The 57,106-nt window shown below is 62.4% G+C and carries 51 protein-coding genes and 4 tRNA genes (1 of these 55 running past the window's edge); 33 read left to right on the top strand and 22 right to left on the bottom strand.

What is annotated here, in order from left to right; genetic code table 11:
• From C8J36_RS06045 to gatA, 3 genes are all read left to right on the top strand, one after another.
• Positions 1-689 carry the 3' portion of a metal-dependent hydrolase gene (locus C8J36_RS06045; protein ID WP_132533409.1) on the top strand. Its footprint begins 16 nt before the window's first position, so only the last 689 of its 705 coding nucleotides appear in the window; its start codon lies beyond the left edge, outside the window; its stop codon occupies positions 687-689.
• 99 nt (positions 690-788) lie between these two features.
• Positions 789-1,076 carry an Asp-tRNA(Asn)/Glu-tRNA(Gln) amidotransferase subunit GatC gene (gene gatC / locus C8J36_RS06040; protein ID WP_062468338.1) on the top strand — a complete coding sequence of 96 codons (288 nt, stop codon included), beginning with the start codon at positions 789-791 and terminating at the stop codon, positions 1,074-1,076.
• A 69-nt stretch (positions 1,077-1,145) separates the two neighbouring features.
• Positions 1,146-2,627 carry an Asp-tRNA(Asn)/Glu-tRNA(Gln) amidotransferase subunit GatA gene (gatA, locus tag C8J36_RS06035; protein ID WP_132533407.1) on the top strand — a complete coding sequence of 494 codons (1,482 nt, stop codon included), beginning with the start codon at positions 1,146-1,148 and terminating at the stop codon, positions 2,625-2,627.
• 19 nt (positions 2,628-2,646) lie between these two features.
• Here the strand turns inward: gatA and C8J36_RS06030 are convergent, their stop codons facing one another.
• The 3 genes from C8J36_RS06030 to C8J36_RS06020 are packed head-to-tail and all read right to left on the bottom strand — an operon-like array spanning position 2,647 to position 5,232.
• Complete coding sequence (locus tag C8J36_RS06030; RefSeq protein ID WP_132533405.1) at positions 2,647-4,134, bottom strand: glycosyltransferase family 39 protein; 1,488 nt, start codon at positions 4,132-4,134, stop codon at positions 2,647-2,649.
• Positions 4,135-4,147: 13 nt separating this feature from the next.
• A complete protein-coding gene (locus C8J36_RS06025; protein WP_062596609.1) occupies positions 4,148-4,477 on the bottom strand; it encodes a lipid-A-disaccharide synthase N-terminal domain-containing protein in 330 nt (109 codons plus the stop codon).
• Entirely contained in the window at positions 4,420-5,232 is an 813-nt protein-coding gene (locus tag C8J36_RS06020) for a glycosyltransferase (protein ID WP_132533929.1), read from the bottom strand. The genes C8J36_RS06025 and C8J36_RS06020 overlap by 58 nt, the downstream gene beginning before the upstream one ends.
• 188 nt (positions 5,233-5,420) lie before the next feature.
• Between C8J36_RS06020 and C8J36_RS06015 the strand changes: the two genes are divergently transcribed.
• The 5 genes from C8J36_RS06015 (at position 5,421) to C8J36_RS05995 (ending at position 9,264) form a co-directional block, all read left to right on the top strand.
• The gene (locus tag C8J36_RS06015) at positions 5,421-5,960 is read left to right on the top strand and encodes a GNAT family N-acetyltransferase (RefSeq protein WP_132533403.1); all 540 of its coding nucleotides are present in this window, start codon (positions 5,421-5,423) and stop codon (positions 5,958-5,960) included.
• A 112-nt stretch (positions 5,961-6,072) separates the two neighbouring features.
• Positions 6,073-7,575 carry an Asp-tRNA(Asn)/Glu-tRNA(Gln) amidotransferase subunit GatB gene (gene gatB / locus C8J36_RS06010; RefSeq protein WP_132533401.1) on the top strand — a complete coding sequence of 501 codons (1,503 nt, stop codon included), beginning with the start codon at positions 6,073-6,075 and terminating at the stop codon, positions 7,573-7,575.
• Between the two features lie 2 nt (positions 7,576-7,577).
• A complete protein-coding gene (locus C8J36_RS06005) occupies positions 7,578-8,072 on the top strand; it encodes a GNAT family N-acetyltransferase (protein WP_132533399.1) in 495 nt (164 codons plus the stop codon).
• Between the two features lie 123 nt (positions 8,073-8,195).
• Positions 8,196-8,591 carry an NADH:ubiquinone oxidoreductase subunit NDUFA12 gene (locus tag C8J36_RS06000; protein ID WP_132533397.1) on the top strand — a complete coding sequence of 132 codons (396 nt, stop codon included), beginning with the start codon at positions 8,196-8,198 and terminating at the stop codon, positions 8,589-8,591.
• 220 nt (positions 8,592-8,811) lie between these two features.
• The gene (locus tag C8J36_RS05995) at positions 8,812-9,264 is read left to right on the top strand and encodes a DUF2155 domain-containing protein (protein WP_132533927.1); all 453 of its coding nucleotides are present in this window, start codon (positions 8,812-8,814) and stop codon (positions 9,262-9,264) included.
• Between the two features lie 65 nt (positions 9,265-9,329).
• Here the strand turns inward: C8J36_RS05995 and aat are convergent, their stop codons facing one another.
• The 5 genes from aat to C8J36_RS05970 all read right to left on the bottom strand — a co-directional run bounded on the left by aat (position 9,330) and on the right by C8J36_RS05970 (position 13,237).
• Positions 9,330-9,944: a leucyl/phenylalanyl-tRNA--protein transferase gene (gene aat, locus C8J36_RS05990; RefSeq protein ID WP_062596604.1), complete on the bottom strand. Its 615-nt coding sequence runs from the start codon at positions 9,942-9,944 to the stop codon at positions 9,330-9,332.
• Positions 9,945-10,070: 126 nt separating this feature from the next.
• Positions 10,071-11,420 (bottom strand): acetyl-CoA carboxylase biotin carboxylase subunit, encoded by a 1,350-nt coding sequence (gene accC / locus C8J36_RS05985; protein WP_062596603.1) that lies wholly within the window; start codon positions 11,418-11,420, stop codon positions 10,071-10,073.
• A gap of 4 nt (positions 11,421-11,424) precedes the next feature.
• A complete protein-coding gene (gene accB, locus C8J36_RS05980; protein ID WP_062596602.1) occupies positions 11,425-11,880 on the bottom strand; it encodes an acetyl-CoA carboxylase biotin carboxyl carrier protein in 456 nt (151 codons plus the stop codon).
• Between the two features lie 18 nt (positions 11,881-11,898).
• Entirely contained in the window at positions 11,899-12,342 is a 444-nt protein-coding gene (aroQ, locus tag C8J36_RS05975) for a type II 3-dehydroquinate dehydratase (protein ID WP_062596601.1), read from the bottom strand.
• Positions 12,343-12,469: 127 nt separating this feature from the next.
• Positions 12,470-13,237, bottom strand: coding sequence for a DsbA family protein (locus tag C8J36_RS05970; RefSeq protein ID WP_062596600.1), 768 nt, complete (start codon positions 13,235-13,237; stop codon positions 12,470-12,472).
• A 296-nt stretch (positions 13,238-13,533) separates the two neighbouring features.
• On the opposite strand from C8J36_RS05970, the gene C8J36_RS05965 reads away from it, so the two are divergent.
• Positions 13,534-14,694 carry an aminotransferase class I/II-fold pyridoxal phosphate-dependent enzyme gene (locus C8J36_RS05965; protein WP_132533395.1) on the top strand — a complete coding sequence of 387 codons (1,161 nt, stop codon included), beginning with the start codon at positions 13,534-13,536 and terminating at the stop codon, positions 14,692-14,694.
• 173 nt (positions 14,695-14,867) lie between these two features.
• Here the strand turns inward: C8J36_RS05965 and C8J36_RS05960 are convergent, their stop codons facing one another.
• Complete coding sequence (locus tag C8J36_RS05960; RefSeq protein WP_165914967.1) at positions 14,868-18,005, bottom strand: ribonuclease E/G; 3,138 nt, start codon at positions 18,003-18,005, stop codon at positions 14,868-14,870.
• An 832-nt stretch (positions 18,006-18,837) separates the two neighbouring features.
• On the opposite strand from C8J36_RS05960, the gene C8J36_RS05955 reads away from it, so the two are divergent.
• The 3 genes from C8J36_RS05955 to prfB all read left to right on the top strand — a co-directional run bounded on the left by C8J36_RS05955 (position 18,838) and on the right by prfB (position 24,218).
• Positions 18,838-20,070, top strand: a complete 1,233-nt coding sequence (locus tag C8J36_RS05955; RefSeq protein ID WP_132533923.1) for an N-acetylmuramoyl-L-alanine amidase — start codon at positions 18,838-18,840, stop codon at positions 20,068-20,070.
• A 453-nt stretch (positions 20,071-20,523) separates the two neighbouring features.
• Complete coding sequence (locus C8J36_RS05950; RefSeq protein ID WP_062596598.1) at positions 20,524-22,977, top strand: penicillin-binding protein 1A; 2,454 nt, start codon at positions 20,524-20,526, stop codon at positions 22,975-22,977.
• A gap of 109 nt (positions 22,978-23,086) precedes the next feature.
• Positions 23,087-24,218 (top strand): peptide chain release factor 2 gene (gene prfB / locus C8J36_RS05945; RefSeq protein ID WP_132533393.1). Its coding sequence is split into 2 segments (ribosomal slippage): positions 23,087-23,155 and positions 23,157-24,218, totalling 1,131 coding nucleotides; the frame shifts between segments, so codons are not numbered across the junction.
• Positions 24,219-24,277: 59 nt separating this feature from the next.
• Here prfB and C8J36_RS05940 read toward each other — a convergent pair.
• From C8J36_RS05940 to C8J36_RS05905, 8 genes are all read right to left on the bottom strand, one after another.
• Positions 24,278-24,778 carry a hypothetical protein gene (locus C8J36_RS05940; protein ID WP_132533391.1) on the bottom strand — a complete coding sequence of 167 codons (501 nt, stop codon included), beginning with the start codon at positions 24,776-24,778 and terminating at the stop codon, positions 24,278-24,280.
• Positions 24,779-24,867: 89 nt separating this feature from the next.
• Entirely contained in the window at positions 24,868-25,641 is a 774-nt protein-coding gene (locus C8J36_RS05935; RefSeq protein WP_062596595.1) for an NAD kinase, read from the bottom strand.
• 268 nt (positions 25,642-25,909) lie between these two features.
• Positions 25,910-26,773, bottom strand: a complete 864-nt coding sequence (locus C8J36_RS05930) for an SDR family oxidoreductase (protein WP_165914966.1) — start codon at positions 26,771-26,773, stop codon at positions 25,910-25,912.
• Between the two features lie 204 nt (positions 26,774-26,977).
• Positions 26,978-27,427, bottom strand: a complete 450-nt coding sequence (locus C8J36_RS05925) for a hypothetical protein (RefSeq protein WP_132533389.1) — start codon at positions 27,425-27,427, stop codon at positions 26,978-26,980.
• A 107-nt stretch (positions 27,428-27,534) separates the two neighbouring features.
• Complete coding sequence (locus C8J36_RS05920) at positions 27,535-27,756, bottom strand: hypothetical protein (RefSeq protein WP_062596593.1); 222 nt, start codon at positions 27,754-27,756, stop codon at positions 27,535-27,537.
• Between the two features lie 75 nt (positions 27,757-27,831).
• Positions 27,832-28,632, bottom strand: coding sequence for an ABC transporter ATP-binding protein (locus tag C8J36_RS05915; RefSeq protein WP_132533387.1), 801 nt, complete (start codon positions 28,630-28,632; stop codon positions 27,832-27,834).
• Positions 28,629-29,711 (bottom strand): iron ABC transporter permease, encoded by a 1,083-nt coding sequence (locus C8J36_RS05910; RefSeq protein ID WP_207897454.1) that lies wholly within the window; start codon positions 29,709-29,711, stop codon positions 28,629-28,631. The genes C8J36_RS05915 and C8J36_RS05910 overlap by 4 nt, the downstream gene beginning before the upstream one ends.
• Before the next feature lie 115 nt (positions 29,712-29,826).
• On the bottom strand, positions 29,827-30,981 hold the full coding sequence (locus tag C8J36_RS05905) for an ABC transporter substrate-binding protein (RefSeq protein WP_132533383.1): 1,155 nt from the start codon (positions 30,979-30,981) through the stop codon (positions 29,827-29,829).
• A 285-nt stretch (positions 30,982-31,266) separates the two neighbouring features.
• Between C8J36_RS05905 and C8J36_RS05900 the strand changes: the two genes are divergently transcribed.
• Both C8J36_RS05900 and C8J36_RS05895 read left to right on the top strand, forming a co-directional pair.
• Entirely contained in the window at positions 31,267-31,671 is a 405-nt protein-coding gene (locus tag C8J36_RS05900; protein WP_062596589.1) for a host attachment protein, read from the top strand.
• 268 nt (positions 31,672-31,939) lie between these two features.
• Complete coding sequence (locus C8J36_RS05895) at positions 31,940-32,143, top strand: DUF4287 domain-containing protein (RefSeq protein WP_132533381.1); 204 nt, start codon at positions 31,940-31,942, stop codon at positions 32,141-32,143.
• 88 nt (positions 32,144-32,231) lie between these two features.
• Here C8J36_RS05895 and C8J36_RS05890 read toward each other — a convergent pair whose 3' ends face one another.
• Positions 32,232-32,522, bottom strand: a complete 291-nt coding sequence (locus tag C8J36_RS05890) for a hypothetical protein (protein ID WP_132533379.1) — start codon at positions 32,520-32,522, stop codon at positions 32,232-32,234.
• Between the two features lie 562 nt (positions 32,523-33,084).
• On the opposite strand from C8J36_RS05890, the gene C8J36_RS05885 reads away from it, so the two are divergent.
• Positions 33,085-33,552: a hypothetical protein gene (locus C8J36_RS05885; protein WP_132533377.1), complete on the top strand. Its 468-nt coding sequence runs from the start codon at positions 33,085-33,087 to the stop codon at positions 33,550-33,552.
• Between the two features lie 117 nt (positions 33,553-33,669).
• On the opposite strand, the gene C8J36_RS05880 is transcribed toward C8J36_RS05885, so the two are convergent.
• The 3 genes from C8J36_RS05880 to C8J36_RS05870 all read right to left on the bottom strand — a co-directional run bounded on the left by C8J36_RS05880 (position 33,670) and on the right by C8J36_RS05870 (position 35,310).
• Positions 33,670-33,900 (bottom strand): hypothetical protein, encoded by a 231-nt coding sequence (locus tag C8J36_RS05880; protein WP_132533375.1) that lies wholly within the window; start codon positions 33,898-33,900, stop codon positions 33,670-33,672.
• Between the two features lie 375 nt (positions 33,901-34,275).
• Positions 34,276-34,351, bottom strand: a tRNA-Thr gene (locus C8J36_RS05875).
• Between the two features lie 65 nt (positions 34,352-34,416).
• Positions 34,417-35,310, bottom strand: a complete 894-nt coding sequence (locus C8J36_RS05870; RefSeq protein ID WP_132533373.1) for an RNA methyltransferase — start codon at positions 35,308-35,310, stop codon at positions 34,417-34,419.
• Between the two features lie 234 nt (positions 35,311-35,544).
• Here C8J36_RS05870 and C8J36_RS05865 point away from each other — a divergent pair.
• The 14 genes from C8J36_RS05865 (at position 35,545) to rpoC (ending at position 51,980) form a co-directional block, all read left to right on the top strand.
• Positions 35,545-35,629 (top strand) — tRNA-Tyr (locus C8J36_RS05865).
• A gap of 25 nt (positions 35,630-35,654) precedes the next feature.
• A tRNA-Gly gene (locus C8J36_RS05860) sits at positions 35,655-35,728 on the top strand.
• A gap of 339 nt (positions 35,729-36,067) precedes the next feature.
• A complete protein-coding gene (gene tuf / locus C8J36_RS05855; RefSeq protein ID WP_092933380.1) occupies positions 36,068-37,243 on the top strand; it encodes an elongation factor Tu in 1,176 nt (391 codons plus the stop codon).
• Positions 37,244-37,448: 205 nt separating this feature from the next.
• Entirely contained in the window at positions 37,449-38,363 is a 915-nt protein-coding gene (locus tag C8J36_RS05850; protein WP_132533371.1) for an NAD(P)-dependent oxidoreductase, read from the top strand.
• A gap of 274 nt (positions 38,364-38,637) precedes the next feature.
• On the top strand, positions 38,638-39,297 hold the full coding sequence (locus C8J36_RS05845) for a hypothetical protein (protein WP_132533369.1): 660 nt from the start codon (positions 38,638-38,640) through the stop codon (positions 39,295-39,297).
• A gap of 162 nt (positions 39,298-39,459) precedes the next feature.
• Positions 39,460-39,535, top strand: a tRNA-Trp gene (locus C8J36_RS05840).
• 238 nt (positions 39,536-39,773) lie between these two features.
• A complete protein-coding gene (gene secE / locus C8J36_RS05835; protein WP_062594489.1) occupies positions 39,774-39,974 on the top strand; it encodes a preprotein translocase subunit SecE in 201 nt (66 codons plus the stop codon).
• Between the two features lie 16 nt (positions 39,975-39,990).
• A complete protein-coding gene (gene nusG, locus C8J36_RS05830; RefSeq protein ID WP_062594498.1) occupies positions 39,991-40,521 on the top strand; it encodes a transcription termination/antitermination protein NusG in 531 nt (176 codons plus the stop codon).
• Positions 40,522-40,751: 230 nt separating this feature from the next.
• The gene (gene rplK, locus C8J36_RS05825; RefSeq protein ID WP_132533367.1) at positions 40,752-41,183 is read left to right on the top strand and encodes a 50S ribosomal protein L11; all 432 of its coding nucleotides are present in this window, start codon (positions 40,752-40,754) and stop codon (positions 41,181-41,183) included.
• 1 nt (position 41,184) lies between these two features.
• The gene (gene rplA / locus C8J36_RS05820; protein WP_062594491.1) at positions 41,185-41,883 is read left to right on the top strand and encodes a 50S ribosomal protein L1; all 699 of its coding nucleotides are present in this window, start codon (positions 41,185-41,187) and stop codon (positions 41,881-41,883) included.
• Positions 41,884-42,214: 331 nt separating this feature from the next.
• Positions 42,215-42,736 carry a 50S ribosomal protein L10 gene (gene rplJ, locus C8J36_RS05815; protein WP_062594492.1) on the top strand — a complete coding sequence of 174 codons (522 nt, stop codon included), beginning with the start codon at positions 42,215-42,217 and terminating at the stop codon, positions 42,734-42,736.
• 59 nt (positions 42,737-42,795) lie between these two features.
• Positions 42,796-43,173 carry a 50S ribosomal protein L7/L12 gene (gene rplL / locus C8J36_RS05810; RefSeq protein WP_062472481.1) on the top strand — a complete coding sequence of 126 codons (378 nt, stop codon included), beginning with the start codon at positions 42,796-42,798 and terminating at the stop codon, positions 43,171-43,173.
• Positions 43,174-43,439: 266 nt separating this feature from the next.
• The gene (rpoB, locus tag C8J36_RS05805; protein ID WP_132533365.1) at positions 43,440-47,579 is read left to right on the top strand and encodes a DNA-directed RNA polymerase subunit beta; all 4,140 of its coding nucleotides are present in this window, start codon (positions 43,440-43,442) and stop codon (positions 47,577-47,579) included.
• Positions 47,580-47,774: 195 nt separating this feature from the next.
• Positions 47,775-51,980: a DNA-directed RNA polymerase subunit beta' gene (rpoC, locus tag C8J36_RS05800; protein WP_062594494.1), complete on the top strand. Its 4,206-nt coding sequence runs from the start codon at positions 47,775-47,777 to the stop codon at positions 51,978-51,980.
• Between the two features lie 99 nt (positions 51,981-52,079).
• Here the strand turns inward: rpoC and C8J36_RS05795 are convergent, their stop codons facing one another.
• Entirely contained in the window at positions 52,080-52,376 is a 297-nt protein-coding gene (locus C8J36_RS05795) for a hypothetical protein (RefSeq protein ID WP_062594495.1), read from the bottom strand.
• A gap of 547 nt (positions 52,377-52,923) precedes the next feature.
• Between C8J36_RS05795 and rpsL the strand changes: the two genes are divergently transcribed.
• The 4 genes from rpsL to tuf (C8J36_RS05775) form a co-directional block, all read left to right on the top strand.
• On the top strand, positions 52,924-53,295 hold the full coding sequence (rpsL, locus tag C8J36_RS05790; protein ID WP_003507760.1) for a 30S ribosomal protein S12: 372 nt from the start codon (positions 52,924-52,926) through the stop codon (positions 53,293-53,295).
• Positions 53,296-53,352: 57 nt separating this feature from the next.
• Complete coding sequence (gene rpsG / locus C8J36_RS05785; protein ID WP_018325882.1) at positions 53,353-53,823, top strand: 30S ribosomal protein S7; 471 nt, start codon at positions 53,353-53,355, stop codon at positions 53,821-53,823.
• A gap of 30 nt (positions 53,824-53,853) precedes the next feature.
• Complete coding sequence (gene fusA / locus C8J36_RS05780; protein WP_132533363.1) at positions 53,854-55,953, top strand: elongation factor G; 2,100 nt, start codon at positions 53,854-53,856, stop codon at positions 55,951-55,953.
• 68 nt (positions 55,954-56,021) lie between these two features.
• Positions 56,022-57,106, top strand: a 1,085-nt coding sequence (gene tuf / locus C8J36_RS05775) for an elongation factor Tu (protein WP_132533919.1), incomplete at its 3' end; no start/stop codon positions are given.

The following is a 57,106-nucleotide window of genomic DNA, read 5'->3' as shown; positions in this document are numbered from 1 at the left end:
TCGGCCATTCCGCTTTCCACATCGAAACCACAAAGGCCAAGATCCTGATCGACCCGTTCTTCACGGGCAACCCGTCCTTCGACGAATCGACCCGGAAGGACGCGGCCGCCGGCCTCGACTATATCCTGCTCACCCACGGCCATGGCGACCATGTGGGGGACACGATCGCGCTCGCCAAGGAAACCGGCGCGACCGTCGTCGCCAATGCGGATCTCGCGACATGGCTCGGCTCGCGGGGCGTCTCCGCGCTCGAAATGGGCAATACCGGCGGCACGATCCATCTCAAGGGGTTTTCCTCGACCTTCGTCAACGCCCTGCATTCCTCGGCTCAGATCACCGAGGACGGCGTTTCGCATTCGCTCGGCAATGCCAACGGCCTCGTGCTGCATTTCGACGATGCCCCGACGCTCTACCATATGGGCGACACCGACATCTTCTCGGACATGGCGCTGATCCAGGAACTGCACCAGCCCGATATCGGCCTCGTGCCGATCGGCGATCGCTTTACGATGGGCGGCGCCGTCGCCGCACTCGCCTGCCAGCGCTACTTCAAGTTCGCGACCGTGCTGCCCTGCCATTACGGCTCGTTCGCCATCGTCGATCAGACCCCGGACCTCTTCGTCGCCGCGATGGAGCCGGCCAGCACGAAGGTCGAAGTTCCCTCGGTTGGCGGCGTCGTCACGGTCTGATCCCGCCGGCAAGGCGGACTTGGCCCTAATCCCCCGTTGCGCGCATCCGTCGTGGTCAGTATAGCGGGGGATCGTTTCCCGTCAGGCCCGGAGTCCGCCATGTCCGTCGATCTCGCCACCGTCAAGCGCGTCGCGCATCTCGCCCGCATCGCCGTCAGCGAAGACGATGCCAACCGCATGACCGGCGAGCTGAATGCGATTCTCGGCTTCGTCGAACAGCTCGGCGAGGTCGATGTCTCCGGCGTCGAACCCATGACCTCCGTCACGCCGATGGCGATGAAGAAGCGCGAGGACGTCGTGACCGACGGCGACAAGGCCGACGACATCGTCGCCAATGCGCCGAATTCCGACCGGAACTTCTTCCTCGTGCCGAAGGTCGTCGAATAGACCGATCGTCCCGCGCCCGCACTGAAGACCGTTTCGCCCGTCTGTCGTTTTCCGAAAGTCCCGTCCGCCATGACCGAACTCACCCACCTCACCATCGCCGAAGCCCGCGACCGTCTGGCCGCCCGCGACATCACGGCCGTCGAACTGACCGACGCCTATCTCTCCGCCATCGACGCGGCGAACGAGGCTCTCAACGCCTATATCAAGGTGACGCCGGACAAGGCGCGCGCAATGGCCAAGGCCTCCGATGCGCGGCTGGCGGCCGGCAAGGCCGGCGCGCTGGAAGGCATCCCGCTCGGCATCAAGGACCTGTTCGGCACCGAGGGCGTGCACACGCAGGCCTGCAGCCACATTCTCGACGGGTTCGAGCCGCGCTACGAATCGACCGTCACCCAGAACCTCTGGAACGACGGCGCCGTCATGCTCGGCAAGCTCAACATGGACGAGTTCGCCATGGGCTCCTCCAACGAAAGCTCCTATTACGGCCCGGTGAAGAACCCCTGGCGCGCCAACGGCTCCAATGCCGATCTGGTGCCGGGCGGCTCGTCGGGGGGGTCGGCCGCAGCCGTTGCGGCGTTCCTCTGCGCCGGTGCCACCGCCACCGATACCGGCGGCTCGATCCGCCAGCCGGCGGCCTTTACCGGCACGGTCGGTATCAAGCCGACCTATGGCCGCTGCTCGCGCTGGGGCATCGTCGCGTTCGCCTCGTCACTGGATCAGGCCGGCCCGATCGCGCGCGACGTGCGCGATGCGGCGATCCTGCTGAAATCCATGGCGAGCGTCGATGCCAAGGACACGACCTCGGTCGATCTGCCGGTGCCGGATTACGAAAAAGCTCTGGGCGGTTCGCTCAAGGGCATGAAGATCGGCATTCCCGCTGAATATCGCGTCGAAGGCATGCCGGAAGAGATCGAAGCGCTCTGGCGCCAGGGCATCGCCTGGCTGAAGGACGCCGGTGCCGAGATCGTCGAGATCTCTCTGCCGCACACGAAATATGCGCTGCCGGCCTACTACATCGTCGCGCCGGCCGAGGCGTCCTCCAACCTCGCGCGTTATGATGGCGTGCGCTACGGCCTGCGCGTCGACGGCAAGGACATTGCCGACATGTATGAGCAGACACGCGCGGCCGGCTTCGGCCAGGAGGTCAAGCGCCGTATCATGATCGGCACCTATGTGCTCTCGGCCGGCTATTACGACGCCTATTACCTGCGCGCCCAGAAGGTCCGCACGCTGATCAAGCGCGACTTCGAGACAGCCTTCCACGCCGGCGTCGATGCGATCCTCACGCCGGCAACGCCGTCCTCCGCCTTCGGCATTGCCGACCAGGAGCTCGCGGCCGATCCGGTCAAGATGTACCTTAACGACATCTTCACCGTGACGGTCAACATGGCGGGCCTGCCGGGCATCGCCGTTCCCGCCGGCCTCGACGCCAAGGGCCTGCCCCTCGGCCTCCAGCTGATCGGCAAGCCGTTCGAGGAGGAAACGCTGTTCAAGACGGCGCATGTCATCGAGCAGGCCGCCGGACGCTTTTCGCCGTCGAAGTGGTGGTAACGAGCGAGCGCTGACGACGTCAGGGTGTGAGGCACCTGCCGTCCACGACATAGGGCAGCAGAGCGCGGTTCGCCATGAACCCGTTCTCCGGTCGGATGGGCGGCAGAGCGACAGGCGTGTCGGACGGGCAGGCGAGGGGCACCTCTGCGACCAAGAGGACGCGCGCAGCATCCTGTGAGGGATCGTACGTCATGTCCTGCTCGTAGCTGTTGCGCGGCGCGGTGCCCGTCGGCCGAGCCCGAACCGCGATCTCCGAACCGCGGAGGGTGTAGACGAGATCCGCGAGAACATCGCGGTTGTCCGCCACGATCGTCGTCAGCCCTTCCGCCCGGGCCTGCGCTGCCAGGGACAGGCTCAGCGCGCTGCGCCCGAGGTAGCGGTTGAGGATGGGCGGCTGCCCCGGCAGGTGCGTTTGCGGAAAGGCGCAGAGGAGAGGCAGCGCGAGGGCAACCGAACCGTTGACGGCGAGGCTGATCCGCAACCCTTTCTTCCAGTTTGCATCCAGATACGCAACCGCGAGAACCACGCCGGCCACATAGGCCGTTGCCGCCCAGTTCGCATAGGCGCGTGACATCAGCGCCTGCACGACGAGCAGGCCGACGATCGGCCATGAGAGGAGCGCGAGGTGGCGATCCGAAGGACCGGCGCGACCGCGCAGAACGAGACTCAGGGCAGCGATCATGGCTGCGAACACGACCGGGCCGACCACACCGAACTGCGCGGCGAGGAACTCCACCGCCCGATCGGCATGAAAATAAGGGCCGGTCCATCCGATATTGTCGGAGGTATGCCGGAAGGTCGCTCCGCCATGCCGCGCATTCCACAGGAGATTCGGCAGAACCGTCAGACACGCCACCAGCCCGGCGATGGCTGCATGCTGCCGGCGCATCCGCGCGTGCGGCATGACCACCGCGGCGAGGGCAGCCGTGGCCGGGAAATAGAGCATCGCGTATTTCGACAACAGACCGAGCCCGATCGCGAGGCCGAGCCCGATGGCCAGGGCGATACCCACGGCCGGGCGAGGTCCGTTGACCGGATCGTCGCTGGCTGCGGGCGTGCGCCTTCGCGCAGCGAGGTGGAGGCCCAAGCGGGCCGCGGCGAGGGCGGCGAGGGCGTAGAAGAAAAGCAGGATCGTATCGGTCGAGACGAACACCGAGGAGAGCGCGACCCCCGGCAGGGTGACGAAGCTTGCACCCGACCAGGCGGCGATCCGCGGCGAGCCCGTGACGGCCCTCGCAAAGGCCATGACGATCGCGGCCGTGGCCCCATGCACGAGGGGCGCGGAAAGCCGGATCCAGAAGCGACTGTCCGATCCCCCCAGCGCCGTCGTCAGGTGGATCACCCAGGCGATCATCGGCGGTTTCGAGAAATAGCCGAAGGCGAGATCGCGCGACCACATCCAGTATTGCGCCTCGTCGACGAAGAGGTCGGTCCGGTCGAAGGCCAGCAGCAGGACGCGATAGACCGTCAGCGCGACGATCAGGAGCATGGCGCGGTTCTGCGTCATCGAGTGTGGTGCATCAGGGCTTCAGGGCAAGCGCTTGCCCGGTCTCGTCGCGGTGACTGCGGTGGATGAGGACGATGTTGCGCGCATAGATCACCACGCCCATGGCCTGCCCGAGAATCAGCACGGGTTCGCGGCGATGGAGGCCGTAGGCAAGCAGCGTCAGGCCGCCGAACAGCGAGAACCACCAGAAGGCGTGCGGAATGACCGAGCGCTTCTCCTTCTCGGAACTCAGCCACTGGATGATGAAGCGCAGCGAGAACATGGTCTGCGCAAACAGACCCACGATCAGCCAAGCGAGATCCGTCGCGGAATCGATTCCAAAGAAGACAAGAATGTCATGCATGAAAGAGCGCCTTGTTCTTCGGGCTGTACGGTCTTGCGGCGCCGGATCAGCCAGGCGACGCCGACGAGATCATGGAGCCCGACCAGCGCGCGTTGCAGATTGGTGTAGTTCGAGGCCCCCGCATGGCGCGGTCGATGTGCAACATCGACATGGGCCAGCGTAAACCCCTGCGCGGCGACCAGCGCCGGCAGGTAGCGATGCATATGGTTGAAGAACGGCAGCGCCAGAAAGACGTCGCGCCGGAAGGCCTTGAGCCCGCAGCCGGTGTCCCGCGTGGCGTCGGAAAGGACGCGGGCGCGGATGCCGTTTGCAAGGCGCGACGCGACGCGCTTCGACAGCGTATCGGCCCGGTTCACGCGCTGTCCCGCCACCAGCCCCAACATCTCCGGGCGGCCGGGCACGAGAAAGGGTGCCAGAAGATGCGGGATTTCGGACGGAGGGTTCTGTCCGTCGCCGTCGAGCGTGCAGACGAGCGCCGCGCGGGCGGCCAGAACGCCGGAATGGACGGCCGCCGATTGCCCGCCCGAGCGGGCGTGCACGATGAGCCGCAGCCACGGGCGGCTCGCCATGGCGGCAAGGACTTGGGTCCGCGTCGCATCCGTCGAGCCGTCGTCCACGAAGATCGCCTCGAAGGCCATGTCGCGACAGGCGTGCTCGATTTCGGCCACGAGCAGACGCACATTCCCGGCCTCGTTCTTCATGGGAACGACGATGCTGGCGACCGGAGGCTGCGCAGAGGATGGGATGGCCCGCATGAACGTCTCGATATCGGCAATCACGGAAAAGCGACGCCGATCGGAATGACGGACGTTTTCAAAGGTCATATTAGGGTGGTTTCATAAAGCTTTTATGTCAGACGCGCGGTCCTTGAGTTCACCCGGAGCGCATGGCAAACTTGCAGGCTCGCGGAAAAGGGCCGCTTGCGGAGCAGAGGAATGCGATCGTGACGACGATCCGGGTCGCGCGGGAGGACGAGGCTTCGCTGCTGGCCGATATCGGGCTCGCGGCCTGGGAAAGCGCGATTGTCGGTGTCGATGCCGCCACAGCCGACAGCGTGTCCATGCAGGAAATTGCGCATTTCGCCTTTCTCGGCTTCGCACGAACGCGCTGGTACCGGATCCACGTTGCGGAAGTGGAGGGAATGGTGATCGGCTGGGCCGCCTGCGAACGACCGGACGGCACGATCACGGATTTCTGGATTCGTCCCGACTTTCAGCGGCAGGGAGTGGGGACCCGCCTGATGGATGCGCTTGAGGCCGAGATTCTCTCCGAGGGAACGGATGTCGCCGAGGCTGCGACCCACGTGGACAACGCGGCGGCACTCGGTTTCTTTGCCAAGCGCGGCTTTCGCGTCGCCTGGCTCTCGACGCGCTACGCCGCCCGGCTCGATCGCGATGTCGAGCAGATCGGTCTGAGGAAGTCGCTGATTATCACGGATGAGGGCGAGGACGGCGTCTACGGTGCCTCGGGCGCGGGCGCGTGATGGCGGTGAATGGCGGCGCGGCCGCGACCCTCTCGACGCTGCGAGCCTTGCAACGCCGGTATAGATGTTTTACCGAACGGGCTGTCCGCCTGCGAAAGAACCGAGAGCTGCCATGACCCTTGTCGACGTCCGTACCCCCGATCCGAAACGCTTCATCCCCGGCGCCACTGGCGATTGGGAAGTGATCGTCGGCATGGAGGTGCACGCCCAGGTCACGAGCAATTCAAAACTCTTTTCGGGCGCGTCCACGACCTTCGGCAATGCGGCCAACGCAAACGTCTCGCTGGTCGATGCGGCCATGCCGGGCATGCTGCCTGTGATCAACGAGGAATGCGTTCGCCAGGCGGTCCGCACCGGCCTCGGCCTGAAGGCGCAGATCAACCATCGTTCGATCTTCGACCGGAAGAACTATTTCTATCCCGACCTGCCGCAGGGCTACCAGATCTCGCAGTTCAAGGATCCGATCGTCGGCGAAGGCAAGATCGTCATCTCGCTCGGCCCCGACCGCCAGGGCAATTTCGAGGACATCGAAATCGGCATCGAGCGCCTGCATCTCGAGCAGGACGCCGGCAAGTCGATGCACGACCAGCATCCGACGATGTCCTATGTCGATCTCAACCGCTCGGGCGTTGCGCTGATGGAGATCGTGTCGAAGCCCGACATGCGCTCGTCCGACGAGGCGAAGGCCTATATGACGAAGCTGCGCTCGATCGTGCGCTATCTCGGCACCTGCGACGGCAACATGGACGAAGGCTCCATGCGCGCCGACGTCAACGTCTCCGTGCGCCGTCCCGGCGCCGCATTCGGCACGCGCTGCGAGATCAAGAACGTCAACTCCATCCGTTTCATCGGTCAGTCGATCGAATACGAAGCGCGTCGCCAGATCGCGATTCTCGAGGACGGCGGCAAGATCGACCAGGAGACACGCCTGTTCGACCCGAACAAGGGCGAGACGCGCTCCATGCGCTCCAAGGAAGATGCGCATGATTACCGCTACTTCCCCGACCCGGATCTTCTGCCGCTCGAATTCGACGAGGCCTTCGTCGCCGCACTGAGGGTCGATCTGCCGGAACTGCCGGACGACAAGAAGGAACGCTTCGTGCGCGATCTCGGCCTGTCGATCTATGACGCCTCCGTTCTGGTGTCGGAAAAGGCGATTGCCGACTATTTCGAAGCCGTCGCCGCGGGCCGCGACGGCAAGGCGGCGGCCAACTGGGTGATCAACGACCTGCTGGGCGCCTTGAACAAAGCCGGCAAAGGCATTGAAGAGACTCCGGTTTCCCCGGCTCAGCTCGGCGGCATTCTCGATCTCATCAAGTCCGAGGTCATTTCCGGCAAGCTCGCCAAGGAATTGTTCGAGATCGTCTTTGCCGAGGGCGGCGACCCGGCCGAGATCGTCGAGGCCCGCGGCATGAAGCAGGTCACCGACACGGGTGCGATCGAAAAGGCGGTGGACGAGATCATCGCCGCCAACCCGGATCAGGTGGCCAAGGTTCAGGCCAAGCCCTCGCTCGCCGGCTGGTTCGTCGGCCAGGTGATGAAGTCCACCGGCGGCAAGGCGAACCCGCAGGCCGTGCAGGCGCTGGTCAAGGCGAAGCTCGGGCTTGAGGAATAGCCATGTTCTTCGTCCGCACCGCCACGGAGCGCGACCTCGCCGCGATCAGCGCGCTTCTGGGCGAGACGGCGCATGCGACCTATGACGCCCGCTATGGGGCCGACAAGGTGGCGGAGATGACGGCCAAGTGGCACGCGGTCGCGGCGCTGAAGGCAAATCTCGCGCGCAAGAACAGCGAGTTCGTGGTGGCCGACGACGGCAAGCGTATCGGCGGAATGGCCTATGCGTCGATGTCGCCGACGCTGCACGAGACCGCCGTCCTCCACCAGCTCTACGTCCTGCCGGCGTTCCAGCGTCAGGGGATCGCGCGCGATCTCTTCGCCGAACTCGAAACCTGCTTTCCCTATGCCGGGCACATGCGGGTGGAGGTCGTCAGCGACAATGTCCCCGCCATCGCCTTCTACGAAGCCCATGGCTTTACCGAGATCGGTGCGGGTCCAAAGGACTGGGGCATGCCGACGGTGGAGATGGAAAAGGTGCTGGCCGACGCCCGGTAGGCTGCAAACACACCCGTGCGGCCACGCCCGCAGGCTGGACAAGACCGGCCCGGCAGGCCATAAGCAGAAGCAATGATAAGGCATCCGCGCACGGCTTTCGTGTGCCGGTCCAAGGACGGTTCGATGAAGACTTTTCTGCAGATTTTCACCTGGTGGAACGGCTCGACGATCGGGACCCGGTTCCACACCTGGCGCTTTGGCAAGAAGGTCGGGCAGGACGAGCTCGGTAACACCTATTACGAAGGCGGCAAGGATTCCGAAGGCCGCACCCGCCGCTGGGTGATGTATAACGGCTATGCCGAGGCGACGGCGATCCCGCCGGGCTGGCACGGCTGGATGCACCACCGCACGGACGTTTCCCCGGCCGACGAGACGTACGCTGCCCGCGAATGGCAGAAGCCGCACCGCGTCAACATGACCGGCACGTCGCAGGCCTATCGCCCGCCGGGTTCGCTGGCCAAGGCCGGCGAGCGCCCGCGCGTGACCGGCGACTACGACGCCTGGACTCCGCGTTCGTAAGGCATCAGCGGTTCCGGCCATCGTTTCGGACGCATCATCTCGCGGCCATGATTGTCATCTAGACCCAGCCGCGAGGCGAAGCCCGCGCAGCCGGCGCGGCGACAGCCTGCCCGCAGAGGCTCTACCGGCGGCGCCGGCTGCGCGACAAAACCGGGCATTCCGGATGCCGACGGGGTCGGAGACTGAAATCGCAGTGAACAGGAAGATCCGCACCGTGTCGATGAACCGCAAAGTCGCGATCTGCCGCAAGTCTCCCAGCCGCGCGCGCCTGTCGCTCCTCGTCGCCGCGTCTGTTCTCGCCGTGACGGCATTGCCGACGCAAGCTGCGCGACTGGCCAACCCTGTGGCCGTCTTCTCGGGCATCGACAAGATCACCGGCCGTATCACCACGTTCGACGTCTATATCGGCGAGACCGTTCAATTCGGCGCGCTACAGGTCACGCCGCGGGTCTGCTACAGCCGCGATGATACGGAAGCTCAGAAGACGACGTCCTTCGTCGAGGTCGAGGAAATCACCCTCGACCGGAAGATCCGTCGCATCTTCACCGGCTGGATGTTTGCGGACAGCCCCGGCCTCAACGCCGTCGAGCATCCGGTCTATGACGTCTGGCTGCAAAGCTGCAAAGCCAAGTCCGACCTGCCGCCGCCGGACAGTGCGTCGAACACGCAATAGCGGTCTCCGATCGAACCGCAGCGGTACTCTGCTTCCAGCGTAGATCATCGAAACGTTCGCGCGCGTCAAAACCGCGCGTGTGGCCGCGCGACGGCCTTGGCGAGCCTGTCGGCATAATCGGCCTTCGGCACATCGATCGCGCCGAACGTCTTCAGGTGTTCCGTGGTGAACTGGGTGTCGAGCAGGATGAAGCCGCGCGTGCGCAGATGCTCGACAAGGTGGACGAGACACATCTTGGAGGCGTCTGTCCGGCGGGAAAACATGCTCTCGCCAAAGAAAGCCGCACCGAGCGACACGCCGTAGAGCCCGCCGACGAGATCGTCCCCGTCCCACGCCTCGACCGAATGGGCATGACCCTTCCCGTGCAGGGCGGTGTAGAGGCCGCGGATGGTGCCGTTGATCCAGGTGGTCGGTCGATCCGGTGCCGGAGCGGCGCAGCCCTGCATGACCGCTTCGAACGCGGTGTTGCGGCGGATCGTGAAGGACGAGCGTCGCATCGCCTTGGCAAGGCTGCGAGGCACATGGAAATCATCGAGCGGGATGACGCCGCGGATTTCGGGTTCGACCCAGAAGATTTCGGGATCGTCGGCCGAATCGGCCATGGGGAAAAGGCCGATCGAATAGGCACGCAGCAGAAGCTCGGGTGTGATGTCCGGTTGCTTGGCGCGGCTGCCTCTCATGCTCTGCCTTTGCTTGCCGCCTCTCCCTCCGCTGCCTGAGAAGGACCTTTGCGAAACCGGGCGACGCATAGAGAAGGCCGGAGCGCTGCGCCCGCAAGGGGCAATCGGCAGCGCTCCGGTGCGATATCACTCCGCCGGCTGGGCGAGATAGTGTTCCAGCCAGTGAATGTCGTAGTCGCCGTTGGCGATGTCCTGATTGTTGATCAGGTCCTGAAACAGCGGAAGCGTCGTCTTGATCCCGTCGATGACGAATTCGTCAAGCACCCGTCGCAGGCGCATCATGCATTCGACGCGGGTGCGTCCATGCACGATCAGCTTGCCGATCAGGCTGTCGTAATAGGGGGGGATCTTGTAGCCCTGATAGGCGCCCGAATCGACGCGAACGCCAAGACCGCCGGGGGCATGGAAATGCGTGATCGTGCCGGGCGAGGGCACGAACGTGCGCGGATCCTCGGCATTGATCCGGCACTCGATGGCATGGCCCTGGAAAACGATCTCGTCCTGCGTCACGGACAGACCGGCGCCGGAGGCGACGCGGATCTGTTCGTGCACGAGATCGATGCCGGTGATCGCCTCCGTGATCGGATGCTCCACCTGCAGGCGCGTGTTCATCTCGATGAAATAGAACTCGCCGTTTTCGTACAGGAACTCGACTGTGCCCGCGCCGCGATATTTCAGCTTGCGCATGGCATCGGCGCAGATTTCGCCGATCTTCATGCGCTGCTCGACGTTGAGCGCGGGCGAATTGGCTTCTTCCCAGACCTTCTGGTGGCGTCGCTGCAGCGAGCAGTCGCGCTCGCCGAGATGGATGGCATTGCCCTCGCCATCGCCGACGACCTGGATCTCGATATGGCGCGGCTTGCCGAGGTATTTTTCCATGTAGACGGCATCGTTGCCGAAGGCGGCTGCGGCCTCCGAGCGGGCCGTCGACACGGCCTCCTCGACTTCGTCCTCGTTGCGCGCGACCTTCATGCCGCGACCACCGCCACCGGCGGTCGCCTTGATCAGCACGGGAAAGCCGATTTCGCGAGCGATCTCGAGCGCATTTTCGGGCCGCACTTCGCCGGTCGAGCCGGGCACGACGGGGATGCCGAGTGCCTTGGCCGTTTCCTTGGCGGTGATCTTGTCGCCCATGATGCGGATATGATCGGCGGTCGGCCCGATGAAGGTGATGCCGTGTGCATCGAGAATATCCGCGAACTTCGCGTTCTCGGACAGAAAACCGTAGCCGGGATGGACGGCATCCGCGCCGGTGATCTCGCAGGCCGCGACGATCTGGTGGATGTTCAGATAGCTGTCGCGCGAGGGCGGCGGGCCGATGCAGACGCTTTCATCCGCCAGGCGCACATGCATGGCGTCGGCGTCGGCCGTGGAGTGCACGGCAACGGTTGCGATACCGAGTTCCTTGCAGGCGCGAAGGACACGGAGCGCGATTTCGCCGCGATTGGCGATGAGAACCTTGGAGATGAGGGGCATGGGCTTACTCGATGACCACGAGCGCTTCGCCGTATTCGACCGGCGCGCCGTCTTCCACGAGGATCTCGACGACCTTGCCGGACCGCGGCGCAGGGATCTGGTTCATCGTCTTCATGGCTTCGATGATCAGGACCGTCTGGCCCTCCTTTACCGTGGCGCCGATCTCGATGAAGGGACGCGAGCCGGGCGCCGGCGACAGATAGGCGGTACCGACCATCGGCGCCGTCAGCGCGTTCTTGGAGATGCGGGCGGCGGTATCCGGCGCGGCAGCCGACGCCGCGACCGCGACGGGCGCGGCAGCCGGAATCGGGGCGGAGACGTATTGCGGCGTGCCGGCGCGCGAGACGCGGATACGCAGGTCTTCCTGCTCGATCTCGATCTCGGTCAGGTCGGTCTCGTTCAGGATATTGGCGAGATCGCGGATCAGTGCCTGATCGATGCCGGTCTTCTTGTCAGCCATGAGAGCCTCTTGTTCTTTTTATTTCGATGTATGAAGGAGCGTATTTAGCGCATTGAGCGCCAGAATGTAACTGTGCGCGCCGAACCCGCAGATGACGCCTTTCGCTGCCGGAGCAAGCAGGGATTTGTGGCGAAATTCCTCGCGGGCGTGGACATTCGACAGATGAAGCTCGACCACGGGAATGCCGATGGCGCGCGTGGCATCGTGAAGGGCCACTGAGGTGTGGGTATAGGCACCGGCATTGACCGCGATGCCGGCGGCACTGCCGGAGGCTTCGTGAAACCAGTCGATCAGCAGGCCTTCATGGTTGGTCTGGCGGAAATCGATCGTCAGGCCTAGCTTGCGGCCCTCTTCGAGGCACATCGCTTCGATATCGGCGAGCGTCTGGCCGCCATAGATGCCGGGCTCGCGCTTGCCCAACAGATTGAGATTGGGACCGTTCAGGACGAAAATCGTTGGCATATCACAAGCATCCTCGCGTCGTGCCGAAAGCTATAGACGGTTGGGCTACCGAAAAAAAGTCTTTTGGGCCCGGCGCAAGGCTGCTGGAGCCCTGCGCCGGCCTTGTCCACAAGGCAGGCGTCTCCCGTCAGCAGGCCGTCTTGCCGCAGCTGCGCATATTGGCGATCTTGGCGGCCAGTTCGTCGGCGCCGACAGCCCCGAAGATCGCCTCGTTGCCGATGATGTAGGAGGGCGTGCCGGTGACGCCGAGCGCGTTGGCGAGCGTGTAGGATTCCCGCACCTCGTCGTCCTGGCTCGGATCCACCATCTTGGCCCGGATGTCGGCTTCCTTCACGCCGAGGCGTTCGGCCACGGCGATGGCCGTCTCCTCCGTCGCGCGGTCTTCGCCGCCGAGGAGCGCGGTGTGGAAATCGCCGTATTTCTCCGGCGCCAGCTTGCGGAAGGCCGAGCTGACACGATGCGCGTCGAGCGATTCCTGACCGAGGATCGGCAGTTCTTTCAGGACAAAGCGGACGTTCTTGTCGGCCTCGAGGATTGCCTGCATGTCCGGCAGGGCGCGTTTGCAGTAGCCGCAATTGTAGTCGTAAAACTCGACGACGGTGACGTCGCCCTTGGGATTGCCGAGCGACACATCATATTTCGAGTTGAAGATCGTGTCCTTGTTGGCCGTAATCGCCGATTCGGCCACCTGCTGCGCCTTGGAAGCCTGCTTTGCCTTCAGTGCTTCCTGAACCTCCAGCATGATCTCGGGATTGGCCACCAGATACTCGCGGATGAAGGCGCCGAATTCCGCTTTCTCCTTGTCGTCCAGCGCCATGGCAGGGGCCGTGAAGACGCAGGTGGTGGAGACGAGCAGGAGCGATGCGGCGATCAGTCGGCGTACGGAAATGGTCATGCGGTCCTCGCTGATATGGCGCTGCCGACATCGGGAAATGCCGGCTTTCTCTCTCCGTGCGATAGCACATGGAAAGCCGGGGGGACAAGAAAAGGTCGAGGCGAGACGTCTTGTCGGTGCCTTGTCTGTGCCTTGCCGGGTGCCTTGCCGAGGCCTTGTTGCCTCCTCGGCGATCCCGGCTCTTGTGAAGCCCGCTCGGTTGGGGCAATCCATCTGACGATTAAAGACCGCCCGACTGTCTCGACGTGTACACATTACATGCGGCTCGGGTCGATGAAGGCAACGAGGATCCCGCCATGACCACGCTTTCCCACCGTAGCGCCGTGGAGCCCTTCCACGCCATGGACATTCTGGCGGAAGCGACCCGGCGGCGCGATGCGGGCTTCCCCGTGATCTCCATGGCGGTCGGGCAGCCGAGCCATCCCGCTCCGAAGGCGGCACTGCAGGCGGCGCGCGCGGCCCTCGAGCACGGGCGGCTCGGCTATACGGATGCGCTCGGCACCCTGTCTTTGCGCACGGCGATCGCAGAGCACTATCGGCGGCACTACGATGTCTCGGTCGATCCCCGGCGCATCGCCGTCACCACCGGATCGTCGGCCGGCTTCAATCTTGCCTTTCTGGCTCTGTTCGATCCGGGCGACCGCGTCGCGATCGCGCGGCCGGGCTATCCGGCCTACCGCAACATCCTTGCGGCACTGGGCCTCGACGTCGTCGAGGTCGATGCCGACGCCTCGAACGGGTTCACGCTAACGCCGCAGGGGCTGGCAGAGGCCGAAAAGCGGGCCGGAGGGCCGATCCGTGGCGTGCTGCTGGCAAGCCCGGCCAACCCGACCGGCACGGTGACAGGTCGCGCGCAACTGCAGGCGCTTGCCGATTACTGTGCCGACAAGGACATCGCCTTCATCTCCGACGAGATCTATCACGGCCTCACCTTCGTCGGCGAAGAGACGACGGCGCTGGCCGTGACGGATGCCGCCGTGGTGATCAACTCCTTCTCGAAATATTACTGCATGACCGGATGGCGGATCGGCTGGATGGTGCTGCCGGAGGACAAGGTGCGCGGCTTCGAGCGCATCGCCCAGAGCCTCTACATCTCGCCGCCGGAACTCTCCCAGATCGCGGCAGAAGCCGCGTTGGGCGCATCCGCCGAACTGGAGGTCTATAAGGAAAGCTACGCCGTCAACCGCGCGCTTCTCCTGAAGCGCCTGCCGGAACTCGGCTTCACCATCGCCTCGCCGATGGATGGCGCCTTCTATGCCTATGTCGATGCCGGCCGCTTCACCAATGACAGCATGGCCTTCGCCCACCGCATGCTGGCCGAGATCGATGTGGCAGCCACACCCGGCCGTGACTTCGATCCCATCGAAGGGCATCGGGCCATGCGGTTCTCCTATGCCGGTGCGCCGGCCGATATCGAGACAGCGATCGAGCGCATGGCCGGTTGGCTGAAAAGCTAGGACTGGCAACAGTTTCCGGGCGGATGCTGACTCGGATTGGAAGGCGCTTGATTCGATGTCTGAGGCCCGCTCGCCGGGCCGCGGACCCTGACAGCCACCACCGTCCCTTCAACGAAAAAGGCCAGCCGGATCGCTCCGGCTGGCCTTTCGTGTTTGTTCGTAACGTCAGCGGATCATAGGAAACCGCGCTTCTGCCACCAGCCACCCTTCTTGGGCTTCTGCTCTTCGGCCGTCTCGTCGGTCGATGCTGCCGACGAGCGGACCAGCGGCTCGCTGGCGATCGTCTCGATGTTGCGGTTGTTGCGAGCAGGCCTGTCGTCCGAGGTCTTGTCGTCCGGGATCTCCGGCGGTGCTTCGACAGGGCTTTCGTCAGCGGTTTCCACTGCCACATGGGCCTCGTCGCTCTCGCCGAGAGACGCGGACGCCTCTTCGGTGCGGGCCTCTTCAGAGGCGGGGGCCGTTTCGCTTGCGACGGCATCCGGTGCAGCTTCGACGGCAGCCTGGGCTGCCGCGTCAGTCGAACCTTCGGCCGCTACGGGCTGCACGACGACATCCGTCACCAGATCCTGTGGCGAGCGGCGGCGACGGCTGCGCTTGGGAGCGGCCGGCGCTTCGCGGCGATCATCGGTTTCAGCAACCGCGTCGTCGGCCAGGACGTCGGCTTCCGCCGCGATGGCCTGGTCTTCGACCGCATCTTCTTCCGTGTCACCTGCATCGTTGACAGCATCGGCGAGCGCGAGGGCGTCGGTGCTGGCACCGGCATCGCCGGCATCCGCCATTGCAGCTTCGTCCGAACCGGTTTCGATCTCGCCATCCTTGTTGCGGCGACCACCGCGCTTGCCCCGACGGCGGCGCTTGCGCTTCTGGCGATCTTCGCCGCTTGCGCCCTCGGTCTGATCCGCGGACACGGCATCATCGGCCTCGTCCTCGTCGTCACCCTCGTCGGCGTCCTCGTCGGATGCGACATCGGAGCCTGCAGCGTCGGCCGACGCATCGGCATCGCCATCACGCCCGCCACGACGGCGACGACGACGCTTGCGCTTGCGCCCGTTCTGGTCGTCGCCGGTCTCGCGCTCGGCACGGTCCGGACGCTCGGCCTTTTCGGGCTTCGCCTCGACCAGCAGTTCCTCGTCGTCCTCGATATCGTCTTCGATGACGATATCGTCGTCCTCGTCTTCGATGGGGGCCTCGAACTGCAGGATCTGATCGATCTTGACCGGGTTCTCGACGGCCTCGCCGCGATCGATCGCAAAGTGCAGCGCGCCGACATGCGCATCCGCTTCCACCACGATAGCGACACCGAAGCGGGCCTCGAAATCGGTGATCGTCGAGCGCTTGTAGTTGAGCAGGTAGAGCGCGATCTCCGGCGTCGCACGAACGGTGATGTCATGCGTCGTGTTCTTGAGGAGATATTCCTCGACGCCGCGCAGGACATGCAGGGCAACGGAGGACTGCGAGCGGACGACACCGGTACCGGCGCAATGCGCGCAGACCTGCGTGGTCGATTCGAGAACCGAAGCGCGGATGCGCTGGCGCGACATTTCCAGAAGGCCGAAATGCGAGATGCGGCCGACCTGGATGCGGGCGCGATCGTTCTTCAGGTGATCCTTCAGACGCTTTTCGACCGAACGGTTGTTGCGCTTCTCCTCCATGTCGATGAAGTCGACCACCACGAGACCGGCAAGGTCGCGCAGGCGAAGCTGGCGGGCAACCTCTTCGGCGGCTTCCAGGTTCGTCTGGAGCGCGGTGTCCTCGATCGAGTGCTCGCGCGTCGAACGGCCCGAGTTGACGTCGATCGCGACCAGCGCTTCCGTCTGGTTGATGATGATGTAGCCACCGGACTTCAACGTGACCTGCGGCTGCAGCATGCGATCGAGCTGCGCTTCGATGCCGGAGCGCGAGAAGATCGGATGCACGTCGCGATAAGGCTGAACCACCTTGGCGTGGCTCGGCATCAGCATCTTCATGAAGGCCTTCGCTTCGCGGTAGCCTTCTTCGCCGGAAACGACGATCTCGCTGATGTCCTTGTTGTAGAGGTCGCGGATCGACCGCTTGATCAACGAGCCTTCCTCATAGACGAGGCAGGGTGCGGTGGAGGCAAGCGTCAGCGTCCGGACGTTTTCCCAGAGACGCATCAGATACTCGAAGTCGCGCTTGACCTCGACCTTGGTGCGGTTGGCACCGGCCGTGCGCAGGATGACGCCCATGCCCTGGGGAACGTCGAGCGCGCGGGCAATCTCCTTCAGGCGCTTGCGGTCCGGAAGGTTGGTGATCTTGCGGGAAATGCCACCGCCACGCGCCGTGTTCGGCATCAGAACCGAGTAGCGGCCGGCCAGCGACAGATAGGTGGTGAGCGCCGCGCCCTTGTTGCCGCGTTCTTCCTTGGCCACCTGAACGAGCAGGATCTGGCGACGCTTGATGACTTCCTGGATGCGGTACTGCTTGCGCGGACGGCGTTCCTTGCGGTCCGGCACTTCTTCCATCGCATCTTCGGCACCGACCGATTCGATGACTTCCTTTTCTTCGTGATGACCGTCGTCATCGTCGTCGTCATGCCCGCGGCGGCGGCTGGGCGCCTCGGAAATCGTATCGGCATCGACCATCGCGGCCATTTCGCCGTTCGGGCCGCGGCCTTCGTCGGTCTCGTCCGAGGTCGAATCGTCGGACGTCGCTGTGCTCTCGGCCGTGGCTTCCGCCTCGGCGGCTTCGGCAGCGATCGCCTTCTTGGAGCGGCGGGCGCGCTTCGGCTTTGCCTTAGGTGCTTCTTCGGCGACGGCCTGTTCGGCAGCCGTCTCGCTTGCCGCGATGCCTTCGACGGCCTCGGCGGCAGCGCCATCGGCGACGTCCGTATCCGTTGGCGCAGCAAGGGCTTCGACCGGCGTCTCGGCTTCGGCTGCGGCCTCGACGGCGGTTGCGGGCGAGAGATCGTCCGCGACGCTGACGACCTCGTCTTCCGACGCATCGTCATCGGAGTCGAGATCCGTACCGGTCTCGACATGCTCGATATCGTCGTCGCGGCGGGCGTCTTCGGCCTCGGCGCGCAGAAGAGCCTGACGGTCTGCCAGCGGGATCTGGTAGTAGTCGGGGTGGATTTCGGCGAAGGCCAGGAAGCCGTGGCGATTGCCGCCGTAATCGACGAATGCGGCCTGGAGCGAAGGTTCGACGCGCGTGACCTTCGCCAGGTAGATGTTGCCGCGAATCTGTTTCTTGTGTTCCGACTCGAAGTCGAATTCTTCTATGCGGTTGCCACGTACGACAACGACCCGCGTCTCCTCAGCGTGAGACGCATCGATAAGCATTTTCTCTGCCATGTAGGTTGTGCTCCTCGGCGTGAGCGTGACAGGGCAGGAAAAGGACGTCCCGGAGGCGGTCCCCCACACAGGTCACGGCGTTCGCCGGATAGATAAATTCCCGATGGGTACCAGACATGGGCAAACAGCCGGACGACAGAGGCAAGCGTTCCGTTTCCGGCGCTTTCCGCTTCTGACCGATCCTGCTGCGTCGACATGAGATACCAAACAAGGAATGCCAAAGTCATAGGCCTTGTGGCCCGATGAGTGTGCCCCTTGCGGGGCGTGGTGTCAGACACCGTATCTTCCGGCCACCGCCGGATTGTTCTCGATTCGGAATGCGATGAAAAGTGAAGCGACGGCGGATGAAACACGCTTGCTGCGAGGACATGACAGCCGGAAGCGCGTAGTCCGCTACCCGATCATGCTCTGGCGCCAGGGTTACTCCCTTGGCTGCCCGGTCGTGGAATCTATCCCGTCAACACTTTTTACCTCTGCAACGTTTATGGTTTTCATGTCACAATGGCAAGAGAAAAGCCCTTCCGCCTTAATATTGATGGATTTGCTTGTCTCGTTTTGACGCAGCGGCGTCGCGCCATTCGAGGGCGGCGCGGGCGTGCAATCCCGGCGGTAAGTTTTGATTAACCTTCGTGCGGCAAGGATGCGGATCGGTCGCGTTGCATCGGCCTCCCGTCCAGGTTTTGCCGGGATGCAGCATGGGCTGGATGGGCTGCGCGCGCGCGACCTTGACGAGAGATCCGGGAGGATGATTTTGGCGGTGACGTCACGGCAGGAAACGGCGACGATGACGAGGACGGCGAAAGCCGGCGCCGATCGGCAAGCCCGTCCGCGCATGGCATCGTCCCTGCTGTCGCTCTCTCGCCTGTCACCGCTGCTGGTCGGCGTCGTCCTGATCCTGGGCGTTGCCGGGCCCGTTCGCGCGGAGCCTGTCACGGGGCAGGGGCCGCTTCTCGCCTACGGCATGCGCATCGCAGGTGACGACGCCCGGACCCGCGTCGTCGTCGACTTCGACCGCAAGCCGGACATCTTCGTCCATTACGTCGACAATCCGCCCCGCGTCATCGTCGATCTTCCGGAAACCTCTTTCGGCGTCAAACCGGAGGACGCGCAGGCGAGGGGTCTTTTCAAGGACATTCGCTTCGGCGCCATGGGCGCCAGCAGCGCCCGCATCGTCCTCACGGCAACGAAGCCGGTCGAGATCACCGTCGCGGACGTGAAGACCGATGATGGCGGCAAGAGCTTCCGCTTGGTTCTGGATGCCGAGCGGATCGACAAAAAGCGCTTCGCCCAGCTTCTGACCGAACAGACATGGACCGGCAGCGTCGCATTGACGAAGGCGGCGCGGGTCGATGAACCGGCCCCGGCCCCCGGCGCGTTCGTTATTGCTGTCGATGCCGGCCATGGTGGTATCGATACCGGCGCCGTCGGCGTCGATACCAAGATGGAGGAGAAAGCGGTGACGCTCGCCTTCGCCAGGGAGCTCGCGGAAACGCTCAACCGCGAACCCGGCATCCGGGCCGTGCTGACGCGCGACGACGACGAGTTCCTTTCGCTTTCGGAGCGCGTGCTGATTGCCCGTCAGAAACAGGCAAAGCTTTTCATTTCGCTGCATGCCGACACGCTGAAGCAGCACGATATCCGCGGCGCCACCGTCTACACGATCTCGGACAAGGCTTCCGACCATCTGGCGGCAAGTCTGGCGGAACGCGAGAACCTGTCGGACCAGCTGGCCGGCGTGCCGCTGGCGGACGAGCCGGCCGAGGTCGCGGATATCCTCATCGACCTGACGCGCCGGGAAACCCAGGCCTTCTCCGTCAATCTCGCCCGCTCGATCATCACGTCCTTCGAGGGGCAGATCAACCTGATCAACAATCCCCACCGCTTCGCGGGCTTCCAGGTGCTGCGGGCGGCGGATGTGCCGTCCATCCTGCTCGAACTCGGCTTCATGTCGAACAAGGAGGACGAGAAGCTGCTGGTCGATCCGGCCTGGCGCAAGAAGGTATCCGAGCGCATCGCTGCCGCCGTGCGGCGTTATCGCGGCGGCGCCCTGGCCGACGGCGGCTGACCGCTCCGGGCACAGCGCGCTTCCAAATGACCCTTGGACACCGGAAGCCACCTGAAAATTCAGGACGACTGACAGAATTTCGTGTCGCCCGGGCCACAGACGCGGTGGCTTCCGCATGGGGAACAGGGTAAACTCGGCCAGGAGCCCTATTTTCCTCACATTCCCGTCGCTATCCCCTAGGGGGAATTTGACGATATGGGAATCGCGGGCAGGGTCGTGAGCGTCTGTCGGCGGAAGCCCGCAGATCGGGCACGGGCTGCGCAGACATGCGGCTTCGATCCGGGTTGAGTGCCCCGCTGCGCCTTGGCTCGAAACGGATGCGAGCCGGGCTCGCAGTCCCTCGGCGATAACGTCCGGGCCGGTGTCCTGCACCGTGATGACGACATGCAGAAAGATGCGGCGACAACGCTGCCTTTCATTCGATAGCGATGACAAAGGACCGGTAGCCAACCGATGATCAGACTGATTGGATACTTCTTCGGCGCCGGCGCCTTCCTCGTCCTCATCGCGGCGGCGGCAGCGGCACTTTATCTCGGCAATCTTAACAAGGACCTGCCGGATTACGAGGTGCTGGCGAGCTATGCGCCTCCCGTGACCACCCGCGTGCACGCCGGCAATGGCGAACTCATGGCGGAATATGCCCGCGAGCGGCGCCTCTATCTGCCGATCCAGGCTATTCCCGACCGCGTCAAGGCGGCCTTCATCTCGGCGGAAGACAAGAACTTCTACCAGCATCCCGGCGTCGATCTTATGGGTCTCGGCCGCGCGATCCTCGTCAACGTCCAGAACATGGGCTCCGGCCGCCGTCCGGTCGGCGCCTCGACCATCACGCAACAGGTCGCCAAGAACTTCCTTCTGTCCGCCGACCAGACGATCGACCGCAAGATCAAGGAAGCCGTTCTGTCCTTCCGTATCGAGCAGGCCTATTCGAAGGATCGGATTCTCGAGCTCTACCTGAACGAGATCTTTTTCGGCCTGAACTCCTATGGCATCGCCGGTGCGGCCCTGACCTATTTCGACAAATCGGTCACCGAGCTGACAATTGCCGAAACGGCCTATCTCGCCGCTCTGCCGAAGGGCCCCTCCAATTATCATCCGTTCCGTCGCGAGGCCGCAGCGCTTGAGCGCCGCAACTGGGTGATCGATCGCATGGTCGAGAACGGTTATGTGACGCGGGCCGATGGCGACGAGGCGAAGACCCAGCCGCTGGGCGTCACCGTGCGCCGCGGTGGCTCGCACCTCTTCGCGTCCGACTACTTCGCCGAGGAAGTCCGCCGCCAGATCATCCAGCGCTATGGCGACAATGCGCTTTACGAAGGCGGCCTTTCCGTCCGAACGTCTCTCGACCCCAAAATCCAGGTCGAAGCCCGCAAGGCTCTGCAGGATGGTCTCGTCAATTATGACGAGCGTCGCGGTTTCCACGGTCCGCTGAAAAGCATCGAGATTGGCGGCGACTGGGGCATTGCGCTTGGCAAGCTCGAAGCGCTTTCCGACGTGCCGGAATGGAAGCTCGCCGTGGTGCTCGCGGTGGACGAGAAGGGCGCTGATATCGGCATCCAGCCGTCCAAGGACGGCGCCGGCAAGGTCGGTCCCGACCGTATCAAGGGCCATATCTCGGCCAAGGACATGCAGTGGGCCTATCGCTCGACCGACGGAAATCGCCGCACGGCGCGCTCGCCGGAAGGCGTGGTCGGCCCGGGCGACGTGATCTATGTCCAGCCGCTGGAAACGGACGGCGACTATCGGTTGCGCCAGCCGCCGAAGGTCCAGGGCGGCCTCGTTGCCATGGACCCGCAGACCGGCCGCGTTCTCGCCATGGTCGGCGGCTTCTCCTACGGCCAGTCGGAGTTCAATCGCGCAACGCAGGCCATGCGCCAGCCGGGTTCGTCCTTCAAGCCCTTCGTCTATGCGGCGGCGCTCGACAATGGCTACACACCGGCCTCCGTCATTCTCGACGCGCCGTTCGAACTCGTGACCGGCGGCCAGGTCTGGCGTCCGGAAAACTACGGCGGCGGTTCGGCCGGCCCATCCACTCTCCGCCTCGGCATCGAAAAGTCGCGCAACCTGATGACGGTGCGGCTGGCCAACGACATGGGCATGAACCTCGTCGCCGAATATGCCGAGCGCTTCGGCATCTACGACAAGATGCTGCCCGTGCTCGCCATGTCGCTCGGTTCGGGAGAGACCACCGTCATGCGCATGGTTTCGGCCTATTCGGTCATCGCCAATGGCGGCAAGCAGATCAAGCCGTCGCTGATCGACCGTATCCAGGACCGTTACGGCAAGACCATCTTCCGCCATGAAGAGCGGACCTGCGAAACCTGCAATGCCGCCGATTGGCAGGAGCAGGACGAGCCGACCCTGACCGATAACCGCGAGCAGGTGCTCGATCCGATGACGGCTTACCAGATCACCTCGATGATGGAAGGCGTCGTGCAGCGGGGCACCGCGGCCGGCAAGATCACGCTCGACCGTCCTGTCGCCGGCAAGACCGGGACGACGAACGACGAGAAGGACGCCTGGTTCGTCGGTTTCACGCCGGATCTCGTCGCCGGCCTCTATCTCGGCTTCGACAATCCCGCGCCGCTCGGGCGTGGCGGCACCGGCGGCAGCCTGGCAGCACCCGTGTTCAACGAATTCATGCAGGCAGCGCTTGCCGGAACCCGTCCGACTAAGTTCATTCCGCCGGAGGGCATGAGCCTCGTGCCCGTTGACCGCAAGACCGGCATGGCCGCGGCCGAAGGCGATCCTGACACGATCATCGAGGCCTTCAAGCCCGGCACCGGCCCGGCCGCGACCTTCTCGGTCATCGGTGGCGCCGACGCCTATGTGCCGCCGGAAGAGATCCTGCGGACCTCGCCCCAGGCGAACCAGGCGGTGACCTCCGGTTCCAACGGCCTGTTCTAGCAAGCCCGATCTGCAAACGCCCGCTGCCTTTACATCGGCGGCGGGCGTCGCTATTTCACGGGCAGGCATTTCCGCACGATCACGACCAAGACATTGAAGAAAAGAGACAATGCGTAACGAAATCGAGAACATCGTCGACGAGATCAAGCAGGCCGTAAGCCTGCTGAGGAGGCATCTTTGACTGGGATCAGGCGGTAAGACGACTGGACTGGTTGAACAACAAGGCGGAAGATCCGAGCTTGTGGAACGACGCCGCGGAAGCCCAGAAGCTGATGCGCGAACGCCAGGGGCTCGACGAAGGCATCAGCAGCGTGCGCGCCTTCGAGCAGCAACTGAAGGACAGCATCGAACTCATTGAACTCGGTGAGGAAGAGGGTGATGCGGACATCATCCGCGACGCCGAGGAGACGCTGAAAGGGCTGCGCACCGAAGCGGCCCGCCGCCAGGTGGAAGCCATGCTCTCCGGCGAAGCCGACAGCAACGATACCTATCTGGAAGTGCATTCGGGCGCCGGCGGAACCGAGAGCCAGGACTGGGCGAATATGCTGCTGCGCATGTACACCCGCTGGGCCGAACGTCAGGGCTACAAGGTCGAGCTCATGGAAATCCATGACGGGGAAGAAGCGGGCATCAAGTCCGCGACGCTTCTCGTCAAGGGCCACAATGCCTATGGCTGGATGAAGACGGAATCGGGCGTGCACCGTCTCGTCCGTATCTCGCCCTATGACAGCAACGCCCGCCGTCACACCTCGTTCTCCTCCGTCTGGGTCTATCCGGTGGTGGACGACTCGATCCAGATCGACATCAATGAGAGCGACTGCCGCATCGACACCTATCGCTCGTCCGGCGCTGGTGGGCAGCACGTCAACACGACCGACTCCGCCGTGCGCATCACCCATATGCCCTCGGGCATCGTGGTTCAGTGCCAGCAGGAGCGTTCGCAGCACAAGAACAAGGCCAAGGCCTGGGACATGCTGCGGGCACGCCTGTACGAGTCCGAGCTGAAAAAGCGCGAGGAAGCGGCCAATGTGGAAGCTGCGTCGAAGACCGAGATCGGCTGGGGTCACCAGATCCGCTCCTACGTTCTCCAGCCCTACCAGCTGGTCAAGGACCTGCGGACCGGCGTCGAAAGCACGGCACCCTCCGACGTGCTCGACGGCGAACTGAACGACTTCATGGAAGCAGCCCTCGCGCACCGCGTGAACGGCGGCGCCGATGCAACGGTCGACGATCTGAACTGAAACTCTGCGGTCGCGTGAAAGCGCGACCGCTTTTGCCGCGCAGGCCCGATGACGAAGGCCTAATTCGATTCGCGCTCGATGCGGATGTCGCCGAACTCGTCGATCAGCACGGTCCAGGTCTCGACATCGGTCGCGGCCGGATCGGTGCGGAGATAGACGGTCGCGAACAATCCGGGCTGCTGCGTGACGCCGTCCGATGTCTCCGGCCGAATGTCGGTCACGAAGGCCTTCATCTTCGAAAACTCGTCCAGTTCCGTCGAAGACACGATCCGCGGGCCCGCGGGATCGAGTGCGATCTGCTGAAGCACGATATGCGCCGTGCCGTCGGCTTGTCGCAAGGCGATCAGCTTGTAGTAGCCCTTCTGCGCGGAACCCGCGGCCTCAGCCGTGACAGGCGCCTTTGCGCCCGGATCGGGGCTGCGCGAGACGTCTCCACTGTCTTCCCAGAAACCGGAACTGGTAACGAATGTCACGTTTGCGGGAAGCACATCCTCGGCCCGCGCCGTGACCGACAAGGCCGTGACCGAAAAGACGGTCGCAGTCCCGGCAAGCAGGACCATCCTCCACGTTCGCATCACCAGACGACCTCGCCCTAAAACTGATTCCGCTCGACTTTGTAAGCCTGCCATAAAAAAGGTCTCGAATCGAATCAGTTGGAAAATTGCTCCGCGAGAATGCGGTCGGACCAGGAGTAATCGGGATCCGATAGGATCCGCGCCGTCATTTCCTCGGATTCGGCAATGCGGACGGACACCACCGACTTGACTTCGATATGGTCGGCCACGGCATTCACCGGCCGCTTGTCCGTCTCCAGAATATCGATCTCGACCGTGACCTTGTTGGGCAGCAAGGCGCCGCGCCAGCGCCGGGGCCGAAAAGGGCTGACGGGGGTCAGCGCAAGCAGCGGTGCCTCGAGCGGCAGGATAGGGCCGTGGGCGGAGAGATTATAGGCGGTCGATCCGGCAGGGGTGGAGAGAAGGATGCCGTCGCAGATCAGCTCTTCCAGACGCACCCGCCCATCGACCGTGATCCGCAGCTTTGCAGCCTGGTAGGATTGCCGAAAGAGATAGACCTCATTAATGGCGAGCGCGCTGAAGGTGCGGCCTTCGCTGTCGCGTGTCTGCATTTCGAGCGGCCGGAACGCATTCTCAACCGCATGTTGGAGCCGTTCCCGCAGGTTCGCCGTGCTGTAGCGGTTCATGAGGAATCCGACCGAGCCGCGGTTCATGCCGTAGACCAGCTTGCCGGTGTTCATCGTCTGGTGAAGCGTCTGAAGCATGAAGCCATCGCCGCCGAGAGCCACGATCACGTCTGCAGCTTCCGGGTCCGCATTGCCATAGATGGCCGTCAGCTCGGCTGCCGCTTTCTGCGCTTCTTCCGCCTGCGATGGTGCAAAGGCGATCGTCTCGAAGGTGCGTAGCATAGGGTGCCTTGCCATTGTCTGGACAAGCCGCCGAGGCGACCGGGGCCGTGGCCGGCCGAGCGCCATCATGCATAAAATCTCGCTGTATGAAAGGGATAGCGAAAAGAAAGCCGCGGCGGAGAGCGCCGGCGCAGGCGCATGATCGTGGTCCGAGGTGGTGTTCAAGAGCGCATATGAAAACACCGCGCGCGTCGGAAAGCACGCGGTGTCCTGTCGAAAGGAGGGACGCGCCAATGACCGCGTTGCCGTATGGACGGTTCCAAATCGGCTAGATCATGATCTCGCCGCCGGTCACCGGCACCACGGCACCGGTCATATAGCTGCCGAGTTCGGAGGCGAGCAGCACATAGGCACCGGCAAGTTCGGCCGGCTGGCCCGCACGCCCGAGCAGTGTCTGCTTGCCGAACTGGGCGGCCTTCTCCGGCGGCATGGTCGAAGGGATGAGCGGCGTCCAGATCGGGCCGGGCGCAACGGCATTGACGCGAATGCCCTTCTCCGCCAGCATCTCTGCGAGACCCGCGGTAAAATTGAGGATCGCGCCCTTGGTCGACGCATAGGCCAGAAGCTGCGGCGAGGGTTGTTTCGCCTGGATCGACGTCGTGTTCACGATGGCGCTGCCGGGCTTCATGTGCGGCACCGCTGCTTTCGCCAGGAAGAACGAGGCATAGATATTGGTGCGGAACGTCGTATCCCACTCGTCGGCCGTGATATCGGCAATATCGGCATAGGTGCGCTGAAATGCGGCATTGTTGACGAGAATGTCGATGCGGCCAAGCTCGCGAACCGTCTGATCGACCAGCGAGATGCAATGGCTTTCCGACTGGATGTCGCCGCGAACCACCACGCATTTGCGTCCGGCCTCGCGAACCCACTTGGCGGTTTCCTCCGCATCCTCGTCTTCATTGAGATAGGAGATGACGACGTCGGCCCCTTCGCGGGCATAGGCAATGGCGACCGCGCGCCCGATGCCCGAATCGCCGCCCGTGATCAGCGCGACCTTGTCTCTCAAAAGATGGTTGCCCTTATAGGTCTTCTCGCCATGATCCGGCAAAGGCTCCATGAGCCGAGTGAGGCCGGGAGGCGCCTGCTGCTGTTCGGGATGGGGTGGGGTCGGTCTTTTGGCATCGGACATGGGTGTCTCCTTCGAAGCGTTCCGACGCTAACGAGGACATCCCCACAACGTTCCCGACGATCCTCCGATCCCCTCTCAACCAGCGCGGGCCGAAGATGCCGGCAGCCGGGCCAGTATCCGCTTCGGGATTGCCGCAGGGCAAGACTGCCGAAGGCGGACGGTCCGGTGAAGCGGCGTTCACCGGACCGTCTTGAGTGTCGGCCGTCAGCGCCCCTGCATCACCCGCACGATCTTCGGGGTCGGCTTGCCGCGCATCATGGCCTGGAGATCCTCGTAACTCAGGCGGCCATCCGTCATGGCGGCGACGATGCGCTGGCACGCGACCCGCTTGGCGTCCCTCTCCGGCACGTCCAGCACCAGTGCGGCACCCTCGACGCCTTTTTTGTTGAACTTGGCAATGCAGTCTGTCGTGACCTTGTCACGCGCCTTCTTGCTGCCTTTCATCGTTTCCACAGCGACGTCGAACTGCGGCTTTGTCGGGGCGCACCCGGACATCACGACCGCAGCCAGCAACACGGCACCCAGTCCACCCAATTTCATCATGCAATGCCCCATGGAGATGTTCACAAAAGCCGCCGCTGCCTCGAGCGCACGGCTGCTGCAACCTACCAGCGACGGGTGAGCCTTCAAGAGGATGTGCGTGAAAATCGACATTCATGCGGGGAAAAGAGGTGGCAGCCGATGGCACCATGCGGCGCGGGCCGCCAGAGTGCGAGACGATGTCGGCAGGCAGGGCGCTGGCATGCCCCGTGCCCCAATGTCTAGTTGGTGCCGATCCGCTCAACGCTCTGACGATCGGCATGACGCTCGTCATGTCGTGGCTCTGCGGTCCGGATCACGATCGCCGTATCCCGGGCGGCAAGCCAGCCCGCACGCTCGCGCCGAATGCCGTCCGCGACCATCTTGGTCGGGTCCGTCTCGCCCCGTGTCATATGCTCGGCAACAATGGCCCAAGCTGTCCGCCAGATATCGTCCGATGCCACTCGTCTCTCCCAATTGCGAATGTCAGCTTAAGCGCCTTGGCTGAAGCGAAGCTTGCGAGTTCAGGCGACGCGCCGCTATTGCGCCGGCGAAGGAATCCGCTGTGCTCGGGCAACGGGGTAGAGGGCGGTGTAGCGCGTTCCCGGAACGGGCAGGGGATGACACTCCACGCCGTAGACGTCGCAGATCGTCGCCGGATCCATGATCGTGTCGGTCGCACCGGATGCGTGGACGCGGCCGTCTTTCAGCAGCAGGACATCGTCGGCGTAGCGGGTGGCGAGATTGAGGTCGTGCAGGACGGCGAGCGTGACGACCGCGTGGTGGCGGGTGTGCTCGGCGACGGCATCGAGGATCTGCAACTGGTTGGCGAGATCGAGCGCGGAGGTCGGTTCGTCGAGAAGAAGCAGGCGTGGCCGGCGCACCAGTGCCAGCGCGAGGCCGATCATCTGTCGCTCGCCGCCCGAGAGCTGGCCGGGGCGACACCGGGCAAAGCGCGACAGCCCCAAGGTCTCGAGCGTCTCTTCGGTACGGCGAAACGCCTCCGGCGGTGCCCGCCAGGAGCGTCGTCCCCCGCTTTGTGCCAAGAGCAGCAGTTCGAACACATCGAGGGCGACATCGAGCTGGGCCAGATCCTGCGCGACATAGCCGACCTGCCGGGCCCGTTCGATCGGACGCAGGGCGAGGAGATCGGCATGATCGAGCCGAACGCCGCCCTTGGCATGCCGCATGCCGCAGAAGCCTTTCAGAAGCGTCGATTTCCCGGCGCCGTTCGGGCCGAGAATGGCCAGTATCCGCCCGGCCTTCGCGTCGAAGGAGACATCCTGCACCACGGGTCGGGTGCCGATGGTGACGCCGTAGTCTTTGACGGAGAAACTCATGCGCCCGTGCTCCGCGACTGGCGCAGCACAAGGAAGATGAAGAAGGGCAGCCCCGTCAGCGAGGTCACCATGCTGAGCGGCAGCACGGCGCCGGGGACGATCACCTTCGTCGCAAGCGAGGCGAGGACTGCGAAGACGCCGCCGACCGCCACCGTGGCGGCGATGGTGAAGCGATGATCCTCGCCGACCAGCAGTCGTGCCACGTGCGGGCCGACCAGTCCGATGAACCCGATGATGCCGACGACGGCCGTGACAGCCCCCGCCAGCAGTGCCGAGATCGTCAGCATGATGATCCGGATCGCTCGGACGCGCACGCCGAAGACGATCGCCTCTTCGCCGAACGAGCGGATGGTGGTCAGGGCCCAGGCATTCAGGAGCACGATCGGAAGGGCGACGGCGCAAAGCCCGGCCGCGATCGACACTTTCAGCCAGGTCGCGCGCTGCAGCGAGCCCATCAGCCAGAAGACGATGCTCTGCAGCTGATCGACGCTCGCCATGTACTGGACGAGCGACAGGAGGGAGGAGAACACGAAGTGGAGCGCGATCCCCAGGAGCGTGATGGCCTGGACGCTGGTGCCGCCGCGCGTCAGCGCAAGGACGAGGCCGGTGGCAAGAAGTCCGAACAGAAAGGCGTTGGCTGCGGTCAGCAGTTCGGGCGGCATCCACGGCATGGCGGATGTCAGCGACACGGAAAAGCCGAGCGACAAAGCGGCGCCGAAACCCGCGGCCGAGGACACGCCGAGCGTGAAGGGCTCGGCCAGCGGATTGTCGAGAATCGTCTGCATGAGAAGGCCGGAGAGCGACAGCGAGACGCCCGTGACCAGCGCCATCAGCGTCATCGGCATGCGCAGCTCCCAGACGACGAACCGGCTGCTCGCATCGGCTGTCGAGGGTGACAGAAGCACGTTCGCAACGTCAGCGGGCGAGAGCGTTCCCGAGCCGATGGCGATGTCGGCAATGAAAGCGCAGGCGAGCACGACGACGAGGGCGGCAATGATCAGCACGCGCCGCATCACCGAGGCGCCGTAATGGGCCTCGGCGCTGTCCGGTCGTCCGGTTTCCGTCAGGGGGAATGCCAAATCGTTCTCTGCCATGTCTCGGCCCGCAAGGGTGTGTCTGCTCTTGGGCCGTCTCCTGTGAAGACGGGCCGGAATGCGGCCCGTCGGCATGTCGTCGTCTGTCGGTCGTCGCCGATCAGTTCGTCGGCGCAGCCTTCGCGCCATAGACCGGCGTCAGGCCCTTGGGAAGCCCGGTGAAGGTCCCGACGATGGTGGCGAGATCGGCATCCGGATCGAGATCGGCAAAACGGTCGGGATAGAAGGCCTTGGCGAGGTATTCGACGGCGTAGATGTTCCAGGCGCTCGCATAGAGCTGGTGGTAGAGGCCGACGACACGATTGTCTTCCACGGCCTTGATGTAGGAGAAGCCCTTGCGCGCCGACAATGTCTTGAGGGACGTCTCGATGGCCGCCCTGTCGGCGTTCAGGCCGAAAGCGGGGGAGACCGATCCTTCGTTGGAGAAGGGCGAGCCGGTCATGAGGAAAACATCCGGCTTTTCGGCGATCAGCGTTTCCGTCGTCACGTCGCCGGTGCGCCCCTTGACGAGCTGCGTCCCCAGATTGATGCCGCCGGCGTCCGCGACGATCTTGCCCCAATAGACGTCGCCATGGGTGAAGCAGCAGGAGTCGAGGCCCTTCTGCCCGGCCTTGGCCTCCACGAAGACCTTGGGCTTTTCAGCGCCCGCAAAGCCGGCCTGTATCTTCGCCAGTCGCTCGGCGTAGAAATCGGTAAAGGCCTTGGCTTCCGTTTCGCGGTTCAGCACTTTGCCCAGAAGATCGACGGTCTTCGGCGCATTGACCGTCGGTTCGAGCTCGGTGTCGATCAGGAGGATCGGGATGCCGAGCTTCGCCAGCCGGTTGAAGAGATCGGCATCGTCGAGCGCCTGCCGCACGCGCGTCTGGAACACGAGGAGGTCCGGCTTGGTCGCGGCGACCTGCTCGAGGTTCACCTGACCCTCGTCGCCGAACTTCATGTCGATCGGCTTTGCCGAGCTTTCCGGCCACTGCTTCTGGAACACGGCCCAGGACGCCGGGTCGGAGCGGGAGAGAATGTTGTTCCACGCCACGACACGCGCAAAGGGGTCCGCGCGATCGAGCAGCGCCAGCGCGAAGAGATCGCGCCCGTCCTGCACCACGATGCGCTTGGGTTCCGCGGGGATCGTGATCTCGCGGCCGGAGAGGTCGGTTACGACGAGGGGATAATCGGTGGCGGCGGCCGTGCCGGCAGCAAGGCCTGTCCAGGCGGATGCGACAAAGGCCGTCGTCAAAACGGCTGATCTGAGGAAGCGCATGGGTTTGAATTCCTTCGAAAACGGTTTCTCATGCCGTCTTCCTCCCGCACGCACCCCCATGCATGCCCCGACCAATCTGGCGTTTCATGGTCGTTCAGGCGTTGCTAAAGGATAAAGATGAGCGCGTCAATCAAGTTTGTTGCGGGCCGTCCTGCTTCGCCGGACCTTCGGATCGGTGGCTTACATCGCCTGCGCGGGTGGAACGAAAAGCCGGCTCGATGGCTTCTATCGGGTATGCGAACGACAGACCCGTCGTTCCAAGCGTGATACCCAACGGAGTTTTCCATGGATCTTCCTCAGAATGCAGTCGTCGCAGTGGCGGATGGAAAGAAGCTTGCTTTGTTCAAAAACGAAGGCCAGCCATCCAGCATCCAACTCAAGGCGATGCCGGCTCCGGATATCGACGACTCGAAAATTTCATCGGGCGGACGCCATTCCAGCAGCGCGGCCAACCCGAGCGACGGGCAACAGGACGAAGACGGCTTTTCCGCCGGCGTGATTGATCTGCTGAACAAGCAGGTTCTGGACGGAAAAATCAAAAACCTGGTGATCATCGCCGCACCCCGCACCCTTGGCGAGCTCCGAAAAGGCTATCACAAGGCTCTGTCGGACGTCATCGTCGGAGAGCTGGATAAAGACCTGACCGGGCACTCGATCCAGGATATCGAAAAAGCCATCACCGCCGCCTGAGGGGGTGGGGAAGACACGGTTAAAAAGCAGAAGCTCCGTCAGCCGTGATTGGCCGATGGGGCTTTTCGATTGTCTGGGCACTATTCTGCCTGGCTCAGAGACGATCGTCTACGTCGCGCCGTCGTGCAAATCGCTCTCGCCGCAATTGCGACGTTCGCCCTGAAGTGTTGGTGGCGTATCGCCGGTTCTGAGCGGCAGGAACGTGAGTGACACGGCGGACCTCCGTGATATTGTGATGATCTGAAGCGATCATCGTCTGGGAGTTTCCATGCCGACAGATTCTGTGAAGGGGCCTGCGTCGTATTTTCCTTCGATCGAAGCCAAATATGGAAGACCGATCGCGGAGTGGAAAAGCCTCATCCGCGCTCAAAGCGAGAAGAAGCACATGGAACTGGTCGCTTGGCTCAAGCTTGAGCACGGCCTCGGACATGGTCACGCCAATGCGCTGGTGGCCGATACGCTCAAAGAGTAGCTGTATCAAGCGCGTCCCCGCTTCGAGCCAAGAGCAGATGCCGACACCCTCGCCATTGTCTGAGGCTCCGGCACAAGGCCGGACGATCTCAGTGGATTGAGCGACCATCGTGTGTCGCCCGCTCCGCCACCGGCGTGACACGGTACGTGACGGTGCCCTTCGCATCGAGGGTGAATTGCGGTTGATCCGCATCGATCACGATGATTTCGACCCACGCCTCGAAGGTGGCGACGTGCAGGTGACCGCTGACGTCAAGCAGCAGGCGCAGATCCGATGCCTCCATGACCGATGTCGCGAGATACCGACCCCGGTGGAAAACGTCGATGCGGTAATTCAGGCTGGTGGGGCTTGTTGGCCGATGTGGTTCAAGTTCTTGCACGTCGATACATGTCCTATTTTTCAGGACGCTATCTTAAGGCGCGCTTATATGTCGATACGGCCAAAAGCCTGAGTGTGCAGGCGTAGCGTACCTAATCGGTGGTGTTTTCGCGCAGTGTGGCAGGCAGAGAAGGCGTATCCTGCTGCCGCTTCTGCCGTTTCGACGTCCGGGCCAGCGCGCCGCGACGAATTTCGCGCCCTTGGAATCAGGAAAAGCCTCGACCTGTTTGGAACAGATCGGGGCGCTCTTGATCGAAATATCACCTGCAGATCGGGCAGCTGAAAATAGTATCCTTACAAAACAGCGCTGCATTAGCACCGATTCATAGATCCTGCGCGTGAAACAAGCGTGACGCCCTTTGCCCGCAATCACCGGATGGCGGCGGCTTGATCTTAAAACCTACTCTTCTGAAGAACCGCGTTCTCTACGTCTTTTTGCGATCTTGCCAACAACGCGCTCCAGATATGTATGACTGTTTGCGTGCGGAGAAATCTAAAAAGATATTGGTCACGGTGAAGTTGCTGTCGCTGGAAGGGTCAGGACAGTAACTTGGGAGGTTTTGATGATATTCATTTTCCGGAGTTCGATGGCTTTCGTCATGTGCGTGCTGTGGTTTCATTCCGCCAATGCAGAGTTCCGTGTGACAGAGAGCCAGCAGGTGCTTTTGAAGCTTCGAGCGCGCTTGACCCTTGAAGATCTCGCCATCATGGAAAGAGGGATCGTCCCGGCACTGGGCGCGTGCAACCGGAACGGCGCGCTCTTTGTCAGTGGCCGAAATTACCTTCTCGAAGGCGCCCCGAGCTACGGCCTCGTCTGGAGGGTGCAACGACTTCAGGGTGATAAGGTGACTGTTTCGGTTTCCCGGGGCTCTGACAGCACGACGTCGCTTCGCACGTCTCTGGCGCAGGCGATGCTATCCGCGATCGTCAGCAGGTGCGATCAGGATCATTTTTCAAGCGCCCCACTCTACGAGATCGAAACCATCAACGGTGAAGCGACCTCTGCCGCACTTTTGGTTGCCACCCCGTAATGATCTGCTGTGAACTGCACCCCCTTGCCCTGACCGGTGAGGGGGCTTTTTCGTTTCTGGCGTCGGCCTGTCCGGCGAACGAGGCTCGACGGCCGGACCGAAGACAGAAACCCTGTTCTAGATCACGGCCAGCAACAGGGCGATCGCCAATCCGAAGAGCATGAGGCACTCCACCACGACGAGCAGCACCCGGCGCATTTTGAAGTAGCGCCTCCCTGCCAAGGGCGAGAGAGTATGATCGAACGTCTCATGACTTCTCGGGGACAGGCTTCGATAGGCAGCTTTGCCTCCCCATTCGTCGATGGCGAAAACGTGTGAATGCTGGATGGATGGCTTTTTGGAAGACATGGCGTCCTCCTCAATTTGGGGCCAAGGCGTTTAGCCCTTAAGCGGCAGCGCCCGCGAAATCTGCTGCAGAAGATTTACCCTGCGCTGAAGGCAAGCCGTTTGCAATGGCGTCGCACGCCAATGGTGATCTTCGCTGTCTCGCGCTGCCGGCACCACGGCCGCTGTGGCCTCCGCCTTCATCCGTCGAATGTCGGCTATCGTCACCTTTTGGCCGTCGAACCCCTTTGGGGACGGACCGATCTTGACGCGTCCGAAATCGGTGTGGGTCAGAACCAGAAAGCCAATCGCATGGCAAGATCCTATCGGGGTTATCACCCGGAGGCTTTTGAGGATCAGTGTCTTACCCTGACGAGGCGACCTAAGTGCCTGAAATTGTGGTGCCCCCACCAGGACTCGAACCCGGGACCCCCTGATTACAAATCAGGTGCTCTACCAACTGAGCTATAAGGGCAGCAGCGGAGGAATTAGCATATTCCTCCGGCGTGTAAAGCAAGAAATGCTGGCGGTCGCGCGCGGCTAGCGTTTGAGATGGGCGCGCGCCGCGTAGAGGGCGATGGCGGCGGCGTTGGAGACGTTGAGGGATTTGATGGCGCCGGGCATGTCGAGACGGGCGAGCGCCGAGACGGTGTCGCGGGTCTTCTGGCGCAGGCCCTTGCCCTCTGCGCCGAGCACCAGTGCGACGCGATCGCCGACGAAGGTTTTTTCCAGCGGTGCCGGGCCTTCCGAATCAAGGCCAATCGACTGGAAGCCGAGGCCGTGGAGTTCTTCGAGCGCCTCCGCGAGATTGGTGATCTGGATATAGGGGATCAGTTCCATCGCACCGGACGCCGATTTCGCCATGACGCCCGACTCGGTCGGGCTGTGCCGCATCGTCGTGATCACGGCGCCGGCATCGAAGGCGACGGCCGAGCGCAGAATGGCGCCGACATTGTGCGGATCGGTGACCTGGTCGAGAACGAGAATCAACGGGCTGTCCTTCAGCGCCGAAAGCCGCCGTACGGGCAGCGGCTTGGTTTCCAGCATGACGCCCTGGTGGATCGCATCGGGACCGAGGATCTTGTCGAGCATCTGCGGCGAGACGATCTCGACCGGAAAGGGCAGGGACTCGGTATCCTTGATGTCGAGGCGCACGAGCGCGTTCAGCGTTGCAGAAAGGCTGACGATCTTGCGTTCCGGATTGCCCAGCGCCGCCTTGACCGTGTGGATCCCGTAAAGCTGGACCTGATCGGGGGCGAGTGGCGGTGCTTGCCATTCCCCCTTTGCGCCGGCGGCCGCAGCTTTCTGGCGGCGGCGATCTTCGGCGGGCGTCGGGATTTCCCCGCGCTCGCGCTTCTGATCGCGATGCGCCCGGCGCAGCGTTGCATAATGGGTGTCTTTGGCGCTCTTGTCGCCGGAAGGATCTTTGCTCATGCCGGCTTTATATCGGGCAAGGGCTGGCAGGGAAACCATTTTCCCGCAGGCATCGCACCCGAGTGCCGAGGTGTGGGCACCCGCGCCTGTGGACGATTTCCAACTTTTGAAAAAACTGCGGACGTCGTGTTGACAGGAGGAAACGGGGCGGTCATATACCCGGCGCAGATCAAGGGGCGGCACAAACAGCCGCTTCCGAAGATCGGACTGGTCGCTTGATCCCGACGGAATACTGGAGGGATGCCCGAGTGGTTAAAGGGGACGGACTGTAAATCCGTTGGCTCAGCCTACGTTGGTTCAAATCCAACTCCCTCCACCATTCTGTCGCACGGATCAAGACCCCCGCGGGTATAGCTCAATGGTAGAGCAGCAGCCTTCCAAGCTGAATACGCGGGTTCGATTCCCGCTACCCGCTCCAGCTTTTAATATCTCACATGTCTTATAGGACGATGATCTCTCTGCGGGAGCGCGCATAATGCCGTCCTGATCGTCGGTCGTGCTCTTCGACCCGATGAGCCGCTCTTCAGGGGAAGGCGCAGGCGTGACCGAGCGAGCCGGCGGCGGCATTGCATTCCCTTTTCGATGCCCCCATTTACAGCGCTGAAAGCCCGCATCCCGCGGGCGAGACGATGGCCTTTCCCTCCCGCGCAAATAGGCCTTGCGCAATTCTTTCGAAACCCTTAAACGCCTCCCCAAACCGGCCGGCGGCATACTGGCCTGCCGGGCCGTATCTCATTGATCACAGGAAAACAGACCCATGGCAAAGAGCAAGTTTGAACGCAACAAGCCGCACGTGAACATCGGAACGATCGGTCACGTCGACCATGGCAAGACGTCGCTGACGGCAGCGATCACGAAGTACTTCGGCGAATACAAGGCCTACGACCAGATCGACGCCGCTCCGGAAGAAAAGGCCCGCGGCATCACCATCTCGACGGCCCACGTCGAATACGAGACGCCGGCCCGCCACTACGCCCACGTCGACTGCCCCGGCCACGCCGACTACGTCAAGAACATGATCACCGGTGCTGCCCAGATGGACGGCGCGATCCTGGTCTGCTCGGCTGCCGACGGCCCGATGCCCCAGACCCGCGAGCACATTCTGCTCGCCCGTCAGGTCGGCGTTCCCGCGATCGTCGTGTTCCTCAACAAGGTCGACCAGGTCGATGACGCCGAGCTTCTCGAGCTCGTCGAGCTGGAAGTTCGCGAACTTCTTTCGTCCTACGACTTCCCCGGCGATGACATTCCGATCGTCAAGGGTTCGGCTCTGGCCGCTCTCGAAGATTCGGACAAGAAGATCGGCGAAGACGCGATCCGCGAGCTGATGGCCGCTGTCGATGCCTATATCCCGACGCCCGAGCGTCCGATCAACATGCCGTTCCTGATGCCGATCGAAGACGTGTTCTCGATCTCGGGTCGCGGTACGGTCGTGACCGGTCGCGTCGAGCGCGGCATCGTCAAGGTCGGTGAAGAAGTCGAGATCGTCGGCATCCGCGCGACGTCGAAGACCACGGTCACCGGCGTTGAAATGTTCCGCAAGCTGCTCGATCAGGGCCAGGCCGGCGACAACATCGGCGCACTCGTTCGCGGCGTCACCCGTGACGGCGTCGAGCGTGGCCAGATCCTGTGCAAGCCGGGTTCGGTCAAGCCGCACAAGAAGTTCATGGCCGAAGCCTACATCCTGACGAAGGAAGAAGGCGGCCGTCATACGCCGTTCTTCACGAACTACCGTCCGCAGTTCTACTTCCGCACGACGGACGTGACCGGGATCGTCACGCTTCCGGAAGGCACGGAAATGGTCATGCCGGGCGACAACGTCACCGTTGCCGTCGAGCTGATCGTTCCGATCGCGATGGAAGAAAAGCTGCGCTTCGCAATCCGCGAAGGCGGCCGGACCGTCGGCGCCGGCATCGTGGCTTCGATCGTCGAGTAATCAGGGATCCGTCGACGGCATGGCGCTCGAGCGCCGTGCCGTGGTTCCCATGACATCATGAGAGCGCCGCCTTCGGGTGGCGCTTTTGTCGTTTCAGGGGTGCAGGACGGTGGATGCGGATGCTCGGGCCGATGCCGAACATCGGAACGGCTTGTCCTTTGCCGCCAATGCGGTAGATCCGCCTTGCCATTCTGGAGGATCTCACGTGAAGAAACGCATTCTGTTTACCGGCGGCGCCGGCAAGGCCGGCCGCCATGTCGTGCCGTATCTGGTGGAGGCCGGCTACGAGGTGCACAATCTCGACCTCGTGCCGTTGGAACATCCCGGCGTGACCAATCTCATCGTCGATATCACCGATAGCGGACAGGTCTTTAATGCCTTGTCCATGCATGCCGACATGCCGGATCTCGATCGCGCGCCGATCGGCAAGGGCAGGGGCATACGGCCTTATGATGCCGTGGTGCATTTCGCGGCCATTCCCCGCATCCTGATCAAGCCGGACAACGAAACCTTCCGCATCAACACCATCGGCACGTACAACGTCATCGAGGCCGCCGCCAAATTCGGCGTTCGCAAGATCCTCGTCGCCTCCAGCGAGACCACCTATGGCATCTGCTTTGCCGAGGGGCACCGCGACGTCGCCCGCTTCCCGCTGGAGGAAGACGCCGATGTGAGCCCGATGGACAGCTACGGTCTGTCGAAGGTGCTGAACGAGAAGACGGCGAGGGCCTTTGCCGAGCGGTTCGGGATCGATGTCTACGCCATCCGCATCGGCAACGTCATCGAGCCGCATGAATATGCCATGTTCCCGACCTGGTTTGCCGATCCGACCATCCGCAAACGCATCGCCTGGAGCTACATCGACGCCCGCGACCTCGGGCAGATATGCAAGCTCGGCATCGAGAAGGACGGCCTCGGCTTCCAGATCTTCAACGCCGCCAACGATACCACCTCTGCCAATACGCCGACCGCCGATCTGCTCCGCGATCACTTTCCCAACGTGCCGGTGTCCCGCGAACTCGGGACATATGAGAGCCTGCTGTCGAATCGCAAGATCCGCGACGTCCTCGGGTTCCGCGAGGAGCACGACTGGCGGAAATATGTGACGCTCCCGGCATAACACCGCCGTTCCGACCTGTTCGCGGCGCGTGTCAGGGCGCGCCGCGTCAATCCTGAGAATGACCCGCAAGTTTTTGGGGGTTCCGTTCCGATCATGCCGGGATTATCGTAAGGCAGGTTTGACGGACGCTGGTGCCGGACAACCTTCGCCTCCGCGACGGTCGGATGAGCGGCATGAGCGTTGCCTGTGCGGTCCGCGTTCCAGGCAACGGATTTTCGGCAGGGCCTTTGCGTCGATGAATTCGACCGCTTGCCCGGAACGGTGGAACCCTTCGATGAACACGATGTCCAGGACGGCGCTCGCCGCCGTCTGTTTCGCATTTGCGGGCCTCGGCCTCTCTCCGCTGGCGCAGGCGGCGGACCGCCTGATCTGGCAACCGACGAAGCTGGGCGAAAACGGCCTGCATTTGCGCATGGGCGTCAAGCTGCCGGTCGCGGGCGAGGCGAGTGCAGGCGCGGATGTGGCGGTCGCAGCCACGCGGTCCGGCCGCGTCGAGGACACGCCGGTCGACATCTGGGCGCGGGTCACCACCCGCAACGGGACGCGCACCGCCGTCGCCACCAGCCGGTCCATCGACGGGGTGTTCGATCCACGCGGCGGCACCGGCCATCTGGATGTCAGCATGAACCGAAAGCGGATCCTCAACGCAAGCCTCGATCTGGAGCGCAGCCGCGGTGTCAATCTTGTCTGCTCCGAGCATCTCAAACGGTGCGACAATATCGTCTTTCGTCAGTCGGCCCGGCTGACGGCGGTTGCGACCGGAACCGCCGTGGTGGCGGAAGGCCGTTACGCCCCGGCCAAGCTCGACGTCTCCAACATCGTCCGCGTCGAACAGCAGATCACGCGGAAGATGACTGTCACGGCAGCGCTCGCAGCGCCTTTCAAGAATGACAGGCAGGCGAGCATCGGCTTCTCCTACGCTTTCACCTGGTAGAACGCGACACGGAGCATGAGGGTGGAGATGAACGGGGAAGAGGGTGAGGCGTCGGGCGAAAAGATGAAAAGGGCCCTTGCCAATCCGGCGCGCGCGTCTTAAAGGAGCGCACGGTCGACACGACGACGATACGCTCCCCGGAGCTGTTCCGTTGTGCCGTGTAGGGGTATAGCTCAGTTGGTAGAGCGGCGGTCTCCAAAACCGCAGGTCGTCGGTTCAAGCCCGGCTGCCCCTGCCATTTCCTTCGACAGGTGTCTCCGGTCCATCGCGATGCAAGCCGTTATATGAGGGACTTTGGCAGCCTCGAAGCGTGCGAAAACATGACTCGGCACGGCGTGGAACCGAAGGCATAATTCGTTTAAAAGATCGGAAAGTCCTTGTGATTTTCAGAATCGGTCTTTATGTAGGGTCCAACAGACACGCGGCGCGTGGGGCTGAGCATTCAGCTTTACGGGCCGTCAAGGCGTGAGCATTCAATGGCAGCGAAGACTAATCCCGTTACGTTTCTGAAGCAGGTCCGCTCCGAGACGGCAAAAGTGACTTGGCCCTCGCGCCGGGAAACCGTGATCTCCACGCTGATGGTGTTCATCATGGTCATCATTTCTGCAGCGTTCTTCTTTGCGGCGGATCAGTTGATGGGCTGGCTCATTGGCCTCGTCCTCAATGTCGGCATCTAATCGAGTGGGAATGAACATGGCTCCGCGTTGGTATATCGTTCACGCCTATTCGAACTTCGAAAAGAAGGTCGCCGAGTCGATCGAAGAGAAGGCCAAGCAGAAGGGCTTGAGCCATCTGTTCGAAAAGATCCTGGTTCCGACCGAAAAAGTCGTCGAAGTCCGTCGCGGCCGCAAGGTCGATGCCGAGCGCAAGTTTTTTCCGGGTTACGTGATGGTTCGCGCCAACCTGACGGATGAGGCCTATCACCTCATCAAGAACACGCCGAAGGTCACCGGGTTCCTCGGTTCCGACAACAAGCCTGTTCCGATCCCCGACCACGAAGCCGAGCGCATTCTCGGTCAGGTCCAGGATGGCGTGGATCGCCCGAAGCCTTCGATCTCGTTCGAGGTCGGCGAGCAGGTCCGGGTCTCCGATGGTCCCTTCGCCTCGTTCAACGGCATCGTTCAGGATGTCGACGAGGAGCGCGCCCGCCTCAAGGTCGAGGTCTCGATCTTCGGTCGCGCGACGCCGGTCGATCTCGAATTCGCTCAGGTCGAGAAGGTCTGAGTTGACGTCATGACGGCCTGCCTTCAAGGCGGGCTTTCAGGCGGCGTTTCGCCGCCACCCGCGTGGAAGGGGAAGGGCTCTTAGCCGGACCCGGTAACCGCACCACGCAACCGCAGCCGCCGCATCGCAACAAGATACGGCATCCGTGATCGGGAAACCGATCGAACGTCCGGTTCACGATGCGCCCTTCAGGTTCATCCGGGGATCGGACAGAGAAAAGGCAGAGAGTAATGGCTAAGAAAGTTATGGGCCACCTCAAGCTGCAGGTAAAGGCAGGGTCGGCCAATCCGTCCCCGCCGATCGGTCCTGCACTTGGTCAGCGCGGCATCAACATCATGGAATTCTGCAAGGCGTTCAACGCTGCCACGCAGGAAATGGAAAAGGGCATGCCGATTCCGGTCGTCATCACCTACTTCCAGGACAAGTCCTTCACCTTCGCGATGAAGAAGCCGCCGGTCAGCTACTTCCTCAAGAAGGAAGCAAAGATCACCTCGGGCTCCAAGACCCCGGGCAAGGGCGGCGTTGCCGGCACCCTCACCAAGGCTCAGATCAAGTCGATCGCCGAAGCCAAGATGAAGGACCTCAATGCAGCCGATATCGAAGGCGCGATGACCATGATCGAGGGCTCCGCCCGCGCCATGGGTCTGGAAGTGGTGGCGTAAGATGGTAAAGCTTGCAAAGCGCGTACAGAAGACCCGCGAAGGCGTCGATCCTACGAAGATCTACAGCCTTTCGGACGCCATCGGCATGGTCAAGGAACGGGCGATCGCCAAGTTCGACGAGACCATCGAAGTCGCCATGAACCTCGGCGTTGACCCGCGTCACGCAGACCAGATGGTCCGCGGCGTCGTCAACCTGCCGAACGGCACCGGCCGCGACGTTCGCGTCGCCGTCTTCGCACGTGGCGCAAAGGCTGACGAAGCCCGCGCTGCCGGTGCGGACGTGGTCGGCGCCGAAGATCTCGTCGAGATCGTCCAGGGCGGCAAGATCGACTTCGATCGCTGCATCGCGACCCCGGACATGATGCCGCTCGTCGGCCGTCTCGGCAAGGTTCTCGGCCCCCGCGGCATGATGCCGAACCCGAAGGTCGGCACCGTGACCATGGACGTCACCGGCGCCGTCAAGGCTTCCAAGGGTGGTGCCGTCGAGTTCCGCGTCGAGAAGGCTGGTATCATCCATGCCGGCATCGGCAAGGCCTCGTTCGCACCGGGCGCTCTGGAAGAAAACATCCGTGCATTTGCGGATGCCGTCGTGAAGGCGAAGCCGGCAGGTGCCAAGGGCAACTACGTCAAGCGCATCGCGATTTCCTCGACCATGGGTCCGGGCGTCAAGATCGATCTGTCGACGCTCAGCGTCGCCTGATCCTATCGGTGGGGCGCAGGTCCTGCCGGTCACCAATTCCGGTCCTTCGGGACCGGATATCCAGGCTTCGGCCTGGAACTCCTGTCCGAGATTGCAGGTGGTTATCCCTTAATCACTGATGCCTGCATGAGACGGGTGAGACCCGAATTTGTCCCCAAGGCCAAGGCCCAAGGGAAACATCGGTTCGAACCTCGGCTTGCCTTGTGAGCGCCTTCCGGCGCTTCGCAGGGGACAGGATCCTCGAGCGTCGCCCGGGATCGTCAAGATCCCGCGCGGCAAAGGCAAACCCGGCAGGCCTGCAGGATTGCGGTCTGCCAACTGGAGATAGGCAGTGGAAAGAGCGGAAAAACGCGAATTCGTCACGGAGCTGAACGAAGTCTTCAAGGCTTCCGGTTCGGTTGTCGTGGCCCACTATGCCGGCGTCACCGTTGCGCAAATGAACGATTTTCGTTCGAAGATGCGCGCAGCTGGCGGCACCGTCAAAGTCGCGAAGAACCGCCTGGCCAAGATTGCCCTTCAGGGTACGGAGTCCGAAGGGATCATCGATCTCTTCAAGGGTCAGACACTCATTGCATATAGCAATGACCCGATCGTGGCTCCCAAGGTCGTCGTGGATTTCGCCAAGACCAACGACAAGGTCGTTGTTCTCGGTGGTTCCATGGGCACCACAACGCTGAATGCGGAAGGCGTCAAGTCGCTTGCGACCCTGCCTTCGCTGGATGAACTGCGCGGAAGGCTGCTGGGCATGATCCAGACCCCGGCCACCCGTATCGCAGGCGTTGTTGCAGCACCGGCAAGCCAGCTTGCCCGCGTGTTCGCGGCCTATGCCAAGAAGGACGAAGAAGCCGCATAAGGCGGTTTTTCGCTGTTTATATCAACATCGGTTCGAATTGAACAAAAGGAACTATGACAATGGCTGATCTCTCTAAGATCGTTGAAGACCTCTCCTCGCTGACCGTTCTGGAAGCTGCAGAACTGTCGAAGCTTCTCGAAGAAAAGTGGGGCGTTTCCGCTGCTGCACCGGTAGCCGTTGCTGCTGCCGGCGGCGCTGGCGCTGCTGCTCCCGTCGAAGAAGAAAAGACCGAGTTCGACGTTATCCTGGCTGAAGCCGGCGCTAACAAGATCAACGTCATCAAGGAAGTCCGCGCGATCACCGGCCTCGGCCTCAAGGAAGCCAAGGACCTGGTCGAAGCTGCTCCGAAGGCCGTCAAGGAAGGCGTTTCCAAGGCTGAAGCTGCTGACCTCAAGAAGAAGCTCGAAGACGCTGGCGCCAAGGTTGACGTCAAGTAATCTGGCTTTACGACGGAGAGAGGCGGCCCGAAAGGGCTGCCTCTCTTTGACCGTTTTTCGAACGTATTACCCAAAAGCCCCCCACAGATTCGGCTTTTTGGTAATGGGTTCTTCAAGAGGATGGTCCCGGTACCTGGACGACACGGCATTCCGCGCTTTGTGTCCTGGGCCGCGAGACGAGATTGAGCAATCCATCTTAGACGGGGTCGACTGGCCATCGATCCCCGTCCGTTGCAGGCCCGGATGCACATATTGAAGGAGCGACGATGGCTCAGACCCTTTCGTTTAACGGTCGCAGGCGCGTACGCAAGTTTTTCGGCAAAATCCCTGAAGTCGCAGAAATGCCGAACCTCATCGAGGTTCAGAAGGCGTCTTACGATCAGTTCCTGATGGTCAAGGAGCCGGCTGGCGGCCGTCCTGACGAGGGACTGCAGTCGGTTTTCAAGTCGGTCTTTCCGATCAGCGACTTTTCCGGCGCCTCCATGCTGGAGTTCGTCTCCTATGAGTTCGAGTCCCCGAAGTTCGACGTCGACGAATGCCGTCAGCGCGACCTGACCTACGCAGCGCCGCTCAAGGTGACGCTGCGCCTCATCGTGTTCGATATCGACGAGGATACGGGCGCGAAGTCCATCAAGGACATCAAGGAACAGAACGTCTACATGGGCGACATGCCGCTCATGACGAACAACGGGACGTTCATCGTCAACGGCACCGAGCGCGTCATCGTCTCGCAGATGCACCGTTCGCCCGGCGTGTTCTTCGACCATGACAAGGGCAAGAGCCACTCGTCGGGCAAGCTGCTGTTTGCAGCGCGCGTCATTCCCTATCGCGGTTCCTGGCTCGACATCGAATTCGACGCCAAGGACATCGTCCATGCGCGTATCGACCGTCGCCGCAAGATCCCCGTCTCCTCTCTGCTGATGGCACTCGGCATGGACGGCGAGGAGATCCTTGAGACGTTCTACACCAAGTCCTTCTACAAGCGTGACGGCAAGGGCTGGCGGATCCCGTTCCAGCCGGAGGTCCTGAAGGGCCAGAAGGCCATCACCGAGATGATCGACGCCGATACCGGCGAAGTCGTCGTGGAAAGCGGCAAGAAGCTGACCCCGCGTCTGCTCCGTTCGCTGACCGAGAAGGGCCTCAAGGCCATCAAGGCATCCGACGACGATCTCTATGGCAACTATCTTGCCGAAGACCTCGTCAACATGGCAACCGGGGAAATCTTCCTGGAAGCCGGCGACGAGATCGACGAGAAGACGCTCGGCGTCATCCTCGCTGCGGGCTTCGAAGAGATCCCCGTTCTCGACATCGACCATATCAATGTCGGCGCCTACATCCGCAACACGATTGCCGTCGATAAGAACGAGAACCGTCAGGACGCTCTGTTCGATATCTACCGCGTCATGCGCCCGGGCGAGCCGCCGACCATGGATTCGGCCGAAGCCATGTTCAACACGCTGTTCTTCGATGCCGAGCGCTACGACCTTTCGGCCGTCGGTCGCGTCAAGATGAACATGCGTCTGGATCTCGATTGCCCGGACACGGTTCGTGTTCTGCGCAAGGAAGACATCCTGGCGGTCGTCAAGATGCTGGTCGAGCTGCGTGACGGCAAGGGCGAGATCGACGACATCGACAACCTCGGCAATCGCCGCGTTCGTTCCGTCGGCGAACTGATGGAAAATCAGTATCGTCTCGGCCTGCTCCGCATGGAGCGCGCCATCAAGGAACGCATGTCGTCGATCGAGATCGACACCGTCATGCCGCAGGACCTGATCAACGCGAAGCCGGCGGCTGCCGCCGTGCGCGAGTTCTTCGGTTCCTCGCAGCTGTCGCAGTTCATGGACCAGGTGAACCCGCTTTCGGAAATCACCCACAAGCGCCGTCTTTCGGCTCTTGGACCGGGTGGTCTGACCCGCGAGCGCGCAGGCTTCGAAGTCCGCGACGTTCACCCGACCCATTACGGCCGTATCTGCCCGATCGAGACGCCGGAAGGCCCGAACATCGGTCTGATCAACTCGCTCGCCACCTTTGCCCGCGTCAACAAGTACGGCTTCATCGAAAGCCCGTACCGCAAGATCGTCGACGGCAAGGTCACCCGCGAAGTGGTCTACCTCTCCGCCATGGAAGAGGCCAAGTACCACGTTGCCCAGGCGAACTCCGTGCTGAATGCCGACAATGAATTCGAAGAAGAATTCGTCGTCTGCCGTCACTCGGGCGAAGTCATGCTGACGCCGCGCGACCAGATCAACCTGATGGACGTCTCGCCGAAGCAGCTCGTGTCCGTTGCCGCCGCTCTCATCCCGTTCCTTGAGAACGACGATGCGAACCGCGCGCTCATGGGCTCGAACATGCAGCGTCAGGCCGTGCCTCTGCTGCGCGCCGAAGCGCCGTTCGTCGGCACCGGCATGGAGCCGGTCGTGGCCCGCGACTCCGGCGCTGCCATCGCGGCGCGCCGCGGCGGTGTCGTCGACCAGGTCGATGCGACGCGTATCGTTATCCGCGCGACCGAAGAGCTCGAGGCCGGCAAGTCCGGCGTCGATATCTACCGCCTGCAGAAGTTCCAGCGCTCCAACCAGAACACCTGCGTCAACCAGCGCCCGCTGGTCACCGTCGGTGACATCCTGAACAAGGGCGACATCATCGCGGACGGTCCCTCGACTGATCTCGGCGATCTTGCGCTTGGCCGCAACGCGCTGGTCGCGTTCATGCCCTGGAACGGCTACAACTACGAGGACTCGATCCTCCTGTCCGAGCGCATTGTGCGCGATGACGTGTTTACCTCCATCCACATCGAAGAATTCGAAGTGATGGCGCGCGACACGAAGCTCGGTCCGGAAGAAATCACGCGCGACATTCCGAACGTGTCGGAAGAAGCGCTGAAGAACCTCGACGAAGCCGGCATCGTCTACATCGGTGCGGAAGTGCAGCCGGGCGACATCCTCGTCGGCAAGATCACGCCGAAGGGCGAAAGCCCGATGACGCCGGAAGAGAAGCTTCTGCGCGCCATCTTCGGTGAAAAGGCGTCCGACGTCCGCGACACCTCCATGCGCATGCCCCCGGGCACGTTCGGGACCATCGTCGAAGTTCGTGTTTTCAATCGCCACGGCGTTGAAAAGGACGAGCGTGCGATGGCGATCGAGCGCGAGGAAATCGAACGTCTCGCAAAGGACCGCGACGACGAACAGGCGATCCTCGACCGCAACGTCTATGCCCGCCTGATCGAGATGCTGCGCAGCCATTCCGCCGTCGCAGGTCCGAAGGGCTTCAAGAAGGGCACGGAGCTGACCAACGCGATCGTCTCCGAATATCCCCGCTCGCAGTGGTGGATGTTCGCCGTCGAGGACGAGAAGGCTCAGGGCGAGATCGAAGCGCTGCGCGGCCAGTACGACGAGTCGAAGTCGCTGCTCGAGCATCGCTTCATGGACAAGGTCGAAAAGGTCCAGCGCGGCGACGAAATGCCTCCGGGCGTCATGAAGATGGTCAAGGTCTTCGTCGCTGTGAAGCGCAAGATCCAGCCGGGCGACAAGATGGCCGGCCGTCACGGCAACAAGGGTGTCGTGTCGCGCATCGTTCCGATCGAGGACATGCCGTTCCTGGAAGACGGGACGCATGTGGATGTGGTTCTGAACCCGCTGGGCGTGCCGTCGCGCATGAACGTCGGACAGATCCTCGAGACGCACCTCGGCTGGGCTTGCGCCGGCATGGGTCGCAAGATCGGTGACATGCTCGACGCCTACAAGGCGGGCGCCGACATCAAGCCGCTGCGCGACACCATCGACAGCGTCATCGGTTCCGGTCCGAAGGGCGAGCCGATCAAGGATTACGACGACGACAGCATCGTCCGTCTGGCCGAGCAGACACGCCGCGGCGTGTCGATCGCAACGCCGGTCTTCGACGGTGCGGTGGAAGCCGACGTCAACGAGATGCTGGAGCAGGCAGGCCTGAAGATCTCCGGTCAGTCGACGCTGTATGATGGCCGTACGGGCGACCAGTTCGACCGTCAGGTCACGGTCGGCTACATCTACATGCTGAAGCTGAACCACCTCGTGGACGACAAGATCCATGCGCGTTCGATCGGTCCCTACTCGCTGGTCACCCAGCAGCCGCTCGGCGGCAAGGCCCAGTTCGGCGGTCAGCGCTTCGGGGAAATGGAAGTCTGGGCGCTCGAAGCCTACGGCGCCGCCTACACCCTGCAGGAAATGCTGACGGTGAAGTCGGACGACGTGGCCGGACGAACCAAGGTCTACGAGGCGATCGTGCGCGGCGACGACACGTTCGAGGCGGGCATTCCGGAGAGCTTCAACGTTCTCGTCAAGGAAATGCGCTCTCTCGGCCTGTCCGTCGAGCTCGAGAATTCGAAGCTTGAGGATCTCCAGCCGACGCAGCTGCCGGACGCCGCTGAATAAAACGCGATTGACGCGCGCGCCTCACCAAGGCGCGCGCAGGTCCTGCCGGTCGTCTTCATCCGAGAGACGACGGGACAGGGCGCTGAGCCGCACCCGATGCGGTTTTATCCGTTTGACGAGCAGAGGGGCCGGCGCCCCGGGAAATGCCGGCCACACTCGCTCAAGATAAGGGGCTATGCCCCAAAGGAGATAGGCATGAACCAAGAGGTCATGAACCTTTTCAATCCGCAGATGCCTGCACAGACCTTCGATTCGATCCGCATCTCGATCGCGTCGCCGGAGAAGATCCTCTCGTGGTCGTTCGGCGAGATCAAGAAGCCGGAAACCATCAACTACCGCACGTTCAAGCCGGAACGCGACGGCCTGTTCTGCGCGCGCATCTTCGGGCCCATCAAGGACTATGAGTGCCTGTGCGGCAAGTACAAGCGCATGAAGTACAAGGGCATCATCTGCGAAAAGTGCGGCGTCGAAGTCACGCTGTCGCGCGTTCGGCGCGAGCGCATGGGCCACATCGAGCTTGCAGCCCCGGTTGCCCACATCTGGTTCCTGAAGTCCCTGCCGAGCCGCATCGCGACGCTGCTCGACATGACGCTGAAGGATATCGAGCGCGTTCTCTACTTCGAAAACTACATCGTCACCGAGCCCGGCCTGACCTCTCTGAAAGAGAACCAGCTTCTCTCGGAAGAAGAGTACATGATCGCCGTCGATGAATTCGGCGAAGACCAGTTCACGGCGATGATCGGTGCGGAAGCCATCTACGAGATGCTCGCCTCGATGAACCTCGAGAAGATCGCCGGCGATCTGCGCCAGGACATGGCTGACACCACGTCCGAGCTGAAGCAGAAGAAGCTGATGAAGCGCCTGAAGATCGTTGAGAACTTCATGGAGTCCGGCAACCGGCCGGAATGGATGATCATGAAGGTCGTTCCGGTCATCCCGCCGGACCTGCGTCCGCTCGTCCCCCTGGACGGCGGCCGTTTCGCGACGTCCGACCTCAACGATCTCTACCGCCGCGTCATCAACCGCAACAACCGCCTGAAGCGGCTGATCGAACTGCGGGCGCCGGGCATCATCATCCGCAATGAAAAGCGCATGCTGCAGGAATCCGTCGATGCGCTGTTCGACAACGGCCGTCGCGGTCGCGTCATCACGGGTGCCAACAAGCGTCCGCTGAAGTCGCTCTCCGACATGCTGAAGGGCAAGCAAGGCCGGTTCCGCCAGAACCTGCTCGGCAAGCGCGTCGACTATTCCGGTCGTTCGGTCATCGTGACGGGTCCGGAACTGAAGCTGCACCAGTGCGGCCTGCCGAAGAAGATGGCGCTCGAGCTCTTCAAGCCCTTCATCTACGCCCGTCTCGACGCCAAGGGCTTCTCGTCCACCGTCAAGCAGGCCAAGAAGCTGGTCGAGAAGGAAAAGCCGGAAGTCTGGGATATCCTCGATGAGGTCATCCGCGAGCATCCGGTTCTGCTCAACCGCGCACCGACGCTGCACCGCCTCGGCATCCAGGCCTTCGAGCCCACGCTGGTCGAAGGCAAGGCGATCCAGCTGCACCCGCTCGTCTGCACGGCGTTCAATGCCGACTTCGACGGCGACCAGATGGCCGTTCACGTGCCGCTGTCGCTCGAAGCGCAGCTGGAAGCCCGCGTGCTGATGATGTCGACCAACAACATCCTGCATCCGGCCAACGGCGCACCGATCATCGTTCCCTCGCAGGACATGGTTCTCGGGCTCTACTACCTGTCGATCATGAACCAGAACGAGCCGGGCGAAGGCATGGCCTTCTCCGACATCGGGGAACTGCATCACGCGCTCGACAACAAGTCGGTCACGCTGCATGCGAAGATCCGTGGTCGCTTCAAGTCGGTCGACGAGAACGGCAAGCCGGTTTCCAAGATCTTCGAAACCACGCCCGGCCGCATGCTCATCGGCGAACTGCTGCCGAAGAACGTCAACGTTCCGTTCGACGTCTGCAATCAGGAACTGACCAAGAAGAACATCTCCAAGATGATCGACACGGTCTACCGTCATTGCGGCCAGAAGGACACGGTCATCTTCTGCGACCGGATCATGCAGCTCGGCTTCGCACATGCCTGCCGCGCCGGCATCTCGTTCGGCAAGGACGACATGGTCATTCCGGAAACCAAGGCGAAGATCGTCGGCGACACCGAGTCGCTGGTGAAGGAATACGAACAGCAGTACAATGACGGCCTGATCACGCAGGGCGAAAAGTACAACAAGGTCGTAGACGCCTGGGGCAAGGCCACCGAAAAGGTCGCCGAAGATATGATGGCCCGCATTAAGGCCGTCGAGTTCGACGACAACGGCCGTCAGAAGCCGATGAACGCGATCTACATGATGTCGCACTCCGGCGCCCGTGGTTCTCCGAACCAGATGCGCCAGCTGGGCGGGATGCGTGGTCTGATGGCCAAGCCTTCGGGCGAAATCATCGAGACCCCGATCATCTCGAACTTCAAGGAAGGCCTGACCGTGAACGAGTACTTCAACTCGACGCACGGTGCCCGTAAGGGTCTTGCAGACACCGCCCTGAAGACGGCAAACTCCGGCTACCTGACGCGTCGTCTGGTCGACGTTGCACAGGATTGCATCGTCAACTCGGTCGATTGCGGCACCGAAAACGGCCTCACCATGACCGCCATCGTCGATGCCGGTCAGGTCGTTGCCTCCATCGGCGCCCGCGTTCTCGGTCGTACGGCTCTCGACAACATCGATCATCCGGTCACGGGTGAGCGCATCGTCGATGCCGGCCTGATGATCCTGGAAGCGGACGTGGTCGAAATCGAGAAGGCCGGCATTCAGTCGATCCGGATCCGTTCGGCCCTGACCTGCGAAATCCAGACCGGCGTCTGCGGCGTCTGCTACGGTCGCGACCTTGCCCGCGGTACCCCTGTCAACATGGGTGAAGCGGTCGGCGTCATCGCGGCTCAGTCGATCGGCGAGCCGGGCACGCAGTTGACCATGCGGACGTTCCACCTGGGTGGCACGGCCAACGTGGTTGACCAGTCGTTCCTGGAAGCGTCCTACGAAGGCACGATCCAGATCAAGAACCGCAACATGCTGCGCAACTCCGATGGCATTCTCATTGCCATGGGTCGTAACATGGCGATCCAGATCCTGGACGAACGCGGCGTGGAACGCTCCTCGCAGCGGGTCGCCTACGGCTCGAAGATCTTCGTCGATGACGGCGACAAGGTTCGTCGCGGTCAGCGTTTCGCGGAGTGGGACCCCTACACGCGTCCGATGATGACGGAAGTCGAAGGAACGGTTCACTTCGAGGATATCGTCGATGGTATCTCGGTTCTCGAAGCGACCGACGAAGCCACCGGCATCACCAAGCGTCAGGTTATCGACTGGCGTTCGACGCCAAGGGGTATCGACCTGAAGCCGGCGATCGTCATCAAGGACAAGAATGGCGTCGTTGCCAAGCTGTCGCGTGGCGGCGAGGCCCGGTTCCTGCTCTCGGTCGATGCGATCCTGTCGGTCGAGCCTGGTACGAAGGTGTCCCAGGGTGACGTGCTGGCACGTTCGCCGCTGGAAAGCGCCAAGACCAAGGACATCACCGGTGGTCTGCCGCGTGTTGCCGAACTCTTCGAAGCGCGTCGTCCGAAGGACCATGCGATCATCGCGGAGATCGACGGCACGATCCGTTTCGGTCGCGACTACAAGAACAAGCGTCGCGTGCTGATCGAGCCGGCGGAAGACGGTGTCGAGCCGGTCGAATACCTGATCCCGAAGGGCAAGCCCTTCCACCTTCAGGACGGCGACTATATCGAAAAGGGTGACTACATCCTCGACGGTAACCCGGCACCGCATGACATCCTGGCGATCAAGGGCGTGGAAGCACTCGCTTCTTACCTTGTGAACGAAATCCAGGAAGTCTACCGTCTGCAGGGCGTTGTCATCAACGACAAGCACATCGAGGTCATCGTTCGCCAGATGCTGCAGAAGGTCGAAGTCACCGACGCCGGCGACTCTACCTACATCGTGGGCGACAGCGTGGACCGGATCGAACTGGAAGACGTCAACGACCAGCTGATCGAACAGGGCAAGAAGCCGGCCTATGGCGACCCCGTCCTGCTCGGCATCACCAAGGCGTCGCTGCAGACCCCGTCCTTCATCTCGGCCGCGTCCTTCCAGGAAACGACCAAGGTGCTGACGGAAGCCGCGATCGCCGGCAAGACCGACGGCCTCCAGGGGCTCAAGGAAAACGTCATCGTCGGCCGTCTCATCCCGGCCGGTACCGGTGGAACCATGACACAGATCCGTCGCATCGCCACGGCACGCGACGAGATGATCCTCGAGGAACGCCGCAAGTCGACGGGTGCCGATACGGCGACCCCGATGCTCGCAGACATGGCGAGCGAAAACGCTGCCGCCGAATAAAGCGCAGACGTCCGACTATGAAAAAAGCCGCCCGGAGCGATCCGGGCGGCTTTTGACGTTCTCTGAAAAGAAAGTGAGGGCCTCTATCTCGGCCTTCGATCAGTTGAACCGGATGATCGCGACTTCGCCCTCGAGCGCGCCCTTGTAGGCCGAGGCATGCGGTTCGTCTTCGGGCACGCCTTCCAGCATGCCGATCTGGTCGAGGTCCGCCTCGAGGAATCCTTCCTCGGCCAGGGCATTCAAAGCCTCGCGAACCGCACTGTCGTCGTCGGCGGCGCGCAGGACCACGTGAATGTCGACGCCGTCCCCGTCGCCGTCCTGTTCGAAGGCCTTGCCGATGATGATGAAGACCATGGGATCGTCGGAATTGTTGTCGTTGTCGGGCAGGACCGTCATGGAGACTCCTCTTGTCGGGTCTTTGAAAATGCGGCACCAAGCGCCGATGACGTGATCTATATCAAAAGCCGCAGCCGCGACAATTCGTTCCCGCAGCTTCTTTCCGCGGATGCGATTCTTTCGCCAGGCTGTTGCCGATTCTCTCAATTGCCGCCGCACGGTCCTCGGCGGTCCCGCCCTGCAGCCCGCGGCAAGCCGTCACAAACCCCGCAATTGCGGGGTTTCCGGCGCGGGGCAGGGGAGAATCTTTAGGATATGCCCTTGACGGGCGGGGGGTAAAACAGTACACCCCGCCTCATCGGAGCCCATGTGAGGCTGGCTGGTTCGGAACGACACGTTCTGGAGTTCGCCTCAAACAAGGTTCAAACGCACGCTGAAGACCAAGAATGCTGCACGCAAGACGCCCGAAACGGCGTCCTCTGCTTTTCATGGGGCATCTGCTGAAACGCGGATCGGCCCTTGTTCGCGCATTTCCACGCGTACGCAAAGCCGGAGACGGCATTGATCCGCCCGAAAGGGTAACGAAGATTTTGCAAGGGATGGTTATATGCCTACCGTAAACCAGCTGATCCGCAAGCCGCGTCAGGCACAGGTCAAGCGCAACAAGGTACCGGCGCTTCAGGAAAATCCGCAGAAGCGTGGCGTGTGCACACGCGTCTACACGACGACCCCGAAGAAGCCGAACTCGGCACTTCGTAAGGTTGCCAAGATCCGTCTGACGAATGGCTTCGAAGTCATCGGCTACATCCCGGGCGAAGGCCACAACCTCCAGGAACACTCCGTCGTGATGATCCGCGGCGGCCGCGTGAAGGACTTGCCGGGCGTTCGCTACCACATCATCCGTGGTGTTCTCGATACCCAGGGTGTCAAGAACCGTAAGCAGCGCCGCTCCAAGTACGGCGCGAAGCGTCCGAAGTAATCGATCACCAGCGCCATTTCGCTGGGTAAACAAAGATAAAGTTGAGAGACGAAACATATGTCCCGTCGCCATAGTGCAGAAAAGCGTGAGATCAACCCGGACCCCAAGTTCGGCGATCTCGTTGTCACCAAGTTCATGAACGCCATCATGCTTCATGGAAAGAAGTCGGTTGCTGAAAACATCGTCTACGGTGCTTTCGATGCCGTTCAGGGCAAGCTGAAGCAGGAGCCGGTCGCCGTGTTCCATTCGGCTCTCGACAACATCGCTCCGCACGTAGAAGTCCGTTCGCGCCGCGTTGGTGGTGCGACGTACCAGGTTCCGGTCGATGTCCGTCCGGAGCGCCGTCAGGCTCTCGCCATCCGCTGGCTCATCGCCGCAGCTCGCAAGCGCAACGAAACCACCATGATCGATCGCCTCTGCGGCGAACTCATGGATGCCGCAAACAATCGCGGCAGCGCAGTGAAGAAGCGCGAAGACACGCACAAGATGGCCGACGCCAACCGCGCTTTCTCGCATTATCGCTGGTAATCGACGTCCATTTTCGAAAGGCAGTCCATCATGGCTCGCGAATATAAAATCGAAGACTACCGCAATTTCGGGATCATGGCGCATATCGACGCCGGCAAGACCACGACCACCGAGCGGATTCTTTACTACACCGGCAAGTCGCACAAGATCGGCGAAGTGCACGACGGCGCTGCCACCATGGACTGGATGGAGCAGGAGCAGGAACGCGGCATCACCATCACGTCTGCTGCGACCACGACCTACTGGAAGGGTCGCGACGGCAAGATGCGTCGCTTCAACATCATCGACACTCCCGGCCACGTCGACTTCACGATCGAAGTCGAGCGTTCGCTGCGCGTTCTCGACGGTGCGATCGCTCTTCTCGACGCCAATGCCGGCGTCGAGCCGCAGACGGAAACCGTCTGGCGCCAGGCTGAGAAGTACAACGTTCCGCGCATGATCTTCTGCAACAAGATGGACAAGACGGGCGCCGACTTTTATCGCTCCGTGTCCATGATCAAGTCGCGCCTGGGTGCGATCCCGGTCGTCATGCAGCTCCCGATCGGTGCGGAAACCGAATTCAAGGGCGTCATCGATCTGATCGAGATGAACGCTCTCGTCTGGCGCGACGAGTCGCTCGGCGCCCAGTGGGACGTCGTCGAAATCCCGGATGACATGAAGGACCAGGCTCAGGAATATCGTGAGCTCCTGATCGAGACTGTCGTCGATATCGACGAACAAGCGATGGAAAACTACCTGAACGGTGTCATGCCCGACAACGAACAGATCCGTGCGCTCGTTCGCCGCGGCACCATCGACGTCAAGTTCCACCCGATGTTCTGCGGTACGGCCTTCAAGAACAAGGGCGTTCAGCCCCTGCTCGACGCCGTCTGCGACTACCTGCCGTCCCCGGCCGACATTCCCGCCATCAAGGGTATCGACGTCAAGACGGAAGCCGAAATCGAGCGTCACGCAACGGACGAAGAGCCGCTGTCCATGCTCGCGTTCAAGATCATGAACGACCCCTTCGTCGGTTCGCTCACCTTCGCCCGCATCTATTCCGGCAAGCTCGAAAAGGGCACGTCGGTCATGAACACGGTCAAGGAAAAGCGCGAGCGCGTCGGCCGCATGCTTCAGATGCATTCCAACTCGCGTGAAGACATCGAAGAAGCCTTCGCAGGCGACATCGTCGCTCTCGCGGGCCTCAAGGAAACCACGACGGGCGACACGCTTTGCGATCCCCTGAAGCAGGTTATCCTCGAGCGGATGGAATTCCCCGAGCCGGTCATCCAGATCGCGATCGAGCCGAAGTCCAAGGGCGACCAGGAAAAGATGGGCCTCGCGCTCAACCGCCTGGCAGCCGAAGACCCGTCCTTCCGCGTCAAGACAGACGAAGAGTCCGGCCAGACGATCATCGCCGGAATGGGCGAGCTTCACCTCGACATCCTTGTCGACCGCATGCGTCGCGAGTTCAAGGTCGAAGCCAACGTCGGTGCGCCGCAGGTTGCTTATCGTGAGACGATCACGAAGAAGCACGAAGAAGATTACACGCACAAGAAGCAGTCCGGTGGTACCGGCCAGTTCGCGCGCGTCAAGATCGTCTTCGAACCCAACCCGGATGGTGACGAGTTCAAGTTCGAGTCCAAGATCGTTGGTGGTTCCATTCCGAAGGAATACATCCCCGGCGTTCAGAAGGGCATCGAAAGCGTGCTGTCGTCCGGCCCGCTGGCTGGCTTCCCGATGCTCGGCGTCAAGGCGACGCTCATCGACGGTGCCTTCCACGACGTCGACTCCTCGGTCCTCGCCTTCGAAATCGCATCGCGTGCCTGCTTCCGTGAAGCATCGCGCAAGGCCGGCGCGCAGCTGCTCGAGCCGATGATGAAGGTCGAAGTCGTCACCCCGGAAGATTACGTCGGCGACGTCATCGGCGACCTGAACTCCCGTCGTGGCCAGATCCAGGGCCAGGAAAGCCGCGGTATCGCCGTGGTGATCGCTGCCAACGTGCCGCTGGCCAACATGTTCAAGTACGTCGATAACCTGCGCTCCATGAGCCAGGGCCGCGCGCAGTACTCGATGGTCTTCGATCACTACGCACCGGTTCCGTCGAACGTTGCAACCGAAATCCAGGCGAAGTACTCCGGTCAGAAGTGACCGGAGCCTGACTGACGCCCGTTAAACAGAATTGAACCCCGCAAGGGGCCACAGATGGAGAGCCGAAAATGGCAAAGAGCAAGTTTGAACGCAACAAGCCGCACGTGAACATCGGAACGATCGGTCACGTCGACCATGGCAAGACGTCGCTGACGGCAGCGATCACGAAGTACTTCGGCGAATACAAGGCCTACGACCAGATCGACGCCGCTCCGGAAGAAAAGGCCCGCGGCATCACCATTTCGACGGCTCACGTCGAATACGAGACGCCGGCGCGCCACTACGCCCACGTCGACTGCCCCGGCCACGCCGACTACGTCAAGAACATGATCACCGGTGCTGCCCAGATGGACGGCGCGATCCTGGTCTGCTCGGCTGCCGACGGCCCGATGCCCCAGACCCGCGAGCACATCCTGCTCGCCCGTCAGGTCGGCGTTCCCGCGATCGTCGTGTTCCTCAACAAGGTCGACCAGGTCGACGACGCCGAGCTTCTCGAGCTCGTCGAGCTGGAAGTTCGCGAACTTCTTTCGTCCTACGACTTCCCCGGCGATGACATTCCGATCGTCAAGGGTTCGGCTCTGGCCGCTCTCGAAGATTCGGACAAGAAGATCGGCGAAGACGCGATCCGCGAGCTGATGGCCGCTGTCGATGCCTATATCCCGACGCCCGAGCGTCCGATCAACATGCCGTTCCTGATGCCGATCGAAGACGTGTTCTCGATCTCGGGTCGCGGTACGGTCGTGACCGGTCGCGTCGAGCGCGGCATCGTCAAGGTCGGTGAAGAAGTCGAGATCGTCGGCATCCGCGCGACGTCGAAGACCACGGTCACCGGCGTTGAAATGTTCCGCAAGCTGCTCGATCAGGGCCAAGCCGGCGACAACATCGGCGCACTCGTTCGCGGCGTCACCCGTGACGGCGTCGAGCGTGGCCAGATCCTGTGCAAGCCGGGCTCGGTCAAGCCGCACAAGAAGTTCATGGCCGAAGCCTACATCCTGACGAAGGAAGAAGGCGGCCGTCATACGCCGTTCTTCACGAACTACCGTCCGCAGTTCTACTTCCGCACGACGGACGTGACCGGGATCGTCACGCTTCCGGAAGGCACGGAAATGGTCATGCCGGGCGACAACGTCACCGTTGCCGTCGAGCTGATCGT

This window comes from Rhizobium sp. PP-F2F-G48 (assembly GCF_004342335.1).
Lineage (GTDB): Bacteria > Pseudomonadota > Alphaproteobacteria > Rhizobiales > Rhizobiaceae > Ferranicluibacter.
This window is presented reverse-complemented; position numbering and strand designations above follow the sequence as displayed.

Bases quoted from the DNA above. Each gene is read 5' to 3' on its own strand.
- secE (WP_062594489.1), top strand. From the start codon at position 39,774: ATGGCAGCGAAGACTAATCCCGTTACGTTTCTGAAGCAGGTCCGCTCC.
- accB (WP_062596602.1), bottom strand. From the start codon at position 11,880: ATGGCTGACAAGAAGACCGGCATCGATCAGGCACTGATCCGCGATCTC.
- nusG (WP_062594498.1), top strand. From the start codon at position 39,991: ATGGCTCCGCGTTGGTATATCGTTCACGCCTATTCGAACTTCGAAAAG.
- rplL (WP_062472481.1), top strand. From the start codon at position 42,796: ATGGCTGATCTCTCTAAGATCGTTGAAGACCTCTCCTCGCTGACCGTT.
- C8J36_RS05845 (WP_132533369.1), top strand. From the start codon at position 38,638: ATGAACACGATGTCCAGGACGGCGCTCGCCGCCGTCTGTTTCGCATTT.
- C8J36_RS05895 (WP_132533381.1), top strand. From the start codon at position 31,940: ATGCCGACAGATTCTGTGAAGGGGCCTGCGTCGTATTTTCCTTCGATC.
- C8J36_RS05950 (WP_062596598.1), top strand. From the start codon at position 20,524: ATGATCAGACTGATTGGATACTTCTTCGGCGCCGGCGCCTTCCTCGTC.
- rpoC (WP_062594494.1), top strand. From the start codon at position 47,775: ATGAACCAAGAGGTCATGAACCTTTTCAATCCGCAGATGCCTGCACAG.
- rpsG (WP_018325882.1), top strand. From the start codon at position 53,353: ATGTCCCGTCGCCATAGTGCAGAAAAGCGTGAGATCAACCCGGACCCC.
- C8J36_RS06030 (WP_132533405.1), bottom strand. From the start codon at position 4,134: ATGACGCAGAACCGCGCCATGCTCCTGATCGTCGCGCTGACGGTCTAT.
- aat (WP_062596604.1), bottom strand. From the start codon at position 9,944: ATGAGAGGCAGCCGCGCCAAGCAACCGGACATCACACCCGAGCTTCTG.
- gatB (WP_132533401.1), top strand. From the start codon at position 6,073: ATGACCCTTGTCGACGTCCGTACCCCCGATCCGAAACGCTTCATCCCC.
- gatA (WP_132533407.1), top strand. From the start codon at position 1,146: ATGACCGAACTCACCCACCTCACCATCGCCGAAGCCCGCGACCGTCTG.
- C8J36_RS05970 (WP_062596600.1), bottom strand. From the start codon at position 13,237: ATGACCATTTCCGTACGCCGACTGATCGCCGCATCGCTCCTGCTCGTC.
- C8J36_RS05940 (WP_132533391.1), bottom strand. From the start codon at position 24,778: ATGGTCCTGCTTGCCGGGACTGCGACCGTCTTTTCGGTCACGGCCTTG.
- C8J36_RS06020 (WP_132533929.1), bottom strand. From the start codon at position 5,232: ATGCGGGCCATCCCATCCTCTGCGCAGCCTCCGGTCGCCAGCATCGTC.
- rplK (WP_132533367.1), top strand. From the start codon at position 40,752: ATGGCTAAGAAAGTTATGGGCCACCTCAAGCTGCAGGTAAAGGCAGGG.
- C8J36_RS05965 (WP_132533395.1), top strand. From the start codon at position 13,534: ATGACCACGCTTTCCCACCGTAGCGCCGTGGAGCCCTTCCACGCCATG.
- C8J36_RS05795 (WP_062594495.1), bottom strand. From the start codon at position 52,376: ATGACGGTCCTGCCCGACAACGACAACAATTCCGACGATCCCATGGTC.
- fusA (WP_132533363.1), top strand. From the start codon at position 53,854: ATGGCTCGCGAATATAAAATCGAAGACTACCGCAATTTCGGGATCATG.
- C8J36_RS06000 (WP_132533397.1), top strand. From the start codon at position 8,196: ATGAAGACTTTTCTGCAGATTTTCACCTGGTGGAACGGCTCGACGATC.
- C8J36_RS05995 (WP_132533927.1), top strand. From the start codon at position 8,812: ATGAACCGCAAAGTCGCGATCTGCCGCAAGTCTCCCAGCCGCGCGCGC.
- C8J36_RS05935 (WP_062596595.1), bottom strand. From the start codon at position 25,641: ATGCTACGCACCTTCGAGACGATCGCCTTTGCACCATCGCAGGCGGAA.
- rpoB (WP_132533365.1), top strand. From the start codon at position 43,440: ATGGCTCAGACCCTTTCGTTTAACGGTCGCAGGCGCGTACGCAAGTTT.
- C8J36_RS05885 (WP_132533377.1), top strand. From the start codon at position 33,085: ATGATATTCATTTTCCGGAGTTCGATGGCTTTCGTCATGTGCGTGCTG.
- accC (WP_062596603.1), bottom strand. From the start codon at position 11,420: ATGCCCCTCATCTCCAAGGTTCTCATCGCCAATCGCGGCGAAATCGCG.
- C8J36_RS05870 (WP_132533373.1), bottom strand. From the start codon at position 35,310: ATGAGCAAAGATCCTTCCGGCGACAAGAGCGCCAAAGACACCCATTAT.
- C8J36_RS05900 (WP_062596589.1), top strand. From the start codon at position 31,267: ATGGATCTTCCTCAGAATGCAGTCGTCGCAGTGGCGGATGGAAAGAAG.
- C8J36_RS05925 (WP_132533389.1), bottom strand. From the start codon at position 27,427: ATGTCGATTTTCACGCACATCCTCTTGAAGGCTCACCCGTCGCTGGTA.
- aroQ (WP_062596601.1), bottom strand. From the start codon at position 12,342: ATGCCAACGATTTTCGTCCTGAACGGTCCCAATCTCAATCTGTTGGGC.
- tuf (WP_092933380.1), top strand. From the start codon at position 36,068: ATGGCAAAGAGCAAGTTTGAACGCAACAAGCCGCACGTGAACATCGGA.
- C8J36_RS05955 (WP_132533923.1), top strand. From the start codon at position 18,838: ATGGCATCGTCCCTGCTGTCGCTCTCTCGCCTGTCACCGCTGCTGGTC.
- gatC (WP_062468338.1), top strand. From the start codon at position 789: ATGTCCGTCGATCTCGCCACCGTCAAGCGCGTCGCGCATCTCGCCCGC.
- C8J36_RS05960 (WP_165914967.1), bottom strand. From the start codon at position 18,005: ATGGCAGAGAAAATGCTTATCGATGCGTCTCACGCTGAGGAGACGCGG.
- rpsL (WP_003507760.1), top strand. From the start codon at position 52,924: ATGCCTACCGTAAACCAGCTGATCCGCAAGCCGCGTCAGGCACAGGTC.
- C8J36_RS06005 (WP_132533399.1), top strand. From the start codon at position 7,578: ATGTTCTTCGTCCGCACCGCCACGGAGCGCGACCTCGCCGCGATCAGC.
- C8J36_RS05915 (WP_132533387.1), bottom strand. From the start codon at position 28,632: ATGAGTTTCTCCGTCAAAGACTACGGCGTCACCATCGGCACCCGACCC.
- C8J36_RS06025 (WP_062596609.1), bottom strand. From the start codon at position 4,477: ATGCATGACATTCTTGTCTTCTTTGGAATCGATTCCGCGACGGATCTC.
- C8J36_RS05880 (WP_132533375.1), bottom strand. From the start codon at position 33,900: ATGTCTTCCAAAAAGCCATCCATCCAGCATTCACACGTTTTCGCCATC.
- C8J36_RS05905 (WP_132533383.1), bottom strand. From the start codon at position 30,981: ATGCGCTTCCTCAGATCAGCCGTTTTGACGACGGCCTTTGTCGCATCC.
- rplA (WP_062594491.1), top strand. From the start codon at position 41,185: ATGGTAAAGCTTGCAAAGCGCGTACAGAAGACCCGCGAAGGCGTCGAT.
- C8J36_RS05930 (WP_165914966.1), bottom strand. From the start codon at position 26,773: ATGTCCGATGCCAAAAGACCGACCCCACCCCATCCCGAACAGCAGCAG.